The organism is Microcoleus sp. S1D4 (assembly GCF_036700765.1).
Lineage (GTDB): Bacteria > Cyanobacteriota > Cyanobacteriia > Cyanobacteriales > Microcoleaceae > Microcoleus.
In genome coordinates this window covers 15,460-73,130 of the sequence record NZ_JAUBPP010000019.1, presented here as the reverse complement: position 1 = coordinate 73,130, position 57,671 = coordinate 15,460, and the positions used below count along the sequence as shown (strand labels likewise).

The 57,671-nt window shown below is 45.9% G+C and carries 45 protein-coding genes (1 of these 45 running past the window's edge); 17 read left to right on the top strand and 28 right to left on the bottom strand.

All coding sequences use genetic code 11. The features are described from left to right. The 4 genes from QT998_RS19565 to petH all read right to left on the bottom strand — a co-directional run. On the bottom strand, window positions 1-325 hold the start of the coding sequence (locus tag QT998_RS19565; RefSeq protein WP_194065604.1) for a homoserine dehydrogenase. It extends 992 nt beyond the left edge of the window; 325 of the gene's 1,317 nt are visible here — the first part of the coding sequence; it begins with the start codon at window positions 323-325; its stop codon lies off the left edge, out of view. 136 nt (window positions 326-461) lie between these two features. Further along, the gene (locus tag QT998_RS19560; protein ID WP_333092355.1) at window positions 462-890 is read right to left on the bottom strand and encodes a Uma2 family endonuclease; all 429 of its coding nucleotides are present in this window, start codon (window positions 888-890) and stop codon (window positions 462-464) included. Then, window positions 860-1,192 carry a Uma2 family endonuclease gene (locus QT998_RS19555; protein WP_333117150.1) on the bottom strand — a complete coding sequence of 111 codons (333 nt, stop codon included), beginning with the start codon at window positions 1,190-1,192 and terminating at the stop codon, window positions 860-862. The genes QT998_RS19560 and QT998_RS19555 overlap by 31 nt, the downstream gene beginning before the upstream one ends. A gap of 265 nt (window positions 1,193-1,457) precedes the next feature. Then, window positions 1,458-2,663, bottom strand: coding sequence for a ferredoxin--NADP reductase (petH, locus tag QT998_RS19550; protein ID WP_333117148.1), 1,206 nt, complete (start codon window positions 2,661-2,663; stop codon window positions 1,458-1,460). A 916-nt stretch (window positions 2,664-3,579) separates the two neighbouring features. Here petH and QT998_RS19545 point away from each other — a divergent pair. Then, on the top strand, window positions 3,580-4,584 hold the full coding sequence (locus tag QT998_RS19545) for a phosphoribulokinase (RefSeq protein ID WP_194065601.1): 1,005 nt from the start codon (window positions 3,580-3,582) through the stop codon (window positions 4,582-4,584). A gap of 92 nt (window positions 4,585-4,676) precedes the next feature. Here QT998_RS19545 and QT998_RS19540 read toward each other — a convergent pair whose 3' ends face one another. The 4 genes from QT998_RS19540 to QT998_RS19525 form a co-directional block, all read right to left on the bottom strand. Further along, window positions 4,677-5,870 carry an McrC family protein gene (locus tag QT998_RS19540; protein ID WP_333117147.1) on the bottom strand — a complete coding sequence of 398 codons (1,194 nt, stop codon included), beginning with the start codon at window positions 5,868-5,870 and terminating at the stop codon, window positions 4,677-4,679. Window positions 5,871-5,877: 7 nt separating this feature from the next. After that, the gene (locus tag QT998_RS19535; protein ID WP_333117146.1) at window positions 5,878-7,530 is read right to left on the bottom strand and encodes an McrB family protein; all 1,653 of its coding nucleotides are present in this window, start codon (window positions 7,528-7,530) and stop codon (window positions 5,878-5,880) included. A gap of 198 nt (window positions 7,531-7,728) precedes the next feature. Beyond that, window positions 7,729-8,130, bottom strand: a complete 402-nt coding sequence (locus QT998_RS19530; RefSeq protein WP_333117144.1) for a type II toxin-antitoxin system VapC family toxin — start codon at window positions 8,128-8,130, stop codon at window positions 7,729-7,731. Beyond that, a complete protein-coding gene (locus QT998_RS19525) occupies window positions 8,130-8,357 on the bottom strand; it encodes a hypothetical protein (protein ID WP_333117143.1) in 228 nt (75 codons plus the stop codon). Before QT998_RS19525 ends, QT998_RS19530 begins: the two co-directional genes overlap by 1 nt. Before the next feature lie 204 nt (window positions 8,358-8,561). Between QT998_RS19525 and QT998_RS19520 the strand changes: the two genes are divergently transcribed. Then, window positions 8,562-10,214, top strand: coding sequence for an FAD-dependent oxidoreductase (locus QT998_RS19520; RefSeq protein WP_333117142.1), 1,653 nt, complete (start codon window positions 8,562-8,564; stop codon window positions 10,212-10,214). 177 nt (window positions 10,215-10,391) lie between these two features. Here QT998_RS19520 and QT998_RS19515 read toward each other — a convergent pair whose 3' ends face one another. Continuing rightward, on the bottom strand, window positions 10,392-10,766 hold the full coding sequence (locus QT998_RS19515) for a type II toxin-antitoxin system RelE/ParE family toxin (protein ID WP_333092344.1): 375 nt from the start codon (window positions 10,764-10,766) through the stop codon (window positions 10,392-10,394). Continuing rightward, complete coding sequence (locus tag QT998_RS19510) at window positions 10,759-11,094, bottom strand: hypothetical protein (RefSeq protein ID WP_228049682.1); 336 nt, start codon at window positions 11,092-11,094, stop codon at window positions 10,759-10,761. Before QT998_RS19510 ends, QT998_RS19515 begins: the two co-directional genes overlap by 8 nt. 156 nt (window positions 11,095-11,250) lie before the next feature. Here QT998_RS19510 and QT998_RS19505 point away from each other — a divergent pair, with 156 nt between their 5' ends. Continuing rightward, window positions 11,251-13,977: a valine--tRNA ligase gene (locus QT998_RS19505; protein WP_333117141.1), complete on the top strand. Its 2,727-nt coding sequence runs from the start codon at window positions 11,251-11,253 to the stop codon at window positions 13,975-13,977. Window positions 13,978-14,289: 312 nt separating this feature from the next. Continuing rightward, window positions 14,290-14,760 carry a hypothetical protein gene (locus QT998_RS19500; protein WP_333092342.1) on the top strand — a complete coding sequence of 157 codons (471 nt, stop codon included), beginning with the start codon at window positions 14,290-14,292 and terminating at the stop codon, window positions 14,758-14,760. A gap of 46 nt (window positions 14,761-14,806) precedes the next feature. On the opposite strand, the gene crtB is transcribed toward QT998_RS19500, so the two are convergent. The 7 genes from crtB to QT998_RS19465 form a co-directional block, all read right to left on the bottom strand. Beyond that, window positions 14,807-15,736, bottom strand: coding sequence for a 15-cis-phytoene synthase CrtB (gene crtB / locus QT998_RS19495; RefSeq protein WP_194065592.1), 930 nt, complete (start codon window positions 15,734-15,736; stop codon window positions 14,807-14,809). 208 nt (window positions 15,737-15,944) lie between these two features. Beyond that, a complete protein-coding gene (gene pds, locus QT998_RS19490; RefSeq protein ID WP_333092341.1) occupies window positions 15,945-17,318 on the bottom strand; it encodes a 15-cis-phytoene desaturase in 1,374 nt (457 codons plus the stop codon). 250 nt (window positions 17,319-17,568) lie between these two features. After that, entirely contained in the window at window positions 17,569-18,777 is a 1,209-nt protein-coding gene (locus QT998_RS19485; RefSeq protein WP_333117140.1) for a hypothetical protein, read from the bottom strand. A gap of 188 nt (window positions 18,778-18,965) precedes the next feature. Continuing rightward, window positions 18,966-20,051, bottom strand: coding sequence for an SPFH domain-containing protein (locus QT998_RS19480; protein WP_333117139.1), 1,086 nt, complete (start codon window positions 20,049-20,051; stop codon window positions 18,966-18,968). Between the two features lie 150 nt (window positions 20,052-20,201). Next, the gene (locus tag QT998_RS19475; protein ID WP_333092337.1) at window positions 20,202-20,324 is read right to left on the bottom strand and encodes a hypothetical protein; all 123 of its coding nucleotides are present in this window, start codon (window positions 20,322-20,324) and stop codon (window positions 20,202-20,204) included. A gap of 168 nt (window positions 20,325-20,492) precedes the next feature. Further along, window positions 20,493-20,669: a hypothetical protein gene (locus tag QT998_RS19470; protein ID WP_333117138.1), complete on the bottom strand. Its 177-nt coding sequence runs from the start codon at window positions 20,667-20,669 to the stop codon at window positions 20,493-20,495. Window positions 20,670-20,847: 178 nt separating this feature from the next. After that, window positions 20,848-22,098: an FAD-dependent oxidoreductase gene (locus QT998_RS19465; RefSeq protein WP_333117136.1), complete on the bottom strand. Its 1,251-nt coding sequence runs from the start codon at window positions 22,096-22,098 to the stop codon at window positions 20,848-20,850. A gap of 271 nt (window positions 22,099-22,369) precedes the next feature. On the opposite strand from QT998_RS19465, the gene dnaK reads away from it, so the two are divergent. From dnaK to QT998_RS19435, 6 genes are all read left to right on the top strand, one after another. Then, window positions 22,370-24,490 (top strand): molecular chaperone DnaK, encoded by a 2,121-nt coding sequence (gene dnaK, locus QT998_RS19460; protein WP_333092333.1) that lies wholly within the window; start codon window positions 22,370-22,372, stop codon window positions 24,488-24,490. Window positions 24,491-24,614: 124 nt separating this feature from the next. Next, complete coding sequence (locus QT998_RS19455) at window positions 24,615-25,676, top strand: J domain-containing protein (RefSeq protein WP_333117135.1); 1,062 nt, start codon at window positions 24,615-24,617, stop codon at window positions 25,674-25,676. A 503-nt stretch (window positions 25,677-26,179) separates the two neighbouring features. After that, window positions 26,180-28,615: a dynamin family protein gene (locus QT998_RS19450; protein ID WP_333117134.1), complete on the top strand. Its 2,436-nt coding sequence runs from the start codon at window positions 26,180-26,182 to the stop codon at window positions 28,613-28,615. 37 nt (window positions 28,616-28,652) lie between these two features. After that, a complete protein-coding gene (locus QT998_RS19445; protein WP_333117132.1) occupies window positions 28,653-28,886 on the top strand; it encodes a hypothetical protein in 234 nt (77 codons plus the stop codon). Continuing rightward, window positions 28,879-29,352, top strand: a complete 474-nt coding sequence (locus tag QT998_RS19440) for a KGK domain-containing protein (RefSeq protein WP_333117131.1) — start codon at window positions 28,879-28,881, stop codon at window positions 29,350-29,352. Before QT998_RS19445 ends, QT998_RS19440 begins: the two co-directional genes overlap by 8 nt. Then, window positions 29,349-29,594: an HNH endonuclease gene (locus QT998_RS19435; RefSeq protein ID WP_193972755.1), complete on the top strand. Its 246-nt coding sequence runs from the start codon at window positions 29,349-29,351 to the stop codon at window positions 29,592-29,594. The genes QT998_RS19440 and QT998_RS19435 overlap by 4 nt, the downstream gene beginning before the upstream one ends. A gap of 41 nt (window positions 29,595-29,635) precedes the next feature. Here the strand turns inward: QT998_RS19435 and QT998_RS19430 are convergent, their stop codons facing one another. After that, on the bottom strand, window positions 29,636-33,499 hold the full coding sequence (locus QT998_RS19430) for a sugar-binding domain-containing protein (RefSeq protein ID WP_333117129.1): 3,864 nt from the start codon (window positions 33,497-33,499) through the stop codon (window positions 29,636-29,638). Window positions 33,500-33,848: 349 nt separating this feature from the next. Here QT998_RS19430 and QT998_RS19425 point away from each other — a divergent pair, with 349 nt between their 5' ends. Next, the gene (locus QT998_RS19425; protein WP_333117127.1) at window positions 33,849-39,359 is read left to right on the top strand and encodes a PAS domain S-box protein; all 5,511 of its coding nucleotides are present in this window, start codon (window positions 33,849-33,851) and stop codon (window positions 39,357-39,359) included. Between the two features lie 369 nt (window positions 39,360-39,728). On the opposite strand, the gene QT998_RS19420 is transcribed toward QT998_RS19425, so the two are convergent. Together QT998_RS19420 and QT998_RS19415 are read right to left on the bottom strand one after the other, a co-directional pair. Further along, entirely contained in the window at window positions 39,729-40,268 is a 540-nt protein-coding gene (locus QT998_RS19420) for a GIY-YIG nuclease family protein (protein WP_333117125.1), read from the bottom strand. Between the two features lie 59 nt (window positions 40,269-40,327). Further along, the gene (locus QT998_RS19415) at window positions 40,328-40,654 is read right to left on the bottom strand and encodes a hypothetical protein (RefSeq protein ID WP_333092324.1); all 327 of its coding nucleotides are present in this window, start codon (window positions 40,652-40,654) and stop codon (window positions 40,328-40,330) included. Between the two features lie 184 nt (window positions 40,655-40,838). Here QT998_RS19415 and QT998_RS19410 point away from each other — a divergent pair, with 184 nt between their 5' ends. Continuing rightward, window positions 40,839-41,633 carry a hypothetical protein gene (locus QT998_RS19410; protein ID WP_333117124.1) on the top strand — a complete coding sequence of 265 codons (795 nt, stop codon included), beginning with the start codon at window positions 40,839-40,841 and terminating at the stop codon, window positions 41,631-41,633. A 45-nt stretch (window positions 41,634-41,678) separates the two neighbouring features. On the opposite strand, the gene QT998_RS19405 is transcribed toward QT998_RS19410, so the two are convergent. From QT998_RS19405 to QT998_RS19395, 3 genes are all read right to left on the bottom strand, one after another. Then, complete coding sequence (locus QT998_RS19405) at window positions 41,679-41,861, bottom strand: hypothetical protein (protein ID WP_333092321.1); 183 nt, start codon at window positions 41,859-41,861, stop codon at window positions 41,679-41,681. Then, window positions 41,854-42,717, bottom strand: coding sequence for a sulfite exporter TauE/SafE family protein (locus QT998_RS19400; protein WP_333092320.1), 864 nt, complete (start codon window positions 42,715-42,717; stop codon window positions 41,854-41,856). Before QT998_RS19400 ends, QT998_RS19405 begins: the two co-directional genes overlap by 8 nt. Before the next feature lie 108 nt (window positions 42,718-42,825). Further along, window positions 42,826-43,668, bottom strand: coding sequence for a pentapeptide repeat-containing protein (locus QT998_RS19395; RefSeq protein ID WP_333092378.1), 843 nt, complete (start codon window positions 43,666-43,668; stop codon window positions 42,826-42,828). Between the two features lie 419 nt (window positions 43,669-44,087). Here QT998_RS19395 and ilvD point away from each other — a divergent pair, with 419 nt between their 5' ends. Then, a complete protein-coding gene (ilvD, locus tag QT998_RS19390) occupies window positions 44,088-45,773 on the top strand; it encodes a dihydroxy-acid dehydratase (protein ID WP_333092319.1) in 1,686 nt (561 codons plus the stop codon). A 116-nt stretch (window positions 45,774-45,889) separates the two neighbouring features. Here ilvD and QT998_RS19385 read toward each other — a convergent pair whose 3' ends face one another. Both QT998_RS19385 and QT998_RS19380 read right to left on the bottom strand, forming a co-directional pair. After that, window positions 45,890-46,423, bottom strand: coding sequence for a hypothetical protein (locus tag QT998_RS19385; protein ID WP_333092377.1), 534 nt, complete (start codon window positions 46,421-46,423; stop codon window positions 45,890-45,892). Window positions 46,424-46,955: 532 nt separating this feature from the next. Next, window positions 46,956-48,776 carry a sensor histidine kinase gene (locus tag QT998_RS19380; protein ID WP_333092318.1) on the bottom strand — a complete coding sequence of 607 codons (1,821 nt, stop codon included), beginning with the start codon at window positions 48,774-48,776 and terminating at the stop codon, window positions 46,956-46,958. Between the two features lie 939 nt (window positions 48,777-49,715). Here QT998_RS19380 and QT998_RS19375 point away from each other — a divergent pair. Together QT998_RS19375 and QT998_RS19370 are read left to right on the top strand one after the other, a co-directional pair. Next, window positions 49,716-51,347 (top strand): YcjF family protein, encoded by a 1,632-nt coding sequence (locus QT998_RS19375; protein WP_333092317.1) that lies wholly within the window; start codon window positions 49,716-49,718, stop codon window positions 51,345-51,347. Window positions 51,348-52,089: 742 nt separating this feature from the next. Further along, entirely contained in the window at window positions 52,090-53,019 is a 930-nt protein-coding gene (locus QT998_RS19370; protein ID WP_333092316.1) for a phosphoribulokinase, read from the top strand. Window positions 53,020-53,132: 113 nt separating this feature from the next. Here QT998_RS19370 and QT998_RS19365 read toward each other — a convergent pair whose 3' ends face one another. Further along, window positions 53,133-53,342, bottom strand: coding sequence for a hypothetical protein (locus tag QT998_RS19365; RefSeq protein ID WP_333092315.1), 210 nt, complete (start codon window positions 53,340-53,342; stop codon window positions 53,133-53,135). Between the two features lie 66 nt (window positions 53,343-53,408). Next, the gene (locus QT998_RS19360; RefSeq protein WP_333117120.1) at window positions 53,409-53,648 is read right to left on the bottom strand and encodes a hypothetical protein; all 240 of its coding nucleotides are present in this window, start codon (window positions 53,646-53,648) and stop codon (window positions 53,409-53,411) included. Between the two features lie 38 nt (window positions 53,649-53,686). Here QT998_RS19360 and QT998_RS19355 point away from each other — a divergent pair, with 38 nt between their 5' ends. Next, the gene (locus QT998_RS19355) at window positions 53,687-54,667 is read left to right on the top strand and encodes an ABC transporter ATP-binding protein (protein ID WP_442921985.1); all 981 of its coding nucleotides are present in this window, start codon (window positions 53,687-53,689) and stop codon (window positions 54,665-54,667) included. A 107-nt stretch (window positions 54,668-54,774) separates the two neighbouring features. On the opposite strand, the gene QT998_RS19350 is transcribed toward QT998_RS19355, so the two are convergent. Further along, window positions 54,775-55,041: a hypothetical protein gene (locus QT998_RS19350; RefSeq protein WP_333092313.1), complete on the bottom strand. Its 267-nt coding sequence runs from the start codon at window positions 55,039-55,041 to the stop codon at window positions 54,775-54,777. 726 nt (window positions 55,042-55,767) lie between these two features. Between QT998_RS19350 and QT998_RS19345 the strand changes: the two genes are divergently transcribed. Further along, window positions 55,768-57,671, top strand: a 1,904-nt coding sequence (locus QT998_RS19345) for a DUF4347 domain-containing protein (RefSeq protein ID WP_333117119.1), incomplete at its 3' end; no start/stop codon positions are given.

The following is a 57,671-nucleotide window of genomic DNA, read 5'->3' as shown; positions in this document are numbered from 1 at the left end:
CGTAGCGGGCGATAACTGCTTTGTTGGCGGTGACTACGTGCTTCCCGTTGGCGATCGCTTGCAGAATGAGCGATCGCGCCGGTTCCAATCCCCCAATCAGTTCTACTACAATATCAACTTTCGGGTCAGTTGCGATCGCCTCTAGGTCAGTTGTCAGCACATTTTCTGGCAATTGTAAAGACCGAGTTCGAGAAATATCGCGCACTCCCACCCGATAGATTTCCAATTCCTGCAACAGCGGATGGCGATCGTCTCGGGAGAGCAAAATCTCTGCAGTTCCCGCGCCAACTGTACCCAAACCTAGCAAACCAATTTTGAAAGCCACGACTTTGACCCGTTGAAACTCACTTAATCTACAATCATTGTATGACAACCGGGCATTCACAGAATAGCGAGAGCCCCGACTTATTAAATAAGCTGGGGATCTGCATGACTAATGAATCCAGAATTTACACAGCAATTTAAAGCTCCGCATCCATATCTGCTCCCATTTCTCGCAGCCTCTGCGCCAATCTTTGGGCACGCTGCCTTTCTAAATTAACTTGCTGTTCTAGCTGTTGATTCTGCTGTTCTAGCTGTTGTCGCCGTACAGATTCTTCTAGAATTAAATCTTCGACTAGCGGCGGACACAGCACTTCATCCACTGATAAAATAAATTCAGCGAACTGTACGGACTGAACAAGCTGTCCCGGCAAAAATTCCTGGTGAGAATAACTGCTTTCATTTTCGGGGCGGCTGCATACTCGTATTTTCGGTCGATTGGGGTCTACAATCCAATATTCGGGGATATCAATTAAATCGTATTCTGCCCGCTTGCGGATGTAGTCGTCCCGCCAATTTTGACTGGTAACTTCAATAACTAACAGCGGTTTTTCTTCAAAGTCGAGCACTGCGGAACCAGGTTGCGCGCAGACTTCCACAAACTCCGAGCGCAAATCACAACATCAGGAACGCGGGAAGAGTCTTCTTCAGTTCGGACTGCAGTAGTCACAATTGCAACTAGCGGTAGGTTGTGTGCTGCAAAGAAGCGCCGGAACTGGTCAACAAAAAATTGACAAATTTTAATGTAAATTCCTGTAGGTGTTGGAATTTCGATCAAATTTCCCCGATATAATTCATACCAAACACCTGATTCTCCCTGATAGTTCATATATTCTTCAAAGGTCAGTTTTTTGGTAGAAGTTATAACCATGTCAGTTATCTCCCTTTTTCGGTGAGCTTACTGTCTATTTTACACTTGTATTGGGTGAACAAGCTCCTGAATAGACTTGCATTGCATTCATTTACTTTCCTATCTTGAAATTATCTGCGTTAATCTGTGTTGATCTGCTTTGCATCTGCGGTTGAAGGATCGATCAAAGATTTATGTAATCTTGTTTAATGCTGAAAACAGTTTCACAAAAAAATGTAGGGCGAGCAAAGCCCGCCCTACTATTCAAATTAAATCAAGCCACACATTAATATGTTTCAACGTGCCAGCGATGCTGTTTTTTCAACTGCTTCTGATACGCTGTCCAGTCAACGTCATGCTTGCTAGATGCAGCAGACATTCCCTCGTCAATTCCGCCTTCCATTCCCTTCAAACCACAGATGTAAGTGTGAGTTTTGGGCTTTTGAACCAATTCCCACAATTCGTCTGCGTTCTCCTTAATCCGGCTTTGAATGTACATCTTGCCACCGTCAGCAGTTTTTTGCTCGCGGCTGATGGCATAAGTCAAGCGGAAATTATCGGGGAACTCGCGCTGCAATTCTTCCAACTCTTCCTTATAAAGAATGTTGGGAGTGTAAGCAACTCCAAAGAACAGCCAAGCTAAACCTTTGAACTTGTAATCGGGATTGTTTTCTTTGAACATCCGCCACAAATAAGCGCGGAAAGGAGCAATACCCGTACCGGTAGCCATCATAATTACAGTGGCATCTTCGTCTTCTGGCAAGAGCATTTCCTTGCCTACTGGGCCGGTGATTTTGACATCATCCCCTGCTTCCAAACCGGTCAGAAAAGTCGAACAAACGCCCAACACTTGTTCGCCTGTTTCTGGGTGTTTGTACTCTAGCCGGCGGACGCACAGCGAGACTGTTTTGTCGTCGAGGTTGTCGCCGTGACGGGTAGAGGCGATCGAGTAAAGCCGAATTTTGTGAGGTTTGCCGTTTTTATCCGTCCCATCAGGAATAATCCCGATACTTTGACCTTCGAGATAGTGTAACTTGCCTCCAGAAATGTCAAATTTGACGTGGCGGACTGTGCCTTCGCCGCCTTCTCTGACCAATTCTTCTGTAGAAATGCACTTACCAATATAGGGATTGGCCGGCTTGTAGAGGTTAACGGGAACCTGAACTTTTTCCTTGGCTTGAGTCATGGGCTTAGCTTTTTCTCCAGATTTCTGACTCTGTAGCCCTGCTTCTGGTGCAACTTTGCTATGAGTTTCGGGAACGCCGTTTAATGGGCGGATGCTGACGATTTTGCCACCCATGCGAGCAATTCTCCGCATTTCCTGATTCATGCGATCGTAGGGAACGGAGATAAACACGCTACCGCTACGGCGAATCGGGTGATTTGTTTGGTCAGTTGCTTTGCTCTGACGCATACCCTCCACTTCGTATACAAAGATGCGGCTGCCTGATTCTGAGTTGGCCGCTACACCAGATATGCTTGGGCTGTACATTTGTTGCTTGTCCTTCACGATACAGAGTTATAAAGAAAGAGAATGTGACGTTAGACTCAATTTACTTTTTTCTTAAGGCCATCTGAACTAATTGGCCGCGCCAATCTTTGGGCTTCGCCGTTGCGGGCGGGCGTGTCCCTTTTTGGTCGATCGCGCCTCCAGTTCCCCATCAGCCGAACATCACGCCGGCTATAGAGTCCGGCTGCGTTCAGGTGTTGACCTATAGCTATTGTTGTCTGCGTACTGCCAATATTTTACCCGATCGCGGGATCTGCCCCGATCGCTCCTTCTGATTTAGGGATTCGACAGAGGCCGATCCCGCGATCGGGAGAGGATTTCACTTATCAAAGGGAATACGGCATGGAAATATAAAACTTATAATAATGAAGTAAAACTTAAAGCACGATTTGATTAAATCACGTTGAGCTTGTAGTGGGCGGACGCATTCTGGTAAGATTAATCACTAAAGTTAGCATTAATAGCCAAAAAATTGGGGTACGATCCCATCCTATAAGGCAGGCGAGCAGGCAAGCCCGATCGGACGGGAATCGTGATGGAACTATATATTGTTGATTCGCCAGATGTAAAAATCCCGTCTCAACTCCATAGTCCAAAAAATCTCAAATAGGTTGAGGCATCAACCTAGAGGCGAGGCAAGATCGGACAAGCTGTGCTTGCCAGAAGCTGTTTGAATCCACAATCCCCATGCCTGCCAGGGATCGGGAGTATGTCAATTGCCTTCAAGATTGCTTGGGTCTTCCCTCGCAGGCAGTCAACTGACTCCTGTATGCTGGTGAGTGCTCGATCCGATCGGGGTAGCAACAAAATCGCACAAAGCCGGCACGCTACCTGCGGCCTTAAATTTTGTGGAATCTAGACTTGAGTTAGTAAACAGTGATTTTTTTAGAGGGAAACTATGACAAGTAAGCCGGATCGCGTGGTTTTAATTGGCGTAGCCGGAGACTCCGGGTGCGGAAAATCTACTTTTTTGCGCCGATTGACAGATTTGTTCGGGGAAGATTTCGTGACTGTAATCTGCCTCGATGACTATCATTGTCTCGATCGCAAGCAGCGCAAGGAAACAGGGATTACCGCCCTTGACCCCAGAGCTAACAATTTTGACCTGATGGCCGAGCAAATGAAAGCGCTCAAAGAAGGTAAGGCGATCGACAAACCGATTTACAACCACGAAACCGGTCTGCTCGATCCTGCTGAGCGGATAGAGCCGAATCACATCATCGTGATTGAGGGGCTGCACCCCCTTTACGACGAGCGAGTGAGAAATCTCATCGACTTCAGCGTCTACCTCGACATCAGCGACGAAGTTAAAATTGCTTGGAAAATCCAGCGCGACATGGCGGAACGGGGCCACCGTTACGAAGACGTGCTGTTTGCGATCAACGCTCGCAAACCAGATTTCACCGCCTACATCGACCCCCAAAAGCAATATGCTGATGTGGTAATTCAAGTATTGCCGACCAACTTGATCAAAGATGACAAAGAACGGAAGGTTCTGCGCGTCCAAATGATCCAACGCGAAGGCATCGCCAATTTTGAACCTGCGTATTTGTTTGACGAAGGTTCAACAATTAACTGGGTTCCTTGCGGTCGCAAACTGACTTGTTCCTATCCCGGAATTAAGATGTACTACGGCCCAGACGCTTTCTACGGCCAGGAAGTCTCGATTTTGGAAGTAGACGGTCAGTTCGAGAATCTCGAAGAAGTTATTTACATCGAAAGCCATTTGAGCAAGACTTCTGCGAAGTATGAAGGCGAGTTAACTCACCTGTTGCTTCAGCACCGCGAATATCCTGGTTCCAACAATGGAACTGGTTTATTCCAAGTGTTAGTGGGATTGAAGATGCGGGCGACTTACGAGAAGTTGACTGCGAAGGAATCGAAAGTGGCTGTTAGTGTTTAGAACCCTGATATGAAAGGTTTGAGAGGTGCAATTGCGCCTCTTTTTTTTGTAAGAAAATGAACTGCTCCAGCGCCAGAGGGCGCAGAGAATAGTTAGAAGAGGATTTTTTGAGGTAGAGAGGTTAAGAAGGTTTTTCCGGCTTCATTGAGGTCGCCATCTAGGGAAAAAGTTAAACTGCGAACTCGGATATCACCAATTTTATTGTTTAGTGGCTGTTTGAGGTCTTGCGGGTAAATGAGAATTGCATTTTTACAGTTTACTGCATTTGCGTAGGCAACTATTTGATGACGGTCACTACTGGCTACTTGATCTGGATTTTTGTATTTGGTATCGAGGACATACAGGATTTCATTTGTTTCAATATCGCGTAGAATTAAGTCAATTTTATCGCAATAATTTTGGTCATGTGTTACCGTGTGTTTTTTCTTGACAAAGAAGCCTGTTGGTGTATTTGCTTTGAGCCATTCAGCAACAAATTGTTCGTATAATTTAGCCATGTCTATGAGAAAAGGGAGCATTTCGCGATCGCCCTTTTCGTGACTCGGCCCTGTGTTATCTAAAAAAAATCGACATAAGGCGTGTAAAAGTTGATAATCTTGATTCAGACGGTGATAAGTGCGATCGATACAAGCTTCTGATTTAAAAGGTTTTAATGTGACAAATCCTTGGAGTGCGTGAAAGGCTTTTCGCACAGTGGATGAAACAGATTCACGGCACAAACCGCTGCGGCCAATGATGAAGAGTGTCCAAGCAAGAATTTGATTATCTTCGATATCCCCTGTTTGTTCGTTATAGTGGCATTTTAGTTTAACATCCCAAGGTTTTTGAAAGGCTGACCGCAAATCGACGCGGCCGCGAATGTAGGCGAGTCTTTCTGTTTTGGATAAGTAATCGCGATACAATCCTTTGCGACAGCGTTCGAGAATTTTTTGAGCAAGGATGTTAGCCAATCGTTCATAGACTTGTTCTAAAGATTCGCACTCAATCTGTCCATTCGGAAAATTGATATTAAGTTTGTAGGCATAGTCAAGCATTCCGAATAAGTTTGTTATCGGAACTTTTGGGCGGATGAAAATGTGAAATTCTGGAGTAATTGGAATATTACCCACTCTGCCTTTAGATTTTAATTGCCATTTATATTGAGTTTTAGGGTTGGGAAATTCTATATCTATTTCCTTGGCATAATTCTGGTAGATTTTTTGTCCTACTGATTCGGGGATTAAGTCTCGATCTAAAATTCGTAATTCATATTCTGTCAGTTCGATGGGGGGTGATTCTCGTTCCATAAAATTATCACTTGCTCAATTTATCTCTGATTTTATTCCAGAGAAATTCATTCATTTTTTCCAGGCTATCAAAGAAGTATTCTTCGAGGTATGGCTCGATTTCCATTTGCCAAATATCTTGGATATCTTGAGCTAAGGTTTTTGTCAAAAAGAAGGAGATGCCTAGTTCATAGTGTTTGTTGTTAATTGCCTGATTTACATCTTCTAGAATGCTAGTTAATTTATCAACTGGAAAACCTGTTTCCTCTCTGTGGTGATACAGTCGCAGCACTTCATAGTTTGGATAGACGGGGATGAATGCGAAGCGGCGGCGGAGTGCATTATCAACTAAGGCAATAGAACGGTCTGCGGTGTTCATTGTGCCGATGATGCGGACATTTGTAGGGATTTTAAAGGGTGTACCACTGGCTAGTTTAATAAAGCGCTCTGTGTCTGGTCGGTCATCTAGGAGGTACATTAACTCACCAAAGACTTGAGATAAATTGGCACGGTTAATTTCATCAATAATAAGAACGCAAGTGTCTTCACAGGCTTCGGCTTGTTCGCAGAATTCTAGGAATCTACCGGGAACTATTGAGTAGGTTAATTGTCCGTTTTGAGTTATTGGGCGGAGGCCTTCGATAAAGTCTTCGTAGGTGTAGGCGGGGTGAAATTGGATAATGTCTGAGAAACCGTCACCGCCGCCGATTAAGTGTTTGGCTAGTTTTTCGGCTATGAAGGTTTTTCCGGTTCCGGGTGGGCCTTGGATGATGGTTTGCCCTTTGCGGTTAATGGCGTGTATCCATTGGGTTAGTTGGGTTGTTTGAAACCCCGTAATTTCAGAAATCTCTTCTCGATTATACACTCGATTAAATTCTTTTTCATATATTGTAAAGTATTGATTTATAAGCAGAGGGGAATCATTATCGTACACATTGCAACATAAAAATAATGGAAATACCTTTTTAAAGGTTTGTACTATTAGTTGAATTAACTGTTTAGCAGAATCTCCTAATACTTCTTCTTTTTTAAGCGTTCTAGCAACCATAAGTTTAGTAATTTTATATTCTTTAACTTGTGTTGGGTCGCTAATTAAAGAGATAATACTGTTTAATAATTCATAAACCGATTGTTGATCTTTCATTATTATACGAGAGTTCAGAGGTAAAACAGAATAAATTATTTTCTTACTTAAATAGCAATGATATTGATTGGGAAAGTTATAACGTTTGAGGCGATCGATTGCCAATGGGTTATTTATATAATTGCTTTCATAATTATCTCTAATATCCTCAATATCGTTAAATTCTGGACAGAAATAAACACTTAAGTGTTGGTTGTCAAATGTTAGCATTAAGTAAGCCTCGCCTCGATAATTGATATCTTCCGAATCAAAGCCCAAAACTATAGGGTAAACTATTGATAGTAAACCTTCTATTTTATCTCTTTCAACTCTCGATCCAAGTTGCTCCCACTTGATATTTATATATTTTTTAATAAAATCAGGCAACTGCTCTTGTACCTGGCTTAAAATATACTTGAGTGGATCTTCTACATATTTTAAGAAATCTTTTTTGTGTTCCCGGTAAAAATCTGAACTGGGACTATCATTAAATTGTGCCACTAGGTTAAAAGTGTTTTCTGAAAAAGGACATTCAGGATGTACAAAAACTTTTTCCATTTTTTCTGTATGTTTAAGGTGACTCAATTGTTGTTCTTAAATTATTGTAGCCCATCGCCCTTCCCGACACCAGATATCTGAGATGCGATCGCACCCCCCATCCTTACCCACATCAATAGCCCTCCCAAACCAGTAACACAGGCAAAACCGCTAACAACCGTTCCCGGAAAATTTAAACTTGCGCCGAGTAACTCAGATTTACCAAATTGTGTCTATACTAGATAATTGAATCCGGCGATCGCGACTAATAACAGGTACATTAAGATACAAAGCAGTAGCAGCAATAATGCGATCGGGCAAATCGGGAATTTGCGATCGGTCAACTTGCCTTAAAGTCAAAGCTATATTGCGATCGAAAGGAATTTCAACCAATAAGGCATCATCGCTCTCAACTTCTCTCAAGAATAGATCGAAAGTAGCTGAATTAATCCGCCCTCTCTCGCTCAGATAGACAATTTCTGCTAATGTAATTGATGAAAAAGCCACCTGATTTCCCTCGGCAGCTATCTGTTCTATTCTCGTTCTAGCAGTCACCGAAAGTCGCAAATCGGCAAAAATATACCAAATAACAGCATGAGTATCAGCTAGAGCACGCAGCATTAGAAATCCTCCCTTGGGAAATTCGCCCATTCTTCCCTGCGAACTTCATCTATATCAGCAGCAGAAGGTGCAATTCCCAAGTCAGCACATAAACCCCATAAAGATTTCCGGGGAGCGGGCCGAACAACTAATTCTCGTTCTATTTCAGGAACTATCGATTTAATCAACCGTAACTTTTCGGCTAGAGACAACTGCTTGACAAGATTTAAAACCGCCTCAAAAGTCATGTTTTTTATATTTCAATTTGCGATCGATGTAATTGTAGCATTTTGGCCAGGACAGCATCACCAGGTTTGGGTTGAGAAGATTCGTTTACCACCCTTCCCGGAAAAGTTAAACTTGTGTCGAAATTACCTAAACGTGCTATATTCAACTCCGTAAACCCTGAACAGCAATTTCAGGTAATGCAAATTCATCAACCAGTCAACTAAATGCCTCCTACTTTCAAGAAATTAGCTGCCATTGCCATCTTTTTTGTAGCCGTAAAAGTTTTAGTTGACTCCCCCTATTTCAAAGAAGCAAAAAGCTCGATCGCCCACCGAAACGAAGCAAGTGCCACATTAGACCCCCCAAACCTGCGACAAACAGCCGCAAACAAGCCCCCAGCAGCGCATCCAACATCAGTCGATCGCAACTTTGATATCGTAGTGTACGGCGATGAAGTACCGGGGATATGTGCCGCGATATGGGCTAAGAAAACTTTAGGTGAAAAAGGCAAAGTTGCTGTGGTGCGATCGAACTACGCAACCGATCCCTTGGGCGGCGTACTCACCCGCGGCGGTTTAGGTTACGTGGATTTAGATAAAATCCCCGATTGGTATCGCCAACCCTACGCCCAGTGCTTCCGGGAATTCTTAGACAAAGCCAATGTTCCCGAATCTTGCTTAGAACCAAAACAGGCCGACAAAGCACTCAAAGAGATGCTTGCGGAAGCCGGAGTTAAAGTTATTTCCAACTCAACTCTTACTCCTCACGTAGTCAATAATAAAATTGAATATGCCGAAGTCAAAAACACTAAAGTCAAAATTAAAGCTCATTCTTTTATTGATGTAACTCAAGACGCAGAACTTGCTAGAAAAGCAGGCTTATCTTATTACACAGGATATGAATCGCAAAATATTAAATCAAAAAATGAATCCTTAGCAGTATCTGTAGTCCCCACAATTACCGGGCTAACGATCGCCGATTTACGCAAAATAGAAGATAACATTCTCTACAACACTCCTTTAGTAGAAAAGATTAAAACCAGCATTAGTAAATATAAAGATCCTGCAAGTACACAATTCTGGATGAGGAACTTTGAAAGTACAATTTATCAGGCCTATACAGACGGATATAATATCAGAAGTGTAGCCATCGGAGCCGCCTATCACGTAGATAGAAATCTCCCCTTCACTCAAGAAAAAGGATTCTTCTTTGACAAGGCAAATATTTGCGTTTATAAAAATAATTCGATGTCGTGGAACGGGTTTTTGTTTAAATACAAAGTTGACGAGTTGATGAAGATGGAAGCTAACGGCAGAAAACCGACTCCTGAAATGGTTAAAGAAATGTCACGCATCCAAGAATGGCTGCAAAAAAAGTCGGGTAAAGATGTGAGACTATTTATCCCGGATGAGATTTATATCAGACAAACTTTGAATGTGCGCGATGTGGTAGCGCCGCTGACGGGGAAGGAAATTATCAAAGGAGGAACCGAACCCTCTAAGTCGATCGGCAGTTTTTCCTACGATTTCGACTTGCGGGGCGGAGTCAAGAATTTGGATTCGAGAATTCCGCCGCTGCCGGTGTATAATTTCGGGATAGAGAGCGCTTTGGCGAGTAAAGTGAATAATTTAGCTATTGTAGGGCGATCTTCGGGCTATGTCGGTATGGCGGTATCAGTCGGGCGAATTGCGACAGTGAATATTTATCAAGGACAAGGCGTGGGCGTGGCGGCCGGTTTGGCTAGCAAGTTCGGCGTGCCGCTGAATACGATTACTTCGAGTAAAACCAGAGAAACTTTGGAGACTTTAACGGGGAAAACGACCTATTTGTCGGGGAGAGATACGAGTTATGGGGTTGATTACAAGGAGGTGAAATAATATTTGTAAACAGTCGTAAAGGCCGTTAAGATGCCTAAAAAATCCGCATTCTTCAAGACTTCGGAAGTTTTAAACAATTAGATATCACCAATGTTAAATCCTACCTACAAACTACAAACTTTTGTTTTATAATTTCTATCGAAACCTCATCTTCTACGGCGCAAGATTCCCCAACTCTTAAATATCCTCTCGCTCTTCGCTCTGCTGCTGCTCGTATTCTGTAATAATGTTCTGAATATCCTCTGCTGCAATATCGACTTGTTCGGATTTGGTGTAAAGGGTCAGCAAAATGATTCCCGTTGCTGTTTGGACGTAGTAAATTAAACGGTAGCCACCACTTTTACCTTTTTGAGTGTCGCTATTTCGGACTCTTAACTTGAAGACGGCATAACCCACTCCAGCAATTCGATCTCCTGGCAGCTCTCCCCGTGTGAGTTGTTCGATAACGGGTTGAATATCATTGCGTATGCTGCGGTATTTTTTGGCAAGAGTGCGTAAATTGCGATTGAAGGTTGGTGAAACTATAACTTGAATTAAGGGCAAGTCAGTCATTTTCAATTCCTTCCCACATTTGAGCAACCGAAATGGTTTGCCCAGTCATGGCTTCGTGCCAAGCTTGCCGAAAATCTTGTAGAAGCGCTGCTTTAGATTGACCCTCCCCGTGAATTTCTGAGGGTTCTGAAATACTAAAAGAATTAGCAGCAGGCATCTCTTGGACTTCTACTGAGAAAACCTCTGACCGATTATTTTGCGAAATGATGACTCCCTGACGTTGCTTTTGGCTTAGAAACTCTATAAAACTCGCAACCAATGCCAGATGTTCTGGAGAGAGTCGATCGAGCCATAGATCAATTTGATGTCGAAGTGGTGCTACATTCATAATGCCATCATACCTATTAATTTTACCTTCATTTTAACGTAAACCCGCCCCGCCTTGAAGATCGCTCTTCCCTCTGTCTCTGACGCAGATGCGCTTCAAAACTCTTCTCCTCCCTTCTATGGCACAATCTAAATAAGATCAAAATCTCAAGCCACCATGACCGCAAACCTACCCCCCCAATACGACCCCCAAGCCACCGAAGCCAAATGGCAAAAATACTGGGAAGACAACCAAACTTTCAAAGCTGACCCCGAAGCCGGCGGCGAACCTTACTGCGTCGTCATTCCGCCGCCCAACGTCACCGGCAGCCTCCACATGGGACACGCTTTTGAAGAGACGCTGATTGATGTCCTCGTCCGCTATCACCGCATGACTGGACGCAATACCCTGTGGTTGCCGGGAACGGATCATGCTAGCATCGCTGTTCAAACTATTCTCGAAAAACAACTCAAAGCAGAAGGCAAAACTCGCCACGATTTAGGACGAGAAAAATTCTTAGAACGGGCTTGGGAATGGAAAGCTGAGTCTGGCAATACTATTACTAATCAACTGCGTAGTTTGGGCGTGTCTGTCGATTGGTCGCGAGAACGCTTTACGATGGATGAAGGCTTATCCGCTGCGGTTTTAGAAGCCTTTGTTCGCCTCTACGATGAGGGGCTGATTTATCGCGGTAATTACTTGGTGAATTGGTGTCCGGCGAGTCAGTCTGCTGTGTCGGATTTGGAAGTTGACCAGCAGGAAGTTGAGGGGCATTTATGGCATTTCCGCTATCCTTTGACGGACGGTTCCGGTTATTTGGAGGTGGCGACGACTCGGCCGGAGACGATGTTGGGCGATACTGGGGTGGCTGTGAATCCACAGGACGATCGCTATAAGCATCTTATCGGTAAAACTGTCACTTTGCCCATTCTCGATCGCGAAATTCCAATTTTTGCCGATGAATTAGTTGACCCAACTTTCGGAACTGGCTGTGTCAAAGTGACTCCCGCCCACGATCCGAATGACTTCGAGATGGGCAAGCGCCACAATTTGCCGTTTATTAACATTATGAATAAGGACGGCACTTTAAATGAAAATGCCGGAGAGTTCCAGGGACAAGACCGATTTGTTGCCCGGAAAAATGTGGTGCAGCGCTTAGAAACTGACGGGGTTTTGGTTAAAATAGAAGATTATAAGCATACTGTTCCGTACAGCGAACGCGGCAAAGTTCCGGTCGAACCTTTGATATCTACACAATGGTTTGTGAAGATCGATCCTCTTTCTCAACGCGCTTTAGAAGCATTAGATCAAAGTAACTCACCAGTCTTTGTTCCTGACAGATGGACAAAGGTTTATCGCGATTGGTTAGTGAAGCTGAAGGATTGGTGTATCTCCCGGCAATTGTGGTGGGGACACCAAATCCCGGCTTGGTATGCTGTTAGCGAAACCCAGGGCGAAATTACTGATACGACACCTTTTATAGTTGCAAAAACTGAAGCTGAAGCTAAGGAAAAAGCTACTGCTAAATTTGGTAATGACGTGCAGTTAGCAAGAGATCCAGACGTATTGGATACTTGGTTTTCATCTGGGTTGTGGCCTTTCTCAACTTTGGGATGGCCGGACGAAACTAAAGATTTGGAGTTTTACTATCCGACAACTACTTTGGTAACAGGTTTTGATATCATCTTTTTCTGGGTTGCTAGAATGACGATGATGGCCGGACATTTTACTGAAAAGATGCCTTTTGATACTGTTTACATTCACGGTTTGGTGTTGGATGAAAAAGGTCATAAGATGTCTAAGAGTAAAAATAACGGTATTGACCCGCTGCTGTTAATTGGTAAGTACGGGACTGATGCTTTGCGCTACACTTTGGTTAAGGAAGTGGTAGGGGCCGGTCAAAATATTCGCATGGAGTACGATCGCAAAACTGATGAATCGAAATCAGTCGAGGCTTCCCGGAATTTCACAAATAAGCTGTGGAATGCGGCCCGGTTTGTGATGATGAATCTGGAAGGACAGACTCCGCAGCAGTTGGGAAGTCCGGCTGTAGAAGGCGGTAGTTTGGAATTGTGCGATCGCTGGATTCTTTCTCGCTATCATCAAGTTGTGCAACAAAGCCGCAATTCTTTGGAAACTTACGGCTTGGGAGAAGCGGCTAAGAATCTTTACGAGTTTATTTGGGGCGATTTTTGCGACTGGTATATTGAGTTAGTTAAGTCTCGCTTGCAGCAGGATGCTGAACCAAATTCTAAGAAAGTCGCGCAGCAAACTTTTGCTTTTGTGTTGGAAGGAATTCTGAAATTGCTGCATCCTTTTATGCCGCACATTACTGAGGAAATTTGGCACACTCTGACTCAAACAGGTGATAGTGAATGTTTGGCTTTGCAAGCTTATCCTGAAGCAGATATCTCGCTAATTGATGCTGATTTGGAACAGCAGTTTGAGTTGTTGTTCGGTACAATTCGCACTATTCGTAATTTGCGGGCAGATTCTGATATCAAACCCAGTGTGAAGGTGACGGCGATTTTGCAAAGCGAAAGCGAGAAGGAACGCCAAATTCTCTCGGATGGAAGCGTTTACATCAAAGATTTGGCTAAGGTGGAAAATCTGACTGTTACTGCTAGTTTGGATGGAGATTTGGGACAGACAATTGCTGGGGTTGTCGGTACTGTACAAGTATTGATTCCTCTGGCTGGGGTGGTGGATTTGGTGGCTTTGCGCGGTAAATTAGAGAAGAAGTTGAGCAAGGTGGAAGCTGAAATTAAGCATACTGCGGCGCGTTTGACTAATCAGAAGTTTGTGGATAAGGCTACTCCTGATGTGGTTCAGGGGGCGCGGGATGCTTTGGCTGAAGCCGAAAAACAGGCGGAAATTTTGCGCGATCGGCTAAAGTTGTTTTAATAGTTAACGGTTGATTGTTGACAGTTGAAAGTTGACAGCTAAGTTGAGGCGCATCTAAATTCTACAGTCAAGGTAGTATCAGTCTTCTATCTGAGTCCCCATCCTCTCGATCCCCCCTAACCCCCCCTAAAAAAGGGGGGGACAAGAGCGCTCAAAGTCAACCCCTACTCCCCTTCTTAAGGGGGATTTAGCGGGATCGAGTCTCGGCCACAAGCGAGATATATAAATAACAAATAACAAATAACCAATAACAAACAACAAACAACAAATAACCAATAACAAATAACCAATAACAAATAACCAATAACCCCTATGCTATATTTAGCCCAAGTACAAAAAAAGGATATTTTAGGTGAAATAAGTCTGCAATTACTGGTCTGTCAAAATGCTGATGAGACTTGGGCTATTCTTCCCGAACAAACTGTCTTGATAGTGCCGCCAAATTGTAATCAAAATGTGTTAAATGAAGGAATGCTAGTATTAGCAGATATTGGCGAAAATCGCCACATTTTGCAGGTTCAAACAGCTACAAACTGGGTGCTAGAATTAGTTGAAAAGTATTTAACCACAGGCTTTACTCCCGATTTTTGGCAGCAAGAAGCCCAGAAAGCAGAAGAGTGCCGCCAATCTCTCACTTTGCAAAGTCAAGAATTGTCTCGGAGATCGATCGAACTTGAAGCCCGCCGCGAACAAATTCAAAATTTAGAAGCCAAACTCCAGCAGGAAAAAGAATTGCTGGAAAGCAAAAATCAGCCCTCCGAAGAGAATTTTGATGCGCCATAACAAAGTCCGCCGGCGCGGACTGATATCGAAGCAATATTGCCGGAGGCTAAAGCACTTTTGACTTTATCCAAGCGGCGGGGAGACACAGCAATTTCTGAGAATTGCTGACATAAGCCCGCTTCTGGAAAACATCGTACTGATTCCGTTCGATCGCATTTAAGATTCTGCTGTACAACATCGTAGCAGCCCACACTGTCCAGCGGATATCGGGACTCAAAACTTTGATTCCGGGCTCGGCGCTGGCGTATAATTTGCGAGCTCGCTGGATTTGAAACTTCATCAACTCCCGCCAGCGGTTGTCAATCACACCGTTGAATAAATCTTCTTCGGTGTAGTTAAACAGCGCTAAGTCTTCTAAGGGCAGGTAAATGCGGCCGCGACGGGCGTCTTCTCCGACATCGCGCAGAATGTTAGTTAACTGCTTGGCTATACCGAGGGCGATTGCTTCTTCCTTGGGAATTTTATTTCCCCAGTGCCAATTCCAGTTGGCAGCCCGGTTCGATTCGTCTACACCCATTACAGACATCGACATCAGCCCGACAGTACCCGCTACTCGATAACAGTAAAGATTGAGCTCTTCAAAAGTTTCGTAGCGGCTGCGGTACAAGTCCATTTGCTGGCCCGCAATCATCTCTCTAAACGGCTGAATGTCGATCGGGAAACGAGACAAGGTATCCACCAAAGCCACGTCGTAATCGTCGTGGGGATGGCCGGCAAACAATGATTCTAGGCGTTTTTCCCACAGATTTAGAGTTTCAGGGGTTGTGGCCTCAGAACCTGGCCCGTCTACGAGTTCGTCGGTGCGGCGGCACCAAACGTAAATCGCCCAGATAGCCCGACGCTTGGCTTCGGGCATGAGTTGAGTGCCTAAATAAAAATTTTTGGCATAACTCGCTGTGACTTGGCGGCACAATTCGTAGGATTCTTCCAAAGAAGCCAGAGTTCTCATGCACTGGAGTTTTGACAGTTGCAGCATCCGAGAATAAGAAATTTAAAGATTAGAACTGACATTCCCCCGTTGAGACAACGGGAGATTCTTTTACGTCTTTAGGAATGACGCATCCGAACCGAGAAACCTGGTTTTTGAACCGAGATTGAGGGTTTTCAGCAAATATTTTGGCTAAAAACCCGGTTTCACGTCGCCCGCGCGCAAATCCCAGTATTTATGAAAAATTCTTAATTTTTCATTTGTTATTGGCCGTTGAAATAGCCTGCGCTGTCAGCTTACCAGAAAGCACAGCACCTTCCATACTCGCAAGATAACGCTGCATTGTATAATCCCCCGTTAGATAGAAATTGCTAATGGGAGTGGTTTGGGTGGGACGGCACTCTTGACGGCCGGGAGTGGCTTTGTAGACGGAACGTGGGGTTTTGACTACGTGATATTTGAGCAGTTTGGCGGGTTCTGGGATTTGGTCGGGAAAGAGTTTTTCTAACTCGACCATTGTGGCTGCGACGATATCTTCGTCAGATTTGCCTATCCAGTCTTTGGCCGGTGCGAGTACCAGTTCCAGCATGGATTTGTCTGGGTTGGCATATTCGCGGCAGGTGTTGCTCATGTCGGCGTAGACGCTCAGCAAGGGCGATCGCGAGAACAGCAAGTGGTCGATATCTGTTAACTTGCGATCGAACCACAAGTGTACATTAATCACCGGTACACCCTCCAAACCTTCGAGCTTTTTGAAATAACCCATTTCGGCCCAAGGTTTCGGCATCATCAACTTCAGCGGGTCAACCGGCATCGCCGAAACGTAAATATCAGCCGTCAGAACTTCTGACTCTGCCCCCTTGACACCCCGAATCTGGAAACCGCGCACCGTGTTGTCATCATTAAGCAAAAACTCCCCGATGGGTGCATTCAGCCGGACTTCGCCACCGCGCTCAGTTATGTAGTCTACCATCGGCTGACACAACCTCTCCGTAGGGGAACCGTCTAAAAAAGCCATTTTCGAGCCTTTTGTCTCTTGCAAGAAGCGGTTGAGGGCTGTCAGCAGAATGGTTGCAGATATTTCGTGGGGGTCGATAAAATTCAGCGCCTTGGACATGGCGATGAATACTTCTTTTTCGACTCTGGGGGGGACGTTTTGCTTTTTGAGCCACTCGGAAAAGGAGTATTTGTCCATTTCTTCAACGTATTTCTGGCCCTGAAGTATCGCCGGAACCAAACCGATGCCGAAACTGATTTTTTCGGCCCAGGTGAGCATATCGTTGTTTCTGAGGATGGCCACAAGGCCGTTGAAGGGAGCCGGAATATTCGGAAAGTCAAAGCGCGAATAGGTTCCGGGTGTTTCCGGCTGATTGAAAATCATCGAGTGCTCTTTCCATTGCAGCCGGTCTTCGATGTCTAGTTCTTTGAATAGTTGGAGCATATTTGGGTATGCACCGAAAAATATGTGGAGGCCGGTTTCGTACCAGTCGCCGTCTGCATCTTTCCAAGCGGCTACTTTGCCGCCGAGTACGTCCCGACTTTCTAGGAGGATGGGGGTGTGACCCGCATCGGTGAGATATTTTGCACAGGATAACCCTGCTAGGCCGGCTCCGGCGATCGCAACTCGCATTTAATACTACTGCCCTCTGTTCGCTTCGCCTTAATTATACGTTACAAGTCGTTACATTTTCTAGGCCGCGCCACCACAACTCAGAAACCTGGTTTTTCCGACAATCTTGGGCTTTCATCGAAAAAATTGGCAAAAAACCCGGTTTCTAGGCCGCGCCACTACAACTCAAAAACCTTGTTTTTCCGACAATCTTGGGCTTTTATCGAAAAAATTGCCAAAATACCCGGTTTCTAGGCCGCGCCACCACAACTCAAAAACCTGGTTTTTCCGACAATCTTGCGCGATCGCCCACAAAGGAAGTTGGTTGGTATTCGTCGGGATCGGGTAGGCCGGGAATAGGGAGATATCTCCAATTACCACTAAACAATAGGTACATCGCACCCGCAAACACGATACCGCTAACAACAGCACCAGCAATTTTCCAAGCACTGTAGGGACGTTCGCCTTGAACTTCGGCGGTGCGAGCATTAACTATTACTTGATATTGCTTGTTTTGATAGCGATAGGCGCACATCCACACTGGTAGCAAAATATGCTTAAAAGTGATAGCATTGTAATCTGTAGAAATGCTGTGAACCCGCTGCTCGTCGCCGCCGATATGTATACAAACATCCCAGTGAATAGTACCCGCCATGATATTTTTAGCAGAGTCAAATCCTAGAGAGAGAGAAACTTGCGATCGCTGTGCTTCAAATCCAGCTAAATAAGATGAATTGTAAGGGCGCAATGACTCCTTGAGATGCCAAGGTTCCAGTGCATCCAGACGCGGGCGATCGACTGAAGTTGTCGCCGGAATCAAAATATCATCAAAAGTGCGATCGACTCTGCCAGAAGCAGGCCACCACCTGGTATGTTGGACTTCACGAGTTTTAGTTTCAGTTTCACCGTTAGCATTAGTTTCTGTATAACTCTCAGTCACGTAGTAATGCTCTCCGCGATCGCCCTTATAGTAACTCACCGTATAACAGTCGTAAGTCCAAAACGGCAAATAAACCCCTTGAATTTTCTCCGGTTGCGCCATAGATTTCAAAGCAGAAGGAGCAAACCAGCGCTTGCTGAGCCACTTCTGAATGCTTTCTCTGGCTTGTTTATCAGTAACTTCAAAGGGTATAATTCCCTCTGGTTGCACCCTAGGGCTGGCTTTTACAGGTTGCGTCACAATTGGAGAAGCACAAAACGGGCATCTACCCGCTACTTTCGGCGGTTCAAAAGTAATACTTGCTCCGCAATTATTGCATTTTACTTCCAGGGCTGTTGTGGATAAAGTTGTCAGCGCCGTGCGATCGTTTTTTAGATATTGTTCGTAGGAATTCTCCTTTACTTCTTCCGCAGTTTGGGGAATTGCATCTTCCCAGCCGCAGTAAGCACATTTTAGCTTTCCTGCTTGGGGGTTGAACTCTAAATAAGCGCCGCAGCTAGGACAGGGAAAACGTTTAACAGCAGGTTCAGAAGTATTCATAATAGTTTATTGGTGATATATAGCATTTCTCAGAAAGATGAGGTGTCACTGGGTATATGGCAAACAGGTCATTGGCCAAACAGGTCATTGGGCATACCTCACGACGCGATCGAACCGCTATAACTGGTAATTGGCAATCGGTAATCGGGAAAACCTACCAATTGCCAATTAACTAAAGATCCAAAATTTTAGGCTGCTGCGGTTGGGGGCGGGGGCGGTACTGTTGCCAACAAAGAGGCTAATTCCGGCACTTGCGATGCTAATTTCCAGCCATCAAAACCCGCCCGCCAAACTATTACCTGATGTGTCAAACCATTTTGCAGAAGTTGATGCAATTCAAAGGGCCCTAATTGTTGACCGTTGGGGGCAATGTACCACTGAGTTTGTGTTATTGGCGGTGGCGGCGGTGTTTGCGATGCTGGTGACTGCATCATATTTGTCATTTGCTGACCCATTGCCATTCCCATGCCCAATTCTAATGCTTGATTGCCGCCGCTGGGGTTATTTGCTGATGCTTCTATAGCGTTAGCAGCTTGATATTGGGTATATTGCTGCATATTTCCCAGAAGTCCGATCGAGGCTCGTTTGTCGAGTGCTGCTTCCACTTCAGGCGGCATCGAGATATTTTCAATTAATATCTGAGTTAATTCTAACCCGAACTGCTGGATATTTGGCTGTAGGGCAATGCATATTTGTTCGCCCATTTGCGTGTAGTTGGCTGCAAAGTCTAGCAAGGGAACGCGGGAATTGCCAACCCAATTGGCAAAGGAGCTGACTATTGTATTGCGGAGTTGTTCGCTAATTTCATCTACTTGAAATAGTCCGTCTGTGCTGATTAATTGCTTTAAAAGTTGTTCGGGATGGGAAACTTTAATGTTGTATGTGCCAAAAGCCCGCATTCGCACTGGGCCGAGTTCTGGATCGCGGATAATTACAGGGTTAGCGGTTCCCCATTTCAGGTTGGTAAATATCTTGGTGTTAAAAAAGTAAACTTCTGCTTTGAAGGGAGAGTTGAAACCGTAGGGCCAACCTTTTAAAGTGCTGAGAATGGGTAAGTTGCGGGTGTACAGTTCGTGCATTCCAGGATCGAAGACATCGGCAACTTTGCCTTCGCTGACAAAGACTGCTATTTGTCCTGGTCGTACAGTTAGTTTAGCACCTTGTTTGATTTCGTTTTGGTGGCGCTCGAATCGATAGGCAATGGTATCGTTGGTGTTGTCTAACCATTGGATGATATCGATAAATTCGCCGCGAATTTTGTCAAAGAGTCCCATATATTTGTTTTGAGCTTTTGTTAAATTTTAACTTCAATAGGAGCGATCGATGTTCCCGATCGCCATTGTAAAGTTTTTAGGTGCGATCGGCGCGCTCTGATGGGGGCGATCGCCCTTCACTCCCTCAATCCCTCTCAGCAATGGTTTCCCTCACAATTCGGGTTCAATGAAAATTACAATAACTTCCAAATCAGTATCTTTGATACCAACGGGGATTTGCAAATGCAGCATCCCGTCTGCACCGACGCGCGATCGCGCTTTAATACTTTGCATAACTGAGAGTTCCTTCAGTTTGTACGGAAATTTAATCTTCTAATCACCTCAATAGACTGGCATTGCATAAATGACCGGATCTATCGGTCAACCGCAGATGTCAAGCAGATAAATACAAATAAACGCAGATGTATTTCAAGATTTTTTCCGAATTAATGCAATACAAGTCTAATCTTCATCCCGCTTATTTTTAACTGTTTCACAATCTAACCAACAGGTGCGATCGCGATTTCCACCAGCAGCTTTTAACTCCTTGAATGCTTGCTTGGCAATTTGCAAATCTTCTAAAGTCTCTAACCATTCGATGAGTGCTTGCCAAGTTTCGATATAGCGGTTCTCAAGCATGGTGAGGTATGCCTGCGGAGGCCTATGCCCTATGCCGGATAGTACCTCAGATGAGAGCTTGAAAGGCTATATCTAAGACACTAAGTTGTTTCTCTTTTAGATATCAAAACTCAACTGACTGCAATACTTCTAATCCGGCCATTCAGGCTACCTCTATATTTAAGATTGGTGTATCTCATTACTCTTGCACGCGAACCCGAGTGGCACCAAAAGCAATTAATTGCGCTGCTATATTGCGGACAATTGGCAACTGCAACAAAGGTGGAGGTGTAAACTGTCTATTAGTATCCAAAGCTCCCTTAATAATTTGGTCTTGCATCAAGGACTGAAATCCTTGAATGATGCGCGTCGGCCATTCTCGCTGTCGCTGCACCTCTGCTAAATCCCACAGGTGCAAGTGATGGTTTTTCAGGGGTGTACTCAGTACATTGGCCGCGACGACAGCATCTTGAATCGCATAGTTAATTCCCACGCCACCTATGGGCGACATGACATGGGCCGCATCCCCAATTAAGAGCAAGCCGGGACGATACCAGCGGGGAAGGCGGCTCGATTCTACTGACAGAAATGAAACTTGCGACCAATCTTTGATTTGCTGGACTCTATCTGCAAATTCTGGTGCTAATTTAGCCACTGACTTTTGCCAATTTTCTATGCCTAAATCGCGTAATTTCTGATAACTGCCTTTGAGAATTACATAACCTAGTTGCCAGTAATCCAAGCGGTCAATAACCACTAATAAATGACCTCCTGCAGCTCGCCCTCCCACACCGGAATCTTTGACATCGTGGGGACTGCGCGGCAAACGGAACCACAGAACATCCATCGGCGGGGAAGTTTTAATCGGTTCAAAACCTGCTAATTGGCGCAGGCGGGAAAAGCGACCGTCGGCTGCAACTGTCAGGGGCGATCGCACTGCATGATATCCCCCATGTTCCCGATATCGAATTCCGCACACTATTTCATTTTCTATAATTACTTCTTGTACGTTAGCTCCCATTACTAGCTGAAAATTGGGGTAGCGCTGCGCTTCGGCGGTGATGAATTCGAGAAACTTGACTTGGGGAAGAATTGTAATGTAAGGGTACTTGGTTTTGAGACTGCTCAAATCTACGAGGGCGGCAGTATTTTCACCTGCTTGGATGGTGAGGCGACGCATTTTGGTATGGGGCAGTTCCAGTAATTTGTCGGCTATTCCCAATTGATCCATAATTTCCATTACTGACGGATGCAGGGTATCGCCGCGAAATTCTCGATCGAAATCTTTGTGTTTTTCTAGCAGGATCACCGGAATGTTTTGCCGCGCTAAAAGCAGTGCTAAAACAGCGCCAGCGGGCCCGCCTCCTACTATGCAGCAGCTTGTTTCCTGCGAGTCAATGACAGAATGAGTTGTAGTGAATTCTGAATTCTCAACCGAGTTGACAGCCATATTTTTCGGCTCCCGCTTGATGAATAAGTTTGCTAATTACTTACATTGTATGGCTTTGCTAGAGAATGGGAGTTATATCCTGTGCGATCGTTTGTAGTGCGGATTTCAGTCCGCCGGCTGTTACGGACTCAAGTCCCTACTACGAACCATTTCAGCCACGAGTGAGAGAACCGCCCGCAGCCCCGTGGCTCGACAAGGTACAATAAATGCGATCGTACTTAACGCTTATATTTAAAAAGCTACACACAACGCCACAGGAGACAACGGACGTATGGGAAAAGTAGTTGGCATTGACCTCGGAACGACAAACTCAGTAGTAGCCGTCATGGAAGGCGGCAAACCGGTTGTGATTGCCAACGCAGAAGGGATGCGGACAACTCCTTCGGTGGTTGGTTTCACAAAAGAAGGAGAACGCCTTGTCGGACAGATGGCCAGACGCCAAACTGTTCTCAACCCGCAAAACACCTTTTACGCTGTCAAACGGTACATCGGACGCAAATATACCGAACTGACTCCAGAAGCAAAGCGCGTCCCTTACACAACTCGCCGCGACGACAACGGAAACATCAAAATCAAATGCCCTCGCCTGAAAAAAGATTTTGCCCCAGAGGAAATTGCGGCGATGGTGTTGCGGAAGTTGGCCGACGAAGCCAGCCGCTATCTCGGACAAGAAGTCACGGGGGCTGTAATCACTGTTCCCGCTTATTTCAACGACTCCCAGCGACAGGCGACGCGGGATGCTGGCAGAATTGCCGGACTTGATGTGAAGCGGATTTTAAATGAACCGACGGCGGCTTCTTTGGCCTACGGTTTGGAAAGAAGAGAAAGTCAAACAATCTTAGTTTTTGATTTGGGCGGCGGTACTTTTGATGTATCTATCTTAGACGTGGGAGACGGAGTATTTGAAGTCAAAGCAACTAGCGGCGATACTCAATTGGGCGGCAATGATTTTGACCAGAAAATTGTTGATTGGTTGGCCGAACAATTTTTAGAAAAAGAAGGCGTGGATTTGCGAAAAAACCGCCAAGCTTTGCAGCGGTTGATCGAAGCGGCGGAAAAAGCTAAGATTGAGCTTTCGGGAGTCGGGATTACCGAGATTAATTTGCCGTTTATCGATGCGAATGAAGATGGGCCTTTGCATTTGGAAACGCGACTGACTCGCGGTCAATTTGAAGGGCTGTGCAGCGATTTGGTGCAGCGGATGCGCCGTCCGGTGAAACAAGCTTTGGCTGATGCAAATTTGAATCCTTCTCGGATTGATGAAATTGTGTTGGTCGGCGGTTCGACTCGGATTCCTTTGGTGCAGGAAATTGTTCGCAGTTTGATCGATCGCGAACCGAATCAAAATGTGAATCCCGATGAGGTTGTGGCGGTGGGTGCGGCAATTCAGGCGGGAATTTTGGCGGGGGATGTCCGCGATGTGCTGCTGTTGGACGTAACGCCGCTTTCTCTGGGTTTGGAAACTATCGGCGGGGTGATGAAAAAACTGATTCCTCGGAATACTACTATTCCTGTTAGGCGATCGGACGTTTTTTCCACTGCCGAAAACAACCAAACTGTGGTAGAAGTTCACATCATCCAAGGGGAACGGGAATTAGGTAGAGATAATAAGTCTTTGGGACGGTTCAAACTAAGTGGAATTCCGCCGGCACCGCGAGGGATTCCGCAGGTACAAGTAGCTTTTGATATTGATGCTAACGGGATGCTGTTGGTGACTGCTTTGGACAAAACTACCGGCAGGGAACAAAGCATTACTGTGCAAGGTGCTTCGACGCTTTCTCAGCAGGAAGTGAATCAAATGATTCGCGATGCGGAACAGTTTGCTCAAGCTGATAAGTTGCAGCGGGAAAAAGTCGAAAAACGCAATCGCGCTGAGGCTTTGGCTTATCAAGCTGAGCGGCAGTTGCGAGAGGTGGCGCTCGATCGCGGAATGCAGTTTGCTCAAAGAAGCCGCCAGCGAATTGAAACGTTAATTCGGGAGTTGCGAGACAGTTTGGAACGCAACGACGAACGGGGAGTTGACCAAGTTGGTTCGGATTTGCAAGATGCTCTTTACGATTTGAACCGCGAAGTTGCAGCGTTTGCGATGGATGACGATGATGATGATTTCTTTGAGTCTGTGAAGCGCACTTTTACGGGCGACGGTACTAAGCGCCGCAGCGATGACAGCAGCTATTATACCAATGCTAAGCCGTACAGGCGATCGACTGTCGATCCAATTCCCGATCGCCCCTACGATCGCGATCGCTCCTACGATCGCTCCTACGATCGCCCTGACGATCGCGATCGTTCATACGATCGTCAGGGCGATCGTAGAACCAGCACCAATCGCCCCACTCGCCCCTATCAAAATCAAAGCGACGACTGGGATGATGATGACGATTGGCTGTAATTAGTGGTTAGTCATTAGTCCCCAGTCATTAGTCCCTAGTTTGAAGCGGGGAAGCAGGATGACTAATGACTAATGACTAATAATTAATAACTAATGACTAATAACTAATGACTGATGACTAACTATGCAAAATTTTCGTAATTACTATCAAATACTCGGAGTTCCCAGAGACGCTACGGCTGATGAGATCAAAAAAGCCTATCGCCGACTGGCGAGACAGTTACACCCAGACGTGAATCCGGGTGACAAATTTGCTGAAGATAACTTTAAGGATATTAATGAAGCTTACGATATTCTTTCCGACATCGAAAAGCGAGCTCAATACGATCAGTTTAGTAAATTCTGGAAACAAAAAGGATTTCAAGGGAAACAAGGCGTAAAACTTCCCAACTTCAAAACTTGGGGAAATAACAAAGCTAGCCGCCAAAAACCAGCCGAAGATATCGATTTTAGCGATTACTCGGATTTTAATAAATTTCTCGATCAAGTGCTTGGAAGGCGACGGGAAGTGAGGATGGCGACGGCGAATGATACACCGCGAGTTCCCGCCTCGGAACCCTGGAGTACGGCTTCTAAGAAAACAAGTTATGTTGCTAATTATCGGGAAGATAGAAGGGATTTTGACGATCGCGAAATGCGACGCGAAACTAGAGAAATAGAAGATCGCGAAATCAGAAGAGACATCGAGGCCAGGCTGACTCTGCCTTTGGAAAGAGCTTATTCCGGCGGTACCGAGCGCATTCGTTTGGATGACGGGCGGTGGATCGAGGTAAATATGCCTGGGGCGATGGTATCGGGCCAGCAAATTCGCCTGCGAAATCAAGGTATTGGCGGCGGCGATTTGTACTTGAAAATCACAGTTTCTCCCCATCCTTTTTTTAGCTTGGAAATGTCGGATATTTGCTGCCAATTGCTGCTGACACCCTGCGAAGCGGTGCTTGGTGGAGATGTGGAAGTGCCGACGCTGGATGGCCCTGTGAAGATGAAACTACCGCCGGGAGTAACGTCTGGAAAGCGGTTGCGGATGGCAAATAAAGGCTATCCGACTGGAAATGGCGATCGGGGCGATCAGCTAGTAGAAATTCAGGTGTTAATTCCCAAGGAAATTAGTGAAGAGGAACGGGAATTATACGAAAAATTGCGGCAGATTGAAACTTTTAAACCGCGTCAAGATTTGTCGGTTTAATTCTGTAGTGCGCGCAATGCGTACCTTAAAAATGACAATGGCTCGTTACCAGGCTCTGCCTGGTAATGCTTCTGGGGCGAGGAAGAGCCTCTGTTGACCTCGCTGCTTAGGGAAACAGAGGAGTGTGCGAGATGTTTAATTTATTTAATTTTTGTTCCTTGTACCATTTTTCTAAAGATGTGCTATGGATGAAGTCTTAGCCCCCCCGAACTCGCGGGGGGGGTTGGGGGGTAATATCTAGCGCTACTCGATCAAATTGGTATTACTACTAATTCTATTAAGCAATCCTCGATAACCTAAGTAAAATTACTGTTGCAATTATTTCTGAATTAGTCGAAAATTAACAACAAGTAATCCTAGATCCACTCCGACCAAGAAACCGGAATTTTTACTCAATCTGTCGGCTAAAACTGAATATTTAACCAAAAAATCCGGTTTCTGAACCCCCGTGCGTCCAGGATTAACTAAAGTAATTTTTCGACAATCAGGAGAAGTCGGCCGCCATGACTCAAATGCCGCCCCAATGCAACAATCTACAAGAGCAAGTTGACACTTTACTGCAACTACTGCGTCAAGAACCATCTTTGCGACAACAAGATATTACGGCGGTACAAGCGTCTCTAAAAAAGGCAATTTCTCCTGAATTTGAAATTGTGTTTGCGGGCGCTTTTAGTGCAGGAAAATCGATGTTGATTAATGCTTTGTTGGAGCGAGAATTGCTCTACAGTGCTGAAGGACACGCAACTGGTACTGAGTGTTACATCGCCTATGCTGAATCGGCCCAAAAAGAGCGCGTTGTTCTAACTTTTTCGAGCGAAGTTGAGATTCGCGCTCAAGTTTATGCTCTGTGCGAGCAGTTGAACTTAACTACTGAAATCAATATTAATCAAATAGATGTAGTAAAGATTTTATCTCAGGGATGTTTGATAATTATCGAAAAGGAAGGCGGAGAAAATAAATCGGAGCTAGCCAAACAAGCTAAGGCTTTGATACTGTTGCTAGAAGGTTTTGAAGCTAATCGCGAGCGCATCCAAGCTGTCGATAACGCTACTTATTCGATGGAACAGTTTAACTTTTCCAATCTCAAGGAAGCTGCTAGTTATGCGCGGCGCGGTAGCAACAGTGCTGTGCTGAAGCGAGTTGAATATTATTGTTACCATCCGCTGCTGAAAGATGGTAATATTATTATCGATACGCCGGGAATTGATGCGCCTGTCAAACAGGATGCGGAATTGACCTACGATAAGATTGAAAGCCCGGATACTTCGGCGGTTGTTTGTGTCTTGAAGGCTGCGTCGTCTGGGGAAATGACGACGGAAGAGACGGAGTTGATGGAGAAAACGCGATCGAATCCGGGAATTCGCGATCGGCTGTTTTACATTTTCAACCGCATTGACGAAACTTGGTACAACACGCAACTGCGACAGCGCTTAGAAAATCTGATTAATTCCGACTTTCGCGACACTACCAGAGTCTATAAAACCAGCGGGTTGCTGGGATTTTACGGGAGTTTGATTAGAGGGACAACCGGGCGCGATCGCTTTGGTTTGGATACAATATTTGCCGAAAGTCGCGATCGCCTTGATGCAGACACAAATTCGGGTAACAACAGCGAAAATAGTCAAGACACACCGCAATTTGTCAACGAATTTAACCGCTACTGCGCCAATTCTGGTAAACTATCTGCTAGCCAATTTCGGATTTCAGTTAACAGCTACGAAACCCCAAATCAAAACTATGTGCGGATTCTTGCAGAACAAGGTCAACCGTTAATCCAGCAATTAATTCAAGATAGCGGCATCGAAGATTTTCGCACAGCCATCACCGATTATCTCACCAAAGAAAAGCGCCCGCAACTGTTCAAAAATCTCGCTGACGATTTAGAAGATTTGTGCATTCAACTGCGGAAACAATACCAAACAATCCAGCGGAGTTTGGACAGCCAGCCCCGCGAAATTGAAGCGATGAAAGCCCAAGAACTTTTGCGGTTAAATCAAGAATTGCAGCAAGTTGGACAAGATTTTCGGGAACATATCGCCAAAGAAATCAATGAAATGATTATGAACAAATGCGATATCTTTGACATTGATTTTCGACAACTGCAATCTAGGATGATCCGCCGCTTGGATGAATTGTTAGACGGATTTTCGGTAGAGGCGGCTTACGGACGCACTTTGATGACTCATCCCCGCAATGCTACAGCACCTTTAATTGCTGTTTTAGTGGAAGCGCTTTATTATTTAGCGAATCAGTTGGAAGATATTTTAGTAGAGGCTACTAAGTCACTGATTGATAATTATTTCCAGTATCTGAAAGACAGCGTTCGCAAGTCGGAATACTATCGATTGCTTTATCGGTTGTTGGGGAACGATGGGGGAATTGAACAGCAGTTAGAGGAGTTGTCGCAGCGGGTTTCTAATGCTTTGGTGAATGCGGCGGGCGTGGAGTGCGATCGCTACGTGCGAGAAAGTCCCCGTTTTTACGACGAAGGAACGTTTTCGATTTACCAATTCCGGGAAACATTACAGCAAACATCTCAAGGTTACGATTGCGAAAACATGGTGGACGCGCAACCGGCAATTCGGCAATTGTTGCGGCTAGATTTTGAGCCAAAAGTATCTAGAACTATTCGGCAAACTTTCCGCCAAACTGTCAACCAAACGCTGAAAGAGCATTTGTTACCGATGGCGGAACAGCAAGCTGATGATATTTTGCAGAAATACAGTCAAGCCCGCGATTATTTGGAACAAACTTTAGCACAGGAAGCTGAGGAGAAAATTGCCAAGAATCGGCGGCTGCAAGATGAGAATGAAGAGAAAATTCAAGAGTACGATCGGGCGGTTTCTGGGATTAATGATTGTTTGCGGGCGATGAAGTTGCACGAGCATTTGTTGCCTGTAATTGTAGAAAACAATAGCGTTGCGGTGGATTTTGAGTAATGTGCTATAATAGCCAGCAAAGAGCGACTTTAATTATATGAACATTCGCCAAAAACTTCTAACAATAATCGAGCAACTTCCAGATGATAAGTTGGCAATACTTCTCAACCTCGCGCTGTTTTTGACAACAGGGAAAGAATCTTTTCAACCGATGCTTGAATCTCAAGCTTATCAAGATTGGCTGAGTGCGGAAAATGACATTTATGACGAAATATTTGCCGACCTATCCATCAAACATTCGCGTTCATCTGCGGTTAAAACTCATGGCTAAAAAACCTATTAGGTTAGATGTCAATATGGAAGATAAATTTGATTTTCACAACTGCGGTAATGATGATGCTTTATCTTTCGATAACGCAATGCTTAAAGTGGAAAAACTCAAGGAAACAGTAAATGGAGTTTTGCCTGAAAATGGGTTGGGACAGACACTAAATAGTTCGTTAAGCAAACAGAATCTATATATTAATGTCGGTTTAACTACTGACCTACAACCTAATGCTTATGAGAACTGGTTTGGTGAAGGTATAGATTGTGAAATTCTCAGAGTGGGAGCTCAGGGCTGGAAAAAAGGAAAGATTAAGCTCAAACTCAATGTCACTATAGAGTTTTGTCCAGATGAACCAAAAGTTGAAGAAACACCAGAAAACAATCAATTAGAAATTAGCCCTCCAGAATCACCCCTTGACGATTTGCGCCGCCAACTACTAAACCCGGAAAATCAACCGCACAATTCATGACTAAAACCCCTAGAATTCGTATTCCACCCGAAGTCAGAAAATACGTATTTACTCGCAACAAATACCAGTGCCAAAGCTGCGGCCAAACCAAACTAGAAGCAGAACTGACGATCGATCATATCATCCCCCTAGGGCGCGGCGGCAGCAACGACATCAGCAACCTGCAAACCCTCTGCCGCCCCTGTAACCAAAGGAAAACCGACAAACTAGACCCGCGCTTTAAGCGACACTTTGACCTGTGATATCCTCCATAACATCCGCGTTAATCTGTGGTTAAAAACTCCTACCATCGATAATATCGATAAGGATCGTCCCCATTCTCAAAATCCGCCTTATAATCCCAGTGATAAAACTCCCGACTCGAACCGTTAAACACAGATCCATCCGCCTTAAAAGTCGCCCCTAAATTAGCCAAAATCTGAGCATTTGCCCGAGTTTGCCGCCAGCGAGTAAAACGCAAATAAGTCTTATCATCCGCATTCAAACTGTCCGGGTCAATTTGAGAGAAAATCGCCACACCCTTACCAACTTGTACGCGACTTAACAAACCGTCACCACCGATTTCTCCCCCAGACTTAATCAACCAAGTATCATAAAAAGAGCGCGATCGCAAATCTGAACTGCTAAGCCCCTTCACCTCATCCCAACTCGGAACCGCCAGCGAACCACCGAAATCCTTCGCCTGCTGCAAACCCACGCCCAACGCCGCCACAGGCACTTGACGCGGCAAGAAAAACGCCTTCCCGCCAGCATTCAAATAACCGCGCAAATCGGCATCTTTCAGATTCGCTTCGGCCCCCACAATTGCCAAACCCACATCCTCAGAAAGCGCATTAGCCCGCTGATAAAATACCCCCAAACTGTCCAAGTTTTGGGCATCCTTGTCTCCCCCAATTAAAACAACTTTATCCGGCTTTCCAAGCACCGGAGAAGTCATCCCGTAACTCATAATTTGTTGCACTAACTGCGCCGCCCCACCATCTACAGAATAATGATCTTCCAAATCCAACTCGTTTAAGATCAACCGCCCTTTTCCATAATCCAATTCCATCAGCGGCGAATAAGCTAAATCAAACTCAGATTCCAAAATAGGCCGCCAACCGCTGCGGTGTGGCTTCTCAATAGCAGCGCTGCTGACACCGCCGCGATTTCCCCAATGCCAGCCGTACCAAGGCATACGTGCCGGACTAATTTTTACGCCTGTTTCCATCATATCTGGATAGGCTTCAAGCAGCGTGCTTTCGCCAGTCCAATCGCGCAAATCTTCACTGTCTAAACCGATAACTGCAGGATGGTTGCTATCAACTGGATAAGCGCGGCGGCTGACGTGGGGGGCAACCCGGAAACCCATGTTTTCCAGCCATTCTGGCCCTTGGGGAAATACAATTGCTTTGCCGCCATTGCGTACAAAATTTTCTAAACTTCCAGGCAATTTTTCCCCGCTAGAAAACGCTTCCCTACCGATAATTAATAGGGATGAAACTTGCGAACCGTTCCAGGGCACAAGCTGATGGCCTAGCTGTTTTAACATTGCCGAGGTTTTGCCCGCCGGATCGAAAATTGCAACCTCATCTTTGATTTTGCTTCCATTGGTAAACACCCGGAAAGCGAATTTATCGGAATGCGGGCGATCGCCCACTCGCGCAGTCAAGCGAATTTCGCCGTCAGTCTTGCTGTAAACGGTATTTGGTAATTTTACATCAATTGGGAAGAATAGCGTGGCTGCTGGCTGAATAACTCCTTTCTTCTCGCCTTCTTTTACTTCGTTCCCTCCCACCAAAACCCGCCAATCAAATGCAAATTCTTGCGGTGTCCTGGTATCGTTAATTAACACTACTTGCTTGGCCATTTTCCCGCCCACAAAAAAGTTATGGTCTTTGGCAGTAAATACCGGATTAGCACCAGCTATCCAAGCCAAAGTCGAGCTATTATTATTCATAATTGCCTCGCCGCCCGGATGAATAGTGTAAGCTTCTGGCTGCAAGTAATTCAAATAATTATTCGAGACTTGCTTCAAATAAACTCCTCGCTGCCCCGCTTGAAATGCCCCCATATCCACCTTATTTCTGCCAGCATCAGAAAGTTCCCAACCGTGTCCGTCATTCCAAGGAATCATCCCTCCAGACATTCCAAAAGTCCGCCAACTCCGCCAAGTATTTGTGCTGAATAACTCCTGCAACTTTTGAAAAGCTGGTGCAAAATCTAAATCCTTGTTAAAATGCCAGCTTTTATACTTTTGACCTTTGACAAATTGCTCGGGAATTTTAGCTTTATAAGCCGTACTTTCCAACTCATAAGCCTGGTTGCCCAAATAAATTGCCGCAAACTCAGTCATCCAAGGTTCGCTGAGAATGGCCTGACTAAAACCTTGGCGGTTTCGCATCATGGTGACGTGCAACGGTGTCCCAAATTCCACTACCATGTAGGGCATTTCTCCGGTTTTACTCCATTCGGAAATCCACTCTTCTCTCTCTTGCAGCGGAATCATATTTAAATAAGAATTCAGTGCATAAACATCGCCAAAGTTTGCTCCTTGGTGTACCATCACGGGTCTGGTAGGGTCGGCTGATTTAATAGCAGCTAAAGCATCATTGCCGAAGAGAGTCTTGATGGGCATGGGATCTCTGTCCCATTTCCTGAGAGTTCCTTCTATTTTGCTTTTGCCGATTTGGCGGGGATTTTGGTCTTCACTATTGCCAAAATAATTAGGACTTGTTGCCCACATTAATACTGATGGATGATTGCGGTAACGGCGCATTTCTGTCATCATTCGCGCTTTCCAGCGGTCTCTATATAGGGAGTTTTTCCACTTGCCGTTCCAAGCGATCGGACTAATATCTAAGGCCGGCACCATAATTGGAAAACCTTTGAGATCAGCTCTTTCTGATAACAGTTCTCGAAAGTGCCACCGACCCCGTTCGTCGTGATTCCAAGGCCAGGTTTCTACTATGTTAAAACCTGCTTTCATGTAGTTTTCAATTAATTTATCAGCAACTTCTACTATGCCGCTTTCCCAAGAACCATCTGAGTGCAAGATTGGGCGGAGGCGAAACTCTGTGCCGTTGAAGAAAAATTTGCGCCCTTCTATCCAAAATTCGCGGAAGCCGAAAGGTTGGTTGTATTGGGTGTCGATGCCGCTGCCTTTTACTTCTAATTGCAGGGTGTAAAGGTTGGGTTTTTCTAGATCCCAAATGCGGGGATTTTGCCAGTCCCACTGCACTTTTACTGTTTGAATTGGTTTGGCTTTGACGGTGGCGGTGCCTATAAATTTTTGTTCTACTTTGCCTTGTTCATCGAGCATTTGCGCGATTAGTTGAACTTGCCCATTTTGGGAAACGTCTTTGAGTTCTATATCTAATTTAACTTGCTTTTTTCGGGTGGAGGTTTGGACGAATACGTCGCTGACTAGCGGGCCTGGGGGAACGCTGAGGAGTCGCACTTCGCCGATGATTCCCCGCGATTGTAGCTTAGATTTTGTTGTATAAATTTCTGTGGGACTCATAATCACGGCTTTGTCTTTTTCTTCGGAGACTGCCGCGACTAAAATAGATAGGGTGTTGTCACCTGGTTTGACTGCTTTGGTAATTTCAACAGTACCGTAAGGCCATTCGATTTGACCGCAGTTAATGCCGTTGACAAAGATTACTGCATCGGTGCTGACTCTGGCTAAGTCAATAAAAATTCGGCGGTTTTTCCAGTTGTCGGGAATGTTGGCTGTTTGTTGGTACCAAGCTTTTGATAGTTGTTCGCGGTTGAAGTTTTCCCAATCTTTGCCGCTGCCGCGAGTGATGATTCCGGGTACGGATTGGTTGTTTTCTTTTTGCCAGTCTCCAGGCACCCAGATAGAACCCCAACTTGGGGAGACGGGGGGGTTTTGGGTGTTGCCAACTGCGGGGACAAATTGCCACTTTCCGTTGAGATAGATTTGGGATCGTTTGTTGTCGATCGCCCGAATGGCCGCGATGGTAAGATTGGGAAAGCCGATCGACGATATCGCACTGTTACTGACCGAATTGGGATTTTGAAGCGCGTAACCCATGAATCCGAAGACGGTGGCGGCTGCGAAGAATAATCCGATAATTTTTGCCAGCTTGTGATTCACCTTAAGTTTCTCCCAGACATGGGTGGAGCAAATTTGTCCCTTCATTTATCATAAGCTGCAGCCTCCATAAATTGCTCGGTTCCGGCGACTGGGGAGAGGGAGAGGGGAGAGGGGAGAGTGGGAGATGGGGAGAGGGGGAGAGTGGGAGAGGGGGAGATGGGGAGAGTGGGAAAAAGATTCTATTTTGCTTCTGACTGTTAACTGTTGACTGATGACTGATGACTAATGACTGTTGACTGTTGACTGATGACTTCCATAAATCTGTCTCTGGGAAGATGGCACGGCGCGGACAAATCTGGTTTGGTATAGAAAAAACCCATAGTTAGTTTTAACACTCTTGTTTCACCCGCAGAAGAAATAGCACGATCGCGCGATCGCCACAGGTCAACAAAAAATGAGTTGGTTTCAGGTCTTGCCCTTGCCCATTAAATCCTACAGCCTTGCTACATTTAGCGCCGCCACGGCCTTACTGCTGACAACTCTGTTAGTCTTTGCATTTCAGGCAACTCCTGCAATATTACTTTTGGCCGTTGCAATGGTTAGCGCTTGGTATGTTGGCTTAAAGTCCTCTGAACAAGAACTTGAAATAGAACGCCAGATTATTAAAAAAGTAATTGACACTTCGGCTTGCTTGATTGTAGTTCTTGACAGCCAAGGACGGATTGTCCGGTTCAACCAAGCTTGTGAAAAAGCCACAGGCTACTCGGCAGCAGAAGTTGTGGATCAATATGTTTGGGATCTATTTTTAATTCTCGAAGAAATAGAACCTGTTCAAACAGTTTTTGCTAAACTCAACGCGGAAAATTATTACAGCGAATATCAAAATTATTGGCGGACTAAAAACGGCGACAGGCGCTTCATTTCTTGGTCTAATACAGTGATGGTCGATGGCGATGGTGTGGTAGAATATGCGATCGCCACTGGCATCGATATTACCGATCGCAAAACAGCAGAAATAGCCCTAGCTTCATCCTACACCCAGCTAGAAACCCGCGTCAAACAGCGGACGGCAGAACTGACAGTAGCTAAAGAAGCACTGCAAGCTCAAGAAGAACGATTTCGCTGCTTGAGTTCCTGTTCGCCGATGGGGATTTTCATGGCGGATTTTGAGGGGCGCTACACCTATGCAAACCCGCGCGCTCAGGCGATTTTTGGCTTGAGTTTGGCAGAACTTTTAGGAAACGGTTGGGAGAATTGCATTCACCCGGAAGACTGCGATCGCGTATTGGGCCGATGGCTGGATTATACTCGCAAAGGTGGGGAATATGCGATCGAATATCGCCTGGAAACAGCAGAGAAAATTGTCCGCTGGATTAACGTTTGTTCCTCGCCGATGTTCTCCGACTCCGGCGAACTCATCGGATACGTGGGCACGGTGCGAGATGTCACCGAAAGACAACAAGCGCAAGCAGCTTTGTCTAACAGCGAACAGCAACTGAGAACGCTGCTAGAAAATACGCCAGATATGATTATCCGCACGGACAAAGAACTGCGCTATATTTATGTTAATCAAGCAGTTGCCAGAAGCCAAGGAAAACCCGTTTCATTCTTCCTCGGCAAAACCAGTCAAGACTTAGGAATGCCGCCAGAACTGTGCCAGATGTGGGACGAAACCCTGCACAAAGTGTTAGAAACAGGCAGAGAAGAAATCATCGAATTTAAGGCGCACTCAACCGACGGTATCAGAAGCTATCAATCTCGCGTAGTTCCAGAATTTAACAAAGAGGGCGCAGCAGAATCAGTATTAATTGTCGCCCGCGATATCACAGAACTCAAACTTGCAGAAACTCAAAGATTGCAGTTAAAAATCGAGCTAGCAGCCAGGGAAAAAGCGGAAAAAGAACAGCAGCGGTCGGCATTTTTAGCAGAAGCTAGCAAAATGCTGACTGCGGCATTTGACGGGGAAACGGTGCTGCAAAATATCGCAGAATTAGCAGTAAATTTGATCGCTGACGGGTGCTGCATTTATTTGACCGAAATCGGCTCAAAAGTGCGCCGCGCGGCTGTAGCTCACGCAGAGTCCTCTGCGGTTGATATTCTGAATAACTTGAAAATCCGCAGCCCGATCGCCTCTGATGCTGTTAACGGCTATCCGCTGGTAATTCGCACCGGAAAATCGGAACTAATTGTCGAAGTGGATGAAGAGATTTTAGCAGCAGCAGCCGAAGATACAGCAGAAATGAAAACATTGCGCTCGCTCAATATCGGCTCCCACGCTTGCGTACCGCTCTTAGCGCGCGGGCGGGTAATAGGTGCTATTACCTGCTTTACATCTAAATCTGGCAGTCGCTACAATTCCCAAGACATGGCAATGTTAGAAGATTTAGCATACCATGTCGCTTTTGCCCTAGACAATGCCAGACTTTATGCAGAAGCGCAACAAGCACTATCTCAAACAGCGCAATCGTTTGCCTTAATTGACTCGCTCCTAGAAGCATCTCCCCTGGCGATTTGCTTTGTCGATCGCGAAATGCGCTTCATCCACATCAATCAAGTTTTAGCAGAACTCAACGGTTTGTCCGCCGAACAGCATCTAGGTCAAGACTTCCGCCAATTGTTCCCAGAATCGGCGCACAAATTTGCACCAATAATTCAGCAAGTTCTCGACTCCGGCGAATCGGTTTTAAACGTAGAAATTAGCGGCGAAAATCTTGGAAAACTCGGAGAGTTTGGCTATTTGCTCGGCAACTACTACCCAGTCAAAAATGAAAGGGGAGAAATCATCGGTGCCGGCATAATTTTCGCAGATATTACCGCAGCAAAACAAACCGAAATAGCTTTAACAGAAAGCGAAACGCGGTTCCGCAGCGTGGTAGAATCTACCATGCTCGGCATCGGTTTCTGGGATGCGGAGGGTGAAGTTACAGACGCTAACGATGCCTTGCTGGAAATGATCGGATATACAAGGGAAGAGTTGGTTTCGGGACAGATCCGCTGGCTGGATATCACGCCTGCGGAATACACAGAACTCGATCGCGCTGCTGTAGCGCAAGTCGCAGCATCAGGAAGTTGCGAGCCTTATGAAAAAGAATTTATCCGCTCAGACGGCACGCGCCTCCCAATTTTAATCGGGGGCGGAAACTTGGAAGGATGCACAAACAAAGGATCGTTCTTCGTACTCGATATCACCGATCGCAAACAAGCTCAAAACCAGCTCCGAGAAAACGAAACACGCCTTCGCAACCAACTAGCAGAACTCGACTTAGTTTACAACACTACACCGGTCGGGATGTCCTTTGTCGATACCAATTTGCGCTACATCCGCATCAACAAATGCCTCGCTCAGATCAACGGCAGATCGATCGCCGATCACATCGGGCGCACCATCAGAGAAGCGATTCCCGAAATCGCCGATAAACTAGAGCCGATTTACCTGCAAGTGCTGGCGACGCAAACCCCCGTGCTCGACTTAGAAATTAAGGCCGAAACGCTGCAACAGCCGGGATTAGTGCGGGATTGGCTAGTCAGCTTTTATCCTGTAAGCGACGAATCGGGAACCCTGTTGGGAGTCAGCAGCGCGATCGCCGAAATCACCGATCGCAACCAAGCAAAACGGGTAATCCAGCAAAGCGAAGCTTTATTCCGGCGGCTGTTAAATTCCAATATTTTCGGAGTCGCGATCGGAGATTTTAGCGGCCGCATCGCCTACGCCAACGACTGCCTGCTCAACATGGTCGGCTACACCCGATCGGACGTGCTCTCAGGTCAAATGCGGTGGGACAGGATGACACCCCCCGAATACCTGCACCTCGACGCCTTGGCGGCCGGGGAACTGCGGGATTCGGGAGTCGCAACTCCTTTCAAGAAAGAGTACATCCGCAAAGACGGCAGCCGCGTGCCGATGCTGATGGGCGGGACGACTTTGTGCCCGGACAAGGGCGAACCAGAGACGATCGTCGCATTTTACATCGACTTGACCGAAACCTCCAGGGTGGAAGCGGAACTCAAAAACAATCAAGAACGGCTGCAAATCGCTCAGCAAGCAGGCAAAATCGGAACTTTTGAATGGAACGTCGAAACAGGGGAACTCGCGTGTACGCCGGAATTAGAGGCTTTGTACGGACTGCCGGTCGGCGGTTTCGACAGCAGCTATCAGAATTTGCTGGCAATGGTGCATCCAGACGATCGCGCTTTCACTCAACAGCAGTTGCAGGCGGCGGTGGCATCCGGGGAGGAATTAAACATTGAGTTCCGCATTTGCCGTCCCGACAGCAGCATCGGCTGGATTGCTTGCAGGGCTAAGGTGTTTCAGAACGAGATCGGTTTGTCCCAGCGGGCGATCGGGGTAAACGTCGATATCACCGATCGCAAACAAGCAGAAGCAGCGCGATCGCAAACCAACCAAACTTTGGAAGCCTTGATTCAAGCTTGTCCCCTAGGAATTACGGTTGTTAGCGCCGACGACGGCATTGTGAAAATGTGGAACCCAGCAGCCGAAAGGATTTTTGGCTGGTCAGAATCAGAGGCGAAAAATCAATTTTTGCCCTCCATTCCCCCAGACAAGCGGGAGGAATTCAGCGCTAAGTTGAAAAAAATTAGTCAAGGAAAGGGGCTCGCGGGGATTGAAACCCAGCGCCAACGGAAAGACGGCAGCACGATCGACATCGGTTTGTGGGCAACTCCAGTCCGCGACGCTCAAGGCAATATTAACTGTATGTCGATCGTCGCCGACATCAGCGATCGCAAGCAAGTAGAGGCAGAACTCGCTCAGTTGCTCGATCGCGAACAAGCCGCGCGCGCGGAAGCAGAAGACATCAACCGCCTGAAAGACGAGTTTCTCGCCACGCTTTCCCACGAACTCCGCACGCCTTTAAATGTGATTCTGGGCTGGGCGCAGAGGCTGCGCGGCCTCCCCTACACTGAAGATGATTTAGCTAGCGGTTTGGAAGCGATCGAGCGTCAGTCAAGGGTGCAGGTGCAGCTAGTCGAAGATTTGCTCGACGTTTCCCGGATTATTCAAGGCAAACTGGCTCTGAAAGACGGCTGGTTCGTCATGGCAAACGCGATCGAAATTGCTCTGAGTTCAGTCATGTTTGCCGCCCAGGCTAAGTCTGTGACAGTTTCCTCGGAATTAGACCCTACAGTCAAATTGATGTGGGGCGACGCGCAGAGGTTGCAGCAGGTAGTCTCGAATTTGCTGACAAACGCCGTCAAGTTTACGCCAACGGGCGGAACTGTGAAACTGCGTTTGTCGGCGGTAGCTGTGGCTAATTCCCCATCACCTAATTACCTGCAAATTACTGTCAGCGATACCGGAAAAGGCATTTCAGCAGAGTTTCTGCCCTACGTGTTCGATCGCTTCCGACAAGCAGACGGGTCGATTACTCGGGCTGACAGCGGTTTGGGACTGGGATTGGCGATCGTCCGGCACTTGGTGGAACTCCACGGCGGCACTGTACGCGCCGAAAGTCCGGGTAAAAATAGGGGTGCGACATTCACCGTCATGCTGCCCCTCAAACAGCGGATCGGCAAGCAGCGGCAGTTGAGAGAGGAAAGGAAAGCCCCTCAAATCCGTCGGGGTATGTTAGCCGATTTAAAGGTGTTGGTTGTTGACGACGAACCCGACAACCGGGAGTTTTTGATTGTCGCCCTCGAACAGTTGGGGGCGCAGGCGACTGCGGCTGCAACGGCTGCGGAGGCGATCGACATTTTGCAGCAGTCGCCGCCGGATATTCTAGTCAGCGACATCGGGATGCCCGTTGAGGACGGCTACTCGCTGATCCGCCAAGTGCGATCGTCCCAATCTGACAAAATCAAGCGCTTGCCGGCGGTTGCGCTGACAGCCTATGCTAGCGAACAAGACCGCGATCGGGCGATCGACGCCGGTTACGACGAACATTTAGCAAAGCCGATCGATCCTGCTCGATTCGCCTCAGTTTTAGCCAAATTAAACGTGCAAAAGTAGTGCAGGTTCGTAGACAGGACTTGAGTCAGCAGCTTTTTACGAACTCAATTCCGCACTGCGAACGAACTGTTTTTGTGACGTTTTACGAACTCCTATCAAATCGGTTAGCATCGGAATGATTCAGATATATATTCTCGGACTCTGTGTACTCTGCGTACTAATAAGGTTAAATCATTCCGATGCAAGCGGAAACGATATCATATCAAATCCTCTCTTCACCGGAATAGTAAATTAACTGTTGACTGTTGACTGTTAACTGTTAACATCATGTATGAATGCAACCGGAATTGATATCAATTCCTCACTACGAACCTTTTTTGTTACGATCGTAGACAGAACATGACAACGTACCCAAAATCAGCAACGCCCTTATTTTAAATCCAACAATCCGCTAGTTTTCAACTTGGGATTAAACCGGATTTCTTCAGTTACACCGCGAGCTTTGAGCAGCGATAAAATTTGATTTTCCACCCGGCGCGCTACATTTTTTAACAATTTATCTTTGGCAAGTTCATCAGCAACAATACCTTCATAATTTGCCACTTCTTGGGCTGTCATCACAGTTTTGGTGTCGATGGGATCGTTCCACTTGGCTGCATCGGCACCGTTACCCTGGGGCTGCGAGCCGTTTTCAGCAATCCAACTCGATCGGATGTTTTCGAGTATAGTGCGGTTTGGTCGATCGATAATTTGGACTTTCAGCCAGTAGCAATATTCGGTTTGGCGTACCAAATGCTGTTTCAGGCTGAGGTAAGTATCGCGAGAATAGCCGACAAATTGCAGAATTTGATCGCTATCAAAAATCGCATAAACGCCAATTTTTCCCTGGACAAAATCGGGCAATTTTCCCTCGGAGTCAATGTAGGGAATGAATTCTAAGCTAGCGAGAGGCTGAATGTCTTCTGTCATCCGATTTTAGATTTTAGATTTTAGATTTTAGATTAAACCACAAATTAACCGACCTTTACCTAATTCCTAAAAACGCGATAAACTGCACAGAGGCGGCTGGGTTTAAATATTTTGGCTTGAAACATGAAATTGGGCGGGACGTTGACGATCGCAAAATCCCTCGATTGGTGATACTGTTCAAATTCCGCAGGCATTCCCTTCGGCGTGTCGCTGCTGTAGGGCACTGGCTGAAAAAGTAACTCCGCAAACTCAAGGCGCGAACACTGTAATTGCAGCGCTATTTGTTGGAGAAAGCTTTCACCAGTCAACAAACCGAACAGTAGAGCTTTAGCATCCGGTTCGAGGACAAAACTGTTATCGTAGCTTTCAATAATCTTGAGACCCATTTTCTATATACTCCTGACAGACACCGGCGCATTCTGAATTTTACCCGACAGTGGCGATCGGCAAAAGGTCAGTTAAAATATCACAGTCTCGAATTTTTAAGAAATAGCCCGGATTTATTTGCCGATCGCTTTTATCATGTCCATATCGAAAACGAATCATCTACCAGACAACGACTACAAGTCTATGCAGAAAATCGAAAACGCATCACTCCCAGCTTTGAGAATTTCCCTAAACCAGCCGGATTGGCTAGAATTGGCAGAATACGCCTCTATTGCCGGTTCAGCGATTGGCACGATTGCTGCGGGATTGTCGGGCCAAATTCTCTACGCGGCAGCCCCCTTAACCGCAGCGATATCGCTGAATATAGCCAATCGCCAGCGTTTTGAGCAACAAATGCAACAAAAGGCAAATTCTGCGATCGCGGAGGTACAGGCCGCAGCAGCAGGTCGATCGCAGCAAGTTCAGTTGCTACCTGGAGAACCAGCAGAACTTTACACGGCAGTATCCGACTTGAAACAAAAAATCCTCAGTTTGGAATCGAGTGCTATCAGCGACTTGCAAGCAGCCGTAGCATCCCTGGAACGAGCGCAGGCGCTACCTGCTGATTCTCAAGAGCTCTACACCATCCTGTCGGATTTGCGAGAAAACCTCCGCATCTTGGAAAATAGCGCCCTCAGAGAGGATGATTGGCAAAATGTCAACGTCCGATTTTTATTGATGGACGAAAAGTTAACTGAGGTGAGAACTATTACAGCTCAGTTGCAGGAGCGATCGAACGAAGTAGACTTCGATACAATCCAAGGTTCTCTCAAGCAATTGCAGGACTTGCTCGATCGACCGGCAATAGACGCAGGGGCAATGCAAACCGAGATCAAGCATTTGTACGAGCAAGTTTCCGAGTTGCAGCGGCAAAATCAAGAAATTGTCAAGCCTTATTTGCAGCGTCTGACTCGCGCCGTCAAAAAACTCAGTCAGTAGTCATTAGTCATTAGTCATTAGTCAGTAGTCAGTAGTCATTAGTCATTAGTTATTTGTTGGTTGTGGTTTTTTTCTAGGTTTTTTGTGAGTAGTTGGGGAACACAACCAATAACCAATTTCCCATTCCCTGCGCGGGCCGATGCCCAATTCCCAATTCCCAATTCCCAATTCCCAATTCCCCATTCCCAATTCCCCATTCCCCCATTCCCCCATTCCCCCATTACCCATGACTAAATATTTGCCAAGCTTGCCAGAAAACATAAATCGATAGAATTGCCAAGAGCGATCGAAAAGCTAAACTAACAATACGATCGGGCAATCTCGGCAAAAATCGCGTACTGATTTGCGCCCCCAACAAACCGCCGCCGCCAAGAATTAACCCCACATCCCACAAAACATTCCCGCGCGCCGCGTGTCCCGCCGTCGCCGAAATAGCAGTGATGACGATTACACCCAAGCTGGTTTGAATGGCAGTTTTAATGCTTTCTCCTAACAGCAAAATTTGCAGAGGAACCATAATCACGCCACCGCCTACCCCGAACAAACCCGCTAATAAACCCGCCGCACTGCCGGTAGCAATTTTAGCAAAAGTTGGATGGAATATAATATTTGAATTATTGGGTAATTCGTGATTGGTAATTGGTAATTGAGCATTTTCTTCTTGTCCCGCTTGTCCTCCCAGTTCCCCTTGTTCTAGTTCCGCTTTCTTCTTAGCTGTCAGACGCTTGCGAACTTCAATCAAATAAATATTTAACCACAGCAACAACCCAAAAGTAAGTAACAGCAAGTAAGGCGGAAATATCCCCGCCAAATAAGCACCGATTTGTGCTGTGATGACGGCTGGAAATCCGATGCCTGCGACTTGGCTCAAGCTGAGGTAGCCCATGCGCCAATTCTGGATGCTGCCAGAAATAGCTGTAATGACGATCGACAAACTGCTAGTAGCAACCGCTTGCACCGGAGCGTAATTGAGAGCCACCAACAAAGGCACGAGCACCGTACCGCCGCCGATACCCAAAAATCCAGCTAGAATTCCGGCAAAAATTCCCGCCGCACCCAACATCAATAATTCAGTGATAGTCATTAGTCATTAGTCATTAGTCAGTAGTCAGTAGTCAACAGTCAACAATCAACAGTCAACAATCAACAGTCAACAATCAACAGTCAACAGTCAACAATCAACAATCAAATTTTAAGAATCATTAGTCGTGCCATCGGGCATAATTGCCCGCCTCAAATCTGCATCGCGGAAGTTAGTTCGATTGAGATTAGCATCAATCAAAACCGCTTCCACCAAAACAGCCCCGCTAAAATTAGACCAGCACAGCTTGGCACGGTACAAATTAGCCCCGCTCAAATTAGCTCTTGCCAACGTTGACCAACTAACATTAGCAACTCTCAAATTAGCATTACTCAGATTAGCGTCGGTGAGATTAGCTCCAACCATAGTTACTTGGCGCAAATCTGCACCAGTCAGGTTGGCCCCGCTCACCATCGCCCCGCTGAGAATTGCCTGAGTCAGATTAGCTCTTTCTAAAAGCGACTCGCTGAGGATGGCATTTGTCAGGTTTACCGCTTTGAGAGTTGACCAACTCAAATTTGCCTTCATCAAATTAATGCGAATCATGCTAGCGTCGGTTAAGTTGGCCGCAAACAAATTCGCTTCGGTAAAGTTGGCTTCGGTCAAATTAGCTTCGGTCAAATTAGCCTTGGTCATGTTGACTTCTCTCGCCATTGATCCGCGCAGGTTGGCTCCCATCAGGTTAGCCCCGCTGAGATTGGCCCGGCTCAAATCGGTACCGATGAGATTTGCTTCGCTGAGGTTGGCTTCTGTCATGTCCACCCCTGCCAATTTCACCTCGCGCAAGTTCGCTCCCGTCAGGTTAGCGCCTTTAAGGTTTGCGTCTTGGAAATTCGATCTGGTAAAGTTAGCCTCGCTGAGGTTTACCCCTTTTAAGTCGGCCCCGACGAGGTTAATCTCTCGAAAATTTCTTTCTCCGGCCGCATATTGCCTCAGAATTCGATCGGCCTCCATGTCATTCGCCTCGCAATTTTTTTTAAACGTTAGAGTGATGGGTGTTACCACATCATCCCAGATAACCACGGTATTCACTCTGCACGCTGTAGTATCTGTAGAATTTTTCCCTTGCTTTCCGGACACTGCTGTGCCACTGCCTCCTAAAAGGTCTGACAAATATCAAAGCTTCTGAGAAAATCAACAATAGGGTAAAACTCTCGGCGCTCGGCACTGAGTCAGTCGATTTTAGATTTTAGATTTTAGATTTGCTCCACAGATTCATCTGGGAGCCGGAACTTTGGTCTAAAATTATGGGCTCACCACGACGATTATCGGAAACTTGTATTCGTTTTTGGGCGAGCTGGCAGTTGACAACTGACAACTGTCAACTGTCAACTGTCAACTGTCAACTGTCAACAGAGAAAGGAAACTTTAAAATGCCTGAAAATTTGAGAAGCCAAGCTGTGACTGGAGGCGTGCAGCGCGCGCCCAACCGAGCAATGCTGCGGGCAGTCGGTTTTGGTGACGACGATTTCACTAAGCCGATTGTGGGGATTGCCAACGGGTACAGCACGATTACGCCCTGCAATATGGGATTGAACGACCTCGCTTTGCGGGCTGTTGCGGGTGCAAGGGAAGCCGGCGCCATGCCACAGACATTCGGTACGATTACTATCAGCGACGGGATCTCGATGGGAACTCAAGGGATGAAATATTCTCTGGTGTCGAGAGATGTGATTGCGGATTCGATAGAAACTGTTTGCAACGGCCAAAGTATGGACGGGTTGCTGGCTGTCGGCGGTTGCGATAAAAATATGCCGGGGGCGATGATTGCGATCGCCCGCATGAACATTCCTGCTATTTTTGTTTACGGCGGCACGATCAAACCAGGACACCACAACGGACGCGATTTAACCGTTGTCAGCGCTTTTGAAGCAGTCGGTCAATTCAGCGCGGGCAAAATTGACGAAACAGAACTCAATGCAGTCGAACATAAAGCTTGTCCGGGCGCTGGTTCTTGCGGCGGGATGTTCACAGCAAATACGATGTCGAGCGCTTTTGAAGTGATGGGCATGAGTTTGCCTTATTCTTCGACAATGGCTGCTGAGGATGCCGAAAAAGCTGACAGCGCTGCCGAATCTGCAAAAGTTGTCGTGGAAGCTGTCCGCAAACAGTTGTTACCAAGCCAAATTTTGACGCGCAAGGCCTTTGAAAATGCGATCGCGGTAATCATGGCAATCGGCGGTTCGACCAATGCTGTGCTGCATTTATTAGCCATTTCCAATGCGATCGGCGTTGAGTTGTCCCTCGACGATTTTGAAACTATTCGAGCAAAAGTACCAGTGCTGTGCGACCTCAAACCCAGCGGCAAATACGTAGCAACCGATTTGCACAAAGCCGGCGGCATTCCTCAAGTAATGAAAATGCTGCTAGAAAAAGGTTTGCTGCACGGAGACGCGCTGACAATTACCGGCCAAACTGTTGCTGAAGTGTTAGCAGATATTCCAGCCGAACCCCGCACCGACCAAGATGTCATCCGCCCTTGGAACAACCCGCTTTACGCCCAAGGACATTTAGCAATTCTCAGAGGAAATCTGGCAACAGAAGGAGCCGTTGCTAAAATTACTGGCGTTAAAAAACCGCAAATTACCGGCCCGGCGCGGGTATTTGAATCTGAAGAAAATTGTTTGGATGCAATTTTAGCGGGCAAAATTCAAGCCGGCGATGTGATTATCATCCGCTACGAAGGGCCCAAAGGCGGGCCGGGAATGCGCGAAATGTTAGCACCAACTTCGGCAATTATTGGCGCAGGTTTGGGCGATTCCGTAGCATTAATTACTGACGGCCGCTTTTCTGGCGGAACTTACGGCATGGTTGTCGGTCACGTTGCACCGGAGGCACAAGTAGGAGGCACAATTGCTTTAGTAAAAGAGGGCGATTCGATTACGATTGATGCTAAGAATCGGTTGTTGCAGCTCAATGTTGCTGATGCAGAATTGGAGCAGCGCCGAGCAGCTTGGCAAGCTCCTAAACCTCGCTATACTAGGGGCGTTTTGGCTAAATACGCTAAATTGGTTTCTTCTAGCAGTCTTGGTGCTGTGACTGATTTGGGTTTGGGTTAATTTGGAGTTTTTGTAACCGCAGATGAAGGCAGATTAACGCAGATGAACGCAGATCGGATTTGATCTGCGTTCATCTGTGTCCATCCGGTGATATCTGCAGTTACAAAAATCCTAAATTAACTACGCTGATTCAAAAAGCGGCTAGCCATCGACATGGCGTCAGTAATATCTACGTCGCCGTCTCCATCGGCATCTAAAAACGTATTCAAAACGGGATTTTGGCCTTGGGCTGGATTATTTTGAGCGTTGCCGCCGGTTTGCAGCAAATTCAGCAGGATCGGCACTAAAACAGGTATCATTGCTTGCACTGTTGTGTTATTTAAACCGGTTCTTTGGGCGATGTCGGCGATGATTTGCGTTAGTTGACCGGCTCCAAACAAACTCTGTACTGCTTGCGGATTGGGGTTTGTGCCGCTAAATTGGTTGACAAGTTGTTGAGCTTGTGCTTCTCCCGACTGCGATCGCACGTCTTGTAATGCCGATCGCACGTATCCGCCCAAAACCGACATCGCCAACTGAGTCGTACCCGCATCCACGCCCTGGTTGCCGCTCAACTGCTCTACCGCACCGATAATGTTGCCCAACTGATTGGAACTTGCTTGTTGGTTAGGATTGTCGATCGCGTTCAAAATTTGGTCAAATAGTCCCATGATTTTCGTTCCTTGCTGTATTTGTTCCACTCTAGATTAACCGATCGCCAATTGCCAAATTCCCCATTACAGAACTTATATCAAGTTCGGGTAATTACTTATAATATCCGACCGAGACGGGTTGACTAAATTGTTGGTTTTAGGCAATTATTGACAGGTTAACCCAATTGCCAATAACTAATGACTGCTATAGCAATCTTAAATCATTTGAAAAATCCTACGCAAGCAAGATGCTTACACTAAAAATATTCGAGTCTAAATCGATTTTGCTGCTGATTTACGGCTGCCATAAATAATGATACCAAATCTAGGTAATATACCTCCTTTATGATTGAACCGCGAAGACGCAAAGAACGCGAAGAGAAGAGGAAACAGAAGAGTCAGAAGATAAAGGGGGTGGCAAACTCTGATTTGGTATGACTGCTGACTAATGACTACTAAGAGGGCGGGCACGCACCATCCACCGCCCCTACCAACTGACTACTGACTACTGACTACTGACTACTGACTATTGACTAATGACTACTGACTACTAATGTTTGATCGGTAGGGCGATCGCAAATTCCGTCCCCCTTCCCACCTCCGACCAACAGTTAATCGTCCCGCCGTGTTTCTTGACAATAATTTCGCGGCCGATTGCCAATCCCAAACCAGTACCTACACCCCTCGGTTTAGTCGTAAAGAACGTTTCAAACATTCTTTCTTGACTGGCCGCAGGTATCCCCGTACCGTTATCGGAAATTCGCACTACCACAGAGTCGTCGTCCAAGTATTCTGTAGTGATTGAAATTTTCGGCGAAAAACTAGATGTTTCTGCTTGCTTTGACTCAAAATTAGATTGTTTTTTCGCCTCTTCATAGCTAATTTTTTCAACTTTTGCTTTTTCTTCCACAGCATCTAGTGCATTGCTGATCAGGTTGACAAACACCTGGTAAAGCAAACCCATGTAGCCTTCAACTTTGGGAATCTCCCCGTAATTTCGCACCACTTCAACGCCCTGTTTGACCCGGCTGTTGAGAATCAGCAAACTGCTATCTATGCAGGCGTGTAAATCGACTGGCTGAGGCGCTGTATCGTCGAGGCGAGAAAAATCTTTCAAACTCAAGATAATGGCTTTGGCTCTTTCAGCACCCACTTGCATTGAGTTAAATATTTTCATCAAATCTTCTTGGATAAAATCGAGGTCTATGGCTTCTGCTGTGGCGGTGACTGCAGCAGGCGGGTTGGGTATTTCTGTTTCGTAAGTTTTGAGCAAATCTAAAATATCTTCAACGTAAGTTTTTGCCGGATCGATGTTGGCATAGATAAAATTGATTGGGTTGTTAACTTCGTGAGCAACACCGGCTAGCATCCTCCCCAAAGTTGCCATTTTCTCATTTTGAAGGATATGAATTTCTTGCTCAGATTTCAATTCTTCTAGCAAGTTATTTACTTTCTGAATCAGTTGGTTGAACGAAGCGGCTAATACTCCCACTTCATCGGTGCTGGTAACTGGTACTTGCAACTGAAAATTAGATTCTTCCGTGACTCGCTGCGCTATTTTGGTGACAGCGGCGAGGGGTTTGGCGATCGCCCTACTGGTAAAGCTCGCCAGCAGTGCTGCAATTACGATCGACAGTGCCATGCTACCAAAAATTATTTGCACCCGCAGCACCTGCGCTCGCAGCAGGGCTTCCCGTGCTGCATCTTCTTGCTCTTGGGCGCGATCGATAATTACTCCTAAATCATTAGTCGCTTTCTCTAATTTCAACCCAATTTTATTTCGCTCTAAATTCAACAGCAACTTGCGTTTCACACTTGTTTGAGCTAGCGAATTTGGCATTTTACTAATTTGAACGTTAACTGTTTCTAGCTGCTGAATGTAATTTGAAATAAGCGAATTATAACTTTTTATAAAAGCCTGTAAGCCTGCTGCCTGTTCCATCTCTTTCTGATTTTTAACTTCAGATAGCGACAACTTCAAAATGTAGATATTATTTTGTAGCTGTTGGTATTTGCTGTCAAAAATTTCGGGCTTTTCTATCCCGTAAATCAATCGCTGTTGGCTGTTTTGCGTCCGCAGCAAAGCCACCTGCAACTTATTTAAAAGCTGACTTTCTCGATCGATGTGTAGTTGATTGTTAGTTCTGCGATAGTAATGATTCCCCGCCAGCATCCCGATAGTCGTACCCCCAATCGCAACACAAAGAGCCAATGCGTAGCCGCGGCTGATTTTGTCGCTAATACTGAGGTTTCCGAAGGAGCGGGCTATGTGAGCAAAATAATTAAGCTTTAGTAGGTGGCTCTGTTTGATTTTATACTGGAAAGATGTAGGAAGTTCTTGTGAAGCCTGTTTGTGATGTTTGAGCTGCATAGATGCGAACCTGTGAATAATTCACGCACTGAGAATTAAGTCTAACTTAATTCGCGGATCATTAGAAAGTAGGGCATCGATAATTAATGTGATAATTTTTGTTAATGAGGACGCTCTTACCCTGTCTGAGAAACCGGGATCGTTTAAGTTTTGTATTTGAGCGTGCGAGCGTCCCCGCTGGCGTATTGTTACTCGCGAGCGTCCCCGCTCGCACTATAATAAAAAAAATGCTTTTTGCAAAACCCAGATGCTCCCGAGAAACCTGGTTTCGGGTTTCCGTTGTCAGAGCTTCTAGGACGCACTTATACTATTTTATATTTTAGAATAATTGGGAATAACCAGGGCTAAAAACGGAGATATAGCTTTTCTGTGCTCTCCTATGAGGTACTATGCAGCATAGGGCATAGAGCATAGGGCATACCTCACTTTTTTGATAACCGCTATAAGCCCCAGACATGAATCGTGGAGAGCCCAAAGTTAAAGTTCCCAGACTCATCTTTCCACTAAATCTAAAATCTACAATTTAAAATCGATTGACTAATTTGGTAAGGTTTGGATCGCGGACTCGATCAGTTGGATTCAAAGAATGGAAGTGGTATTTCGTTAAGAAACCGTGTTTCTACGTAACTCAATGCGATATTTATTTTTTTGATAAAGAAGTGTGGCTTGAGGGGCTATCGAATAAATCACAGATTAAATCATTAGGTGTTCGGGCGGGTGAACGCACCAAGAAACAGCCTGCATCCGCTACAATTGCAGCTTTAGGCGCGCATTTGTCCGCCTGCACTCCGCTAGCACTCAAACCCGCTTGCATTCTGCTGACAGCACAAGCACAATCGGGATTTGCAGACTAAGCAGTGCGATCGGGCACTCGATCGGTTCCGAATTATCATCACAATGTAAGAATCAAAGTATAACCCTTTTATTTGCCGCCCCCTCATGCCTTTGCCGCGCCTGTTAACCTTAATTGCTGCTTTCTGCCTCACCCTGGGGCTGATTATTGGCCTGATAAGTTCCTTGACAGGGCTTTACAGTCAAGTTGCGCTGTCTGCTTCTCCGTTGCTGGCTAATTTGCTGATTTTCCTAATAATTATACTTTTGGGAACGCTAATTTTTGCGCTGTTTTATTATTTTAAGCTGCTGCAACGTCCGGGAAAAGTTAAGGGAAAACGGGCGATTAATCCGAAGGTTCCTGTGGTCAAAAGTGAGGCTGCTTCGGAAAATCTTCAAGCAATTAGGCAGCAAGTCGATCGCATTCAAGATGAAGTAGCGCGGCAAGCTTTGCTGTTGAGAGCCCGCGAAATTGAAGCTAACATGGCCCGCGGCAATGTTCGGATCGTGGTTTTCGGCACCGGTTCTGCGGGGAAAACTTCGGCTGTCAATGCGTTGGTGGGGCGGATGGCGGGAGAGGTGGGCGCGCCGATGGGAACTACGGAAGTTGGAGAAACTTACACTCTTTCATTGAAAGGAATCGATCGCGAATTAGCAATTACTGATACCCCAGGCATCTTGGAAGCGGGAGTAGCGGGGACTTACAGAGAGGAATTGGCACGTCAGTTGGCGGCCCGGGCAGATTTGATCTTATTTGTTTTGGACGGCGATTTGCGTAAATCTGAGTACGAACCGCTGCGGACTTTGGCAGAAATTGGCAAAAGGTCGATCGTGGTTTTTAATAAAGTTGACCTTTATCCCGACAGCGACAGAGACGAAATTCTCGATCGACTGCGGCTGCGAGTCAAAGGTTTTGTATCAGCAATGGATGTAGTTGCTATTAGCGCCAACCCGCAAAAAGTTGTACTAGAAAGCGGCACAATATTTCAACCAGACCCGGATATGATGCCATTAATTCGGCGCATCGCAGCAATTTTGCGAGCCGAAGGCGAAGACTTAATTGCCGACAATATTTTGTTGCAATCTCAGCACTTGGGAGACCAAGCGCGCAAGTTAATTGACGCTCAAAGACGGCGCGCCGCTGATAAAGTAGTAGAGCGATTTCAGTGGATCGGAGCCGGAGTAATTGCCGTCACGCCTTTGCCGGTTGTGGATTTGTTAGCGACAGCAGCAGTTAACGCTCAAATGGTAGTAGAAATTGCCAAGATTTACGGCTGCGAATTAAATATCGATCGCGCCAAAGAATTGGCATTGTCTCTGGCAAAAACTCTAGCAAGTTTGGGAATAGTAGAAGGCGTAATTCAAGTAGTTTCAAGGGCGCTGCAATTAAGCGTAGCTGGGTTTGTGCTCGGCAAAGCAATTCAAGCAGTCAGCGCCGCTTATTTAACCAGAATAGCCGGCAAAAGTTTTATTGAATATTTCCGACACGACCAAGATTGGGGCGACGGCGGCATCGCCGAAGTTGTGCAAAGGCAGTTTCAGTTAAACCGCAAAGACGAGTTTGTCAAAGCATTTGTCAAAGATGCGATCGCCCGCGTCGTCGAACCTCTCAATATTTATCAGCAACCAGAACCGGAACCAGAATTAGAAATGCCAGCAGAAGTGGAACCAGAACTATTGTATAAGCAGCAAGGCGACGATTGGGAAACCAACAGCAACAAGCGCCAAGATGACTGGTAAAACGTAAATCCTGCAGGGGCGGGTTCACCAACAATCTTTGATTCAGACAAACAATCTACATCAACCCGCCCCCACCACGCGACAGAATTAGATCCCGCGTGCGGAATGCGAGTCCGATCTATAATGCAGTATTAATTTAACTTAAGATTTGTTTGAATTGAGAAGTTATGCCCTGGTGCATCGAAATCAGGTTTATTCACGAAAATATTTGATTGCAGCAGGTCAAAAAGAGCAAAGATAATTAATTTCTGAGGGCGGGAGTACACCGTCTATTTAAATTTATCCTAATTTTTCATGTACGGGGAAAGCTTTGGTTAAAACTTTATATTTCGGGAAAATTTGATCGCCCTCCGCGTAGATTTATCGGCAAGTTGATGCACTGCTAGCGGCCAGTTTTAAAACTAAAAAGCACCCACCATTCCGACGGCTGCTGCAATTTGTACTACACTCAAAGACGAGGGGGACAGTTGACAGCGGTATTTTCCCCTAATTTTTGACTGTAGCCAGATTCAAAAGTGCGATCGACCTCGCGGGAGATTGAGAAATCAGCGTGATTTTTTAATCAGATGTTCTGGGAGTCTCTGGTGCCGCATTTTATTAAGAAATTTTACAATAATTTTACACGTTGGGGAGAATCCGGGGGGTTCAAGTCAAACTGTGCAATTAGCGATCGGATCGAACCGAATTTTGATAAGATTTAAGGTTGATAAAAAATTTGCTATTGTCCGTCGGAGTAAAAACAATGAGCGATCGACCAATCATTCTCGGTATTGTCGGAGACAGCGCAGCGGGAAAAACCACCCTGACACGGGGAATTGCCCAAGTATTGGGGCCAGAAAATGTCACGATAATTTGCACGGACGACTATCATAGGTACGACAGAAAGCAGCGGGCAGAAATCGGGATTACAGCACTGCATCCTGACTGCAATTATCTAGACATCATGCAGCAGCACCTGGGCCTGTTGCGTACCGGACAAGCAATTCTTAAACCTATTTACAACCACGACTCAGGTACATTCGATCCGCCGGAATACATCCAGCCCAATAAATTTGTAATAGTTGAAGGTTTGCTTGGTTACTCAACTCGTGCAATCCGCGATGCTTACGATGTAAAAGTGTATCTCGCTCCCCCAGAAGAGTTGCGAACTCAGTGGAAAGTTAAGCGCGATACTATGAAGCGCGGTTATACTGAAGAACAGGTGCTTGCAGAAATGCAAAAGCGGGAAAATGATTCAGAAGATTTTATTCGTCCCCAGCGTAAGTTTGCCGATGTTGTAGTTAGTTTTTACCTACCCGAAGAGGACAACGCAGTAAATTTGAATGTCCGTTTAGTGCTCAGACCGACAATTCCTCACCCGGATTTTACTGAAATTTTAGCTCAAGGTAGCGATAGCTTTAAACCTGCCATTCGTTTGGGACTCGATCGCGATATGGGCAAACCGGTTGACGTGTTGGAAGTAGACTCCCACGCTACTAACGAACAAGTAAACGAACTGGAAAAGATTTTGTGCAACGAAATGCCGCACCTGCGGGGTTTTTGCAGCGCCCAAGGCAACCCGGAAATTGGCAAACTAATCGGGACAACTGGTGAAGTTCTGCAAAGTTACCCGCTAGCTTTGACGCAGTTGCTAGTTTCATATCACATGATGAAAGCAATCCATTTGTATTAGTTAGTTGGTGGTTGGTTAGTTGTTATTTGTTAGTTGTTATTTTTTTGCTAGTTAGTTCTAATTCCGAATTACCAATTACCACTAACTACTGCCAACTAACTACTGCCAACTAACTACTGCCAACTAACTAATGACTCATGTACTAACAAATTCAGATTAAAAGTCGCTAATTGCTGAAGCTGCATTGAGAATGGCAATTGACTTTGAGGTGCGGGTAACATTTCGCCTCGGAAGTCGAGGAGGGTAACGAGTAGCAGGTAGGCAACTGCTAAGACTATAGAAATCACGCCGGTGATAATAGCAATAATTTTTGAACGTTCCATATTCAGTAAAAATCAATGGCAGGTAGTATTAGTTTAACATTAAAAAGAGCAATTCAGTAAATCCACCTAATTCAATATAAAATACGGGCTATTAAAAAGCTTGTTGTGTGTGCCTTCTTCTTCCTTCTTCCTTCTTCCTTCTGCCTTCTGCCTTCTGCCTTCTGCCTTCTGCCTTCTGCCTTCTGCCTTCTGCCTTCTGCCTTCTTCCTTCTTCCTTCTGCCTTCTTCCTTCTGCCTTCTTCCTTCTGCCTTCTTCCTTCTTCCTTCTTCCTTCTTCGTGATGACTGATGACTCTCTGTAATGCAATAGAATATAATCAGATACTGCTTATTTAGATGACGAAAATGGAACCTCTTATAGATGCGCCAACTTCCACCGAGATGCCCGGAGCTACCCCAGTGGTGGAAATATTTAATCTGGGGAAGTTCTACCGTACCGGCTTCTGGATGAACGAAAAAATAGAATCGCTCAAAAGTTGCACTCTGACTGTCTCTGAGGGGGAAACTTTCGGGTTGTTAGGGCAGAATGGAGCGGGGAAAACTACGCTGCTGAAGGCTTTGCTGGGGATAGTGCGGCCGACTTCTGGCAGGGGGCTGCTGTTGGGGAGGCCTTTGGGCGATCGCAACGTGAAGCGGCGCGTCGGCTATTTGCCAGAAAATCCCTACTTTTACGATTATCTCACGGGCTGGGAATTTTTGCAATTTGCGGCGGGCTTGTTTGAAATTCCGACCTCGATTCAGCGGCAGCGAATTCCGCATTTGCTAGAGTTAGTTGGTTTATCTCAATCGGCGGCAATAAAAAAACAGTTGCGCCAGTATTCTAAGGGAATGCTGCAACGAATCGGCATGGCTCAAGCTTTGATTAACAATCCAGATGTGGTATTTTTGGATGAGCCGATGTCTGGTTTAGATCCGATGGGGCGCTATCAGATGCGGGAGATAATTTTATCGCTAAAAAATCAAGGAAAAACGATTTTTTTTAATTCACACGTACTGTCGGATGTGGAGAAGATTTGCGATCGGGTGGCAATTTTGGCTCGCGGTGAGTTAATCTGCATTGGTGCGATCGACGAACTTCTGGGAAATACTAAAACTTACCGGGTTGAAGGTAGGGGCGGCCACTTGAATATCCTGCAAAAATGGATACCGGATATGGAAGTTGATAATGATTTGTGGTACGGGCATTTGCAGGGCGAGCCGAAGGAGTTTATTTCTAGTCTGAGCGCGACGGGAGGGCAGCTAATTGGGATGAATTTGGCTAAGCCTTCTTTGGAAGAGTTTTTTATGCAGCAACTGCAAGAAAGAGGCATTTATTCAAGCAGTTGAAGTTGATAAATTGGCGGGTGAAACCGGGCGGTTGAAACCGCGGCTACACATACAAAGTCCGCCTTCGCGGACTAAGAAAACGGGCAATATGCCCGTTCCACAAGAGTTTAATTTTCTTGTGGGGAGTAGGGGTTGGGCATCTTGCCCGCCTCTGAAAGGCTAATATTTTTTACTTCCTTTAACAAGGGCAACTGTAGATTTGCACACACCAACTCTGCACAATTCCACTGCCGCAAATACTCATATACTTCAGAAATAATCGCATTTGCTGCATCTAAATCTTGTGCTTGAGAGGCATGATAGTGCGCTCTGATTAAGGGCTGAATATCCTCGATATCTTGCCATTCCGATTCTGGTTTCAGGGGAATACTCATATAATAATTATAAGCTTGGTTGTGGGCGGTACAGATTAAGGATTGTCGAGGATTGTGAAATGATTTCTCTGGCTGTCAGCTAGGTTGGACGGTGCATCTGGTGACGGTGCATCTGGTGACGGTGCATCTGGCGGGCGATCGGGCATACAGCTTATCTGCTCTTGGGAGAAATGTAAAGTTTTGTAACAAAATAGGGCGCTCTGCATAAAAAGCAGAGGAAGGCCCTGATAGATATTTAGGAAAGCTTGCTAGGCGGGCTTTGCTGGTTTTGACGCAACTATATTTTTGAGGAGATGGGATTATGACGAATATTAGCTTAGGGCCGACGATTGATGGAAGTTTGAGCACCACTGATCCTCAAAACCCTCAAAGATTAGGTATAGCGAGAAATCCTGTTGACGGAATTTGGCTACAAGTTAAAAACTTTATTAGGCGTTGATTTTACTGCTCTAAGAGTTTTGCTTCAGTTAAACAATTGGTGGAGATTTCTTCAAATATCAACTTTTTAATTCTCCTGACTTCAAAAAGTATGATGCTTTTGCCAAACTGATTTAGAGTCGCTATGTTCACCCAAGTAATAGTTAGATGCAAAAAAAAGTTTTTTCAAGCAAGCTTTTTTGCTGCAAAATTACTGAGTTTAATCTAAACAATTTTAAGCTCAATTAAAGCAACTGACAAAGTAGCAAGCCCATAATTTCCCATTTTCCAAATAGCTAAAGGTAGATCATGTCACACAAAATCTCTGAAACTCCAAAAGCGATCGCATTTATCGATACTGCTGTCCCTAATTGGAAGACTCTAGTTGACGGCGTTACCCCTGGAACAGAAGTAATCCTGCTGGATTCTAACCGCAACGGGGTAGAACAAATTGCTCAAAAACTGCGGGGCGGTAACTTCTGTGCAGTTCACGTTGTATCCCACGGCGCTGTCGGTTCTCTGCAACTTGGCAATACGGTGTTGACTTTGGATACATTGAGCGATTCCACTCCAAGCAATATCATAAACGAAAAAAACCGGGGTGTAGTGTCTCTTTCCCCCTCCCGAAATTGCGACTTTGTGATGTGGGTAAAGGAATGGGCAAAGGGGCTGACAAGTAATGCTGAGATTCTTCTGTATGGCTGCAACGTAGCAAAGGGAGATTTGGGTGCTGCTTTCGCACAGCGGTTGAGTCAGCTAACAGGGGCTAATGTGGCAGCTTCTACGAGTCTGACTGGTAGTGCTCAGAAAGGCGGCGACTGGGAATTGGGGTATACAACTGGTGCGATCAAGGCATCTTTGGCATTTGGGCCACAGGTGCAAGAGGCTTACCAAGGGATTTTGACGATTAAAGTTACTTACGATACACTATTTCCTCCAGAGGCGAAAAATGCGTTTGATTACGCGGTTAATATCTGGAACCGACTAATCGACACCTCAAAAGTAGACGTAGTAATTGACGCAACTTGGGAATCTGTAGCTGGTTTTTTGGCAACAGGAGGAGGAAATAGCACAGCAAATTTTCCGGGCGCACCGTTAACGAATACTACTTATCGAATGGCGCTAGCCAACCAATTAGCAGGAACGGATTTGAATGGAAGTTCCCCTGATATTACCGTCAGTGTTAACAACGATCCCGGCGCTAGTTTGCCGGGAATTTCTTGGTACTTTGGAACCGATGGAAATCCCGGTGCTAATCAAACCGATTTGGTTAGTACACTCCTCCATGAAATTGCTCACGGAATGGGATTCGCTGACTCTTTTCTGTACGATCCAGGCACTCAACAGGGCAGTTTGGTTAATACTACTAACTATCCCAGAATCTACGACACATTTATTGAGAATAGTTCAGGTCAAAAAATCACTGACACAGTGCTTTTTCCTGTGCCTTCTGTCGCACTAGGAAACCAGCTAATTAGCAATAACTTGTTTTTCAATGGCCCTAAAGCTGTCCTAGGAAATGGTGGCATCAAACTTAATGTTTACGCACCTAACATTTTTAATAGCAGTGAAAGCATCGGTCACCTAGACGAAGCCATCTATGGAGATGGCAGTAATTCGTTGATGACATACGTTCGGGGTTTGGGAGTAGCAATACATGACCCTGGGCCTCTTACACTTGGTGTACTGGAAGATATAGGTTGGAAATTAAATGCTGATTTGGGCGTAACTGTTACGGTGGACAACCCCGCACCCAAAGAAGGGGATGTCATTACCTACACTATCAGTGCAAAAAATGTGGCACTAGGCAATGATGCCGCCAATATCAAGTTGACAAGTTTGTTACCTACAACTCTCAGTCTTACCAGTAACACTCCAAGCGAAGGCACTTACGATCCTGTAACAGGTGTTTGGGATGTGGGCAAATTAGCGGTTAATGGTACTACCTCGTTAACTCTCAAGGCTACAGTCAATCCTGGCAGTGGTGGGCAAACCATTAGTAACACAGTCGCGATCGCTGCTGCCGATCGCAATGACCCTGATATTACGAACAATAATGCGAAAGTTGACATCGCTGTAGCTCCAACTCCAACAACTCCGACTCCCACAACTCCGACTCCCACAACTCCGACTCCAACAACTCCGACTCCAACAACTCCGACTCCAACAACTCCGACTCCAACAACTCCGACTCCAACAACTCCGACTCCAAC

Bases quoted from the DNA above. Each gene is read 5' to 3' on its own strand.
- QT998_RS19555 (WP_333117150.1), bottom strand. From the start codon at position 1,192: ATGGTTATAACTTCTACCAAAAAACTGACCTTTGAAGAATATATGAAC.
- petH (WP_333117148.1), bottom strand. From the start codon at position 2,663: ATGTACAGCCCAAGCATATCTGGTGTAGCGGCCAACTCAGAATCAGGC.
- QT998_RS19545 (WP_194065601.1), top strand. From the start codon at position 3,580: ATGACAAGTAAGCCGGATCGCGTGGTTTTAATTGGCGTAGCCGGAGAC.
- QT998_RS19540 (WP_333117147.1), bottom strand. From the start codon at position 5,870: ATGGAACGAGAATCACCCCCCATCGAACTGACAGAATATGAATTACGA.
- QT998_RS19535 (WP_333117146.1), bottom strand. From the start codon at position 7,530: ATGGAAAAAGTTTTTGTACATCCTGAATGTCCTTTTTCAGAAAACACT.
- QT998_RS19530 (WP_333117144.1), bottom strand. From the start codon at position 8,130: ATGCTGCGTGCTCTAGCTGATACTCATGCTGTTATTTGGTATATTTTT.
- QT998_RS19525 (WP_333117143.1), bottom strand. From the start codon at position 8,357: ATGACTTTTGAGGCGGTTTTAAATCTTGTCAAGCAGTTGTCTCTAGCC.
- QT998_RS19520 (WP_333117142.1), top strand. From the start codon at position 8,562: ATGCCTCCTACTTTCAAGAAATTAGCTGCCATTGCCATCTTTTTTGTA.
- QT998_RS19515 (WP_333092344.1), bottom strand. From the start codon at position 10,766: ATGACTGACTTGCCCTTAATTCAAGTTATAGTTTCACCAACCTTCAAT.
- QT998_RS19510 (WP_228049682.1), bottom strand. From the start codon at position 11,094: ATGAATGTAGCACCACTTCGACATCAAATTGATCTATGGCTCGATCGA.
- QT998_RS19505 (WP_333117141.1), top strand. From the start codon at position 11,251: ATGACCGCAAACCTACCCCCCCAATACGACCCCCAAGCCACCGAAGCC.
- QT998_RS19500 (WP_333092342.1), top strand. From the start codon at position 14,290: ATGCTATATTTAGCCCAAGTACAAAAAAAGGATATTTTAGGTGAAATA.
- crtB (WP_194065592.1), bottom strand. From the start codon at position 15,736: ATGCTGCAACTGTCAAAACTCCAGTGCATGAGAACTCTGGCTTCTTTG.
- pds (WP_333092341.1), bottom strand. From the start codon at position 17,318: ATGCGAGTTGCGATCGCCGGAGCCGGCCTAGCAGGGTTATCCTGTGCA.
- QT998_RS19485 (WP_333117140.1), bottom strand. From the start codon at position 18,777: ATGAATACTTCTGAACCTGCTGTTAAACGTTTTCCCTGTCCTAGCTGC.
- QT998_RS19480 (WP_333117139.1), bottom strand. From the start codon at position 20,051: ATGGGACTCTTTGACAAAATTCGCGGCGAATTTATCGATATCATCCAA.
- QT998_RS19475 (WP_333092337.1), bottom strand. From the start codon at position 20,324: ATGCAAAGTATTAAAGCGCGATCGCGCGTCGGTGCAGACGGGATGCTG.
- QT998_RS19470 (WP_333117138.1), bottom strand. From the start codon at position 20,669: ATGCTTGAGAACCGCTATATCGAAACTTGGCAAGCACTCATCGAATGG.
- QT998_RS19465 (WP_333117136.1), bottom strand. From the start codon at position 22,098: ATGGCTGTCAACTCGGTTGAGAATTCAGAATTCACTACAACTCATTCT.
- dnaK (WP_333092333.1), top strand. From the start codon at position 22,370: ATGGGAAAAGTAGTTGGCATTGACCTCGGAACGACAAACTCAGTAGTA.
- QT998_RS19455 (WP_333117135.1), top strand. From the start codon at position 24,615: ATGCAAAATTTTCGTAATTACTATCAAATACTCGGAGTTCCCAGAGAC.
- QT998_RS19450 (WP_333117134.1), top strand. From the start codon at position 26,180: ATGACTCAAATGCCGCCCCAATGCAACAATCTACAAGAGCAAGTTGAC.
- QT998_RS19445 (WP_333117132.1), top strand. From the start codon at position 28,653: ATGAACATTCGCCAAAAACTTCTAACAATAATCGAGCAACTTCCAGAT.
- QT998_RS19440 (WP_333117131.1), top strand. From the start codon at position 28,879: ATGGCTAAAAAACCTATTAGGTTAGATGTCAATATGGAAGATAAATTT.
- QT998_RS19435 (WP_193972755.1), top strand. From the start codon at position 29,349: ATGACTAAAACCCCTAGAATTCGTATTCCACCCGAAGTCAGAAAATAC.
- QT998_RS19430 (WP_333117129.1), bottom strand. From the start codon at position 33,499: ATGAAGGGACAAATTTGCTCCACCCATGTCTGGGAGAAACTTAAGGTG.
- QT998_RS19425 (WP_333117127.1), top strand. From the start codon at position 33,849: ATGAGTTGGTTTCAGGTCTTGCCCTTGCCCATTAAATCCTACAGCCTT.
- QT998_RS19420 (WP_333117125.1), bottom strand. From the start codon at position 40,268: ATGACAGAAGACATTCAGCCTCTCGCTAGCTTAGAATTCATTCCCTAC.
- QT998_RS19415 (WP_333092324.1), bottom strand. From the start codon at position 40,654: ATGGGTCTCAAGATTATTGAAAGCTACGATAACAGTTTTGTCCTCGAA.
- QT998_RS19410 (WP_333117124.1), top strand. From the start codon at position 40,839: ATGCAGAAAATCGAAAACGCATCACTCCCAGCTTTGAGAATTTCCCTA.
- QT998_RS19405 (WP_333092321.1), bottom strand. From the start codon at position 41,861: ATGGGTAATGGGGGAATGGGGGAATGGGGGAATGGGGAATTGGGAATG.
- QT998_RS19400 (WP_333092320.1), bottom strand. From the start codon at position 42,717: ATGACTATCACTGAATTATTGATGTTGGGTGCGGCGGGAATTTTTGCC.
- QT998_RS19395 (WP_333092378.1), bottom strand. From the start codon at position 43,668: ATGGAGGCCGATCGAATTCTGAGGCAATATGCGGCCGGAGAAAGAAAT.
- ilvD (WP_333092319.1), top strand. From the start codon at position 44,088: ATGCCTGAAAATTTGAGAAGCCAAGCTGTGACTGGAGGCGTGCAGCGC.
- QT998_RS19385 (WP_333092377.1), bottom strand. From the start codon at position 46,423: ATGGGACTATTTGACCAAATTTTGAACGCGATCGACAATCCTAACCAA.
- QT998_RS19380 (WP_333092318.1), bottom strand. From the start codon at position 48,776: ATGCAGCTCAAACATCACAAACAGGCTTCACAAGAACTTCCTACATCT.
- QT998_RS19375 (WP_333092317.1), top strand. From the start codon at position 49,716: ATGCCTTTGCCGCGCCTGTTAACCTTAATTGCTGCTTTCTGCCTCACC.
- QT998_RS19370 (WP_333092316.1), top strand. From the start codon at position 52,090: ATGAGCGATCGACCAATCATTCTCGGTATTGTCGGAGACAGCGCAGCG.
- QT998_RS19365 (WP_333092315.1), bottom strand. From the start codon at position 53,342: ATGGAACGTTCAAAAATTATTGCTATTATCACCGGCGTGATTTCTATA.
- QT998_RS19355 (WP_442921985.1), top strand. From the start codon at position 53,687: ATGGAACCTCTTATAGATGCGCCAACTTCCACCGAGATGCCCGGAGCT.
- QT998_RS19350 (WP_333092313.1), bottom strand. From the start codon at position 55,041: ATGAGTATTCCCCTGAAACCAGAATCGGAATGGCAAGATATCGAGGAT.